General features: G+C 71.2%; 44 protein-coding genes and 3 pseudogenes (2 of these 47 cut by a window edge). 32 read left to right on the forward strand and 15 right to left on the reverse strand.

Going from position 1 to position 57,671, the window contains the following annotated elements; genetic code table 11:
- The 5 genes and pseudogenes from ABD143_RS32660 to ABD143_RS32680 all read left to right on the forward strand — a co-directional run.
- Positions 1 to 176, forward strand: the 3' portion of a protein-coding gene (locus ABD143_RS32660; protein WP_343985665.1) for an NfeD family protein. 256 nt of this gene lie to the left of the window's left edge; 176 of the gene's 432 nt are visible here — the last part of the coding sequence; the start codon falls outside the window, past its left edge; its stop codon occupies positions 174 to 176.
- Positions 177 to 220: 44 nt separating this feature from the next.
- Positions 221 to 1,006: pseudogene (locus tag ABD143_RS32665) on the forward strand (SPFH domain-containing protein); the annotation flags it as partial.
- A 167-nt stretch (positions 1,007 to 1,173) separates the two neighbouring features.
- Positions 1,174 to 1,551: a hypothetical protein gene (locus ABD143_RS32670; protein WP_343985667.1), complete on the forward strand. Its 378-nt coding sequence runs from the start codon at positions 1,174 to 1,176 to the stop codon at positions 1,549 to 1,551.
- A gap of 47 nt (positions 1,552 to 1,598) precedes the next feature.
- Positions 1,599 to 3,848, forward strand: coding sequence for a protein translocase subunit SecD (secD, locus tag ABD143_RS32675; RefSeq protein ID WP_343985670.1), 2,250 nt, complete (start codon positions 1,599 to 1,601; stop codon positions 3,846 to 3,848).
- Between the two features lie 627 nt (positions 3,849 to 4,475).
- On the forward strand, positions 4,476 to 5,423 hold the full coding sequence (locus tag ABD143_RS32680) for an alcohol dehydrogenase catalytic domain-containing protein (RefSeq protein WP_343985673.1): 948 nt from the start codon (positions 4,476 to 4,478) through the stop codon (positions 5,421 to 5,423).
- Here the strand turns inward: ABD143_RS32680 and ABD143_RS32685 are convergent.
- The 3 genes from ABD143_RS32685 to ABD143_RS32695 form a co-directional block, all read right to left on the reverse strand.
- The gene (locus ABD143_RS32685) at positions 5,327 to 5,710 is read right to left on the reverse strand and encodes a nuclear transport factor 2 family protein (RefSeq protein ID WP_343985676.1); all 384 of its coding nucleotides are present in this window, start codon (positions 5,708 to 5,710) and stop codon (positions 5,327 to 5,329) included. The genes ABD143_RS32680 and ABD143_RS32685 overlap by 97 nt on opposite strands.
- A 158-nt stretch (positions 5,711 to 5,868) precedes the next feature.
- A complete protein-coding gene (gene modA / locus ABD143_RS32690; protein ID WP_343985678.1) occupies positions 5,869 to 6,666 on the reverse strand; it encodes a molybdate ABC transporter substrate-binding protein in 798 nt (265 codons plus the stop codon).
- A 690-nt stretch (positions 6,667 to 7,356) separates the two neighbouring features.
- Positions 7,357 to 8,517 (reverse strand): NAD-dependent formate dehydrogenase, encoded by a 1,161-nt coding sequence (locus ABD143_RS32695; RefSeq protein ID WP_343985680.1) that lies wholly within the window; start codon positions 8,515 to 8,517, stop codon positions 7,357 to 7,359.
- A gap of 248 nt (positions 8,518 to 8,765) precedes the next feature.
- Between ABD143_RS32695 and ABD143_RS32700 the strand changes: the two genes are divergently transcribed.
- Both ABD143_RS32700 and ABD143_RS32705 read left to right on the forward strand, forming a co-directional pair.
- On the forward strand, positions 8,766 to 9,023 hold the full coding sequence (locus tag ABD143_RS32700; protein WP_343985684.1) for a LysR family transcriptional regulator: 258 nt from the start codon (positions 8,766 to 8,768) through the stop codon (positions 9,021 to 9,023).
- A complete protein-coding gene (locus tag ABD143_RS32705) occupies positions 8,975 to 9,490 on the forward strand; it encodes a LysR substrate-binding domain-containing protein (protein WP_343985687.1) in 516 nt (171 codons plus the stop codon). Before ABD143_RS32700 ends, ABD143_RS32705 begins: the two co-directional genes overlap by 49 nt.
- Here the strand turns inward: ABD143_RS32705 and ABD143_RS32710 are convergent.
- The 3 genes and pseudogenes from ABD143_RS32710 to ABD143_RS32715 all read right to left on the reverse strand — a co-directional run.
- Positions 9,437 to 9,781, reverse strand: coding sequence for a polysaccharide lyase beta-sandwich domain-containing protein (locus tag ABD143_RS32710; RefSeq protein WP_343985690.1), 345 nt, complete (start codon positions 9,779 to 9,781; stop codon positions 9,437 to 9,439). The two genes, ABD143_RS32705 and ABD143_RS32710, sit on opposite strands and share 54 nt — an antisense overlap.
- A gap of 75 nt (positions 9,782 to 9,856) precedes the next feature.
- A pseudogene (locus ABD143_RS38390) lies at positions 9,857 to 9,979 on the reverse strand (hypothetical protein); the annotation flags it as partial.
- Positions 9,980 to 10,080: 101 nt separating this feature from the next.
- Positions 10,081 to 11,568 (reverse strand): annotated as a pseudogene (locus ABD143_RS32715) (polysaccharide lyase family 8 super-sandwich domain-containing protein); the annotation flags it as partial.
- Between the two features lie 330 nt (positions 11,569 to 11,898).
- On the opposite strand from ABD143_RS32715, the gene ABD143_RS32720 reads away from it, so the two are divergent.
- From ABD143_RS32720 to ABD143_RS32750, 7 genes are read left to right on the forward strand one after another with little or no spacing between them, the layout of a single operon-like run.
- Positions 11,899 to 12,864, forward strand: coding sequence for an ABC transporter permease (locus ABD143_RS32720; RefSeq protein WP_343985695.1), 966 nt, complete (start codon positions 11,899 to 11,901; stop codon positions 12,862 to 12,864).
- Positions 12,861 to 13,796: a carbohydrate ABC transporter permease gene (locus ABD143_RS32725; RefSeq protein ID WP_343985698.1), complete on the forward strand. Its 936-nt coding sequence runs from the start codon at positions 12,861 to 12,863 to the stop codon at positions 13,794 to 13,796. Before ABD143_RS32720 ends, ABD143_RS32725 begins: the two co-directional genes overlap by 4 nt.
- Before the next feature lie 12 nt (positions 13,797 to 13,808).
- A complete protein-coding gene (locus tag ABD143_RS32730; protein ID WP_343985700.1) occupies positions 13,809 to 15,443 on the forward strand; it encodes an ABC transporter substrate-binding protein in 1,635 nt (544 codons plus the stop codon).
- Positions 15,444 to 15,454: 11 nt separating this feature from the next.
- On the forward strand, positions 15,455 to 17,470 hold the full coding sequence (locus ABD143_RS32735; protein ID WP_343985702.1) for a DUF2264 domain-containing protein: 2,016 nt from the start codon (positions 15,455 to 15,457) through the stop codon (positions 17,468 to 17,470).
- Positions 17,463 to 20,555 carry an alpha-mannosidase gene (locus ABD143_RS32740; protein ID WP_343985705.1) on the forward strand — a complete coding sequence of 1,031 codons (3,093 nt, stop codon included), beginning with the start codon at positions 17,463 to 17,465 and terminating at the stop codon, positions 20,553 to 20,555. Before ABD143_RS32735 ends, ABD143_RS32740 begins: the two co-directional genes overlap by 8 nt.
- Complete coding sequence (locus tag ABD143_RS32745; RefSeq protein WP_343985708.1) at positions 20,552 to 21,277, forward strand: ThuA domain-containing protein; 726 nt, start codon at positions 20,552 to 20,554, stop codon at positions 21,275 to 21,277. The genes ABD143_RS32740 and ABD143_RS32745 overlap by 4 nt, the downstream gene beginning before the upstream one ends.
- A gap of 14 nt (positions 21,278 to 21,291) precedes the next feature.
- Positions 21,292 to 22,308, forward strand: coding sequence for a hydroxyacid dehydrogenase (locus ABD143_RS32750; RefSeq protein WP_343985710.1), 1,017 nt, complete (start codon positions 21,292 to 21,294; stop codon positions 22,306 to 22,308).
- Between the two features lie 898 nt (positions 22,309 to 23,206).
- On the opposite strand, the gene ABD143_RS32755 is transcribed toward ABD143_RS32750, so the two are convergent.
- Positions 23,207 to 23,737: a pyridoxamine 5'-phosphate oxidase family protein gene (locus tag ABD143_RS32755; RefSeq protein WP_379659972.1), complete on the reverse strand. Its 531-nt coding sequence runs from the start codon at positions 23,735 to 23,737 to the stop codon at positions 23,207 to 23,209.
- Between ABD143_RS32755 and ABD143_RS38395 the strand changes: the two genes are divergently transcribed.
- A complete protein-coding gene (locus ABD143_RS38395) occupies positions 23,646 to 23,891 on the forward strand; it encodes a hypothetical protein (protein ID WP_379659973.1) in 246 nt (81 codons plus the stop codon). The genes ABD143_RS32755 and ABD143_RS38395 overlap by 92 nt on opposite strands.
- Here the strand turns inward: ABD143_RS38395 and ABD143_RS32765 are convergent.
- Complete coding sequence (locus ABD143_RS32765; protein WP_343985713.1) at positions 23,862 to 25,145, reverse strand: ISL3 family transposase; 1,284 nt, start codon at positions 25,143 to 25,145, stop codon at positions 23,862 to 23,864. The genes ABD143_RS38395 and ABD143_RS32765 overlap by 30 nt on opposite strands.
- A gap of 228 nt (positions 25,146 to 25,373) precedes the next feature.
- The gene (locus ABD143_RS32770; protein WP_343985716.1) at positions 25,374 to 26,405 is read right to left on the reverse strand and encodes a LacI family DNA-binding transcriptional regulator; all 1,032 of its coding nucleotides are present in this window, start codon (positions 26,403 to 26,405) and stop codon (positions 25,374 to 25,376) included.
- Between the two features lie 176 nt (positions 26,406 to 26,581).
- On the opposite strand from ABD143_RS32770, the gene ABD143_RS32775 reads away from it, so the two are divergent.
- The 5 genes from ABD143_RS32775 to ABD143_RS32795 are packed head-to-tail and all read left to right on the forward strand — an operon-like array spanning position 26,582 to position 31,521.
- The gene (locus ABD143_RS32775; RefSeq protein ID WP_343985719.1) at positions 26,582 to 27,895 is read left to right on the forward strand and encodes an extracellular solute-binding protein; all 1,314 of its coding nucleotides are present in this window, start codon (positions 26,582 to 26,584) and stop codon (positions 27,893 to 27,895) included.
- Positions 27,892 to 28,797, forward strand: coding sequence for a carbohydrate ABC transporter permease (locus ABD143_RS32780; protein WP_343985722.1), 906 nt, complete (start codon positions 27,892 to 27,894; stop codon positions 28,795 to 28,797). Before ABD143_RS32775 ends, ABD143_RS32780 begins: the two co-directional genes overlap by 4 nt.
- A complete protein-coding gene (locus tag ABD143_RS32785) occupies positions 28,797 to 29,699 on the forward strand; it encodes a carbohydrate ABC transporter permease (protein ID WP_343985724.1) in 903 nt (300 codons plus the stop codon). Before ABD143_RS32780 ends, ABD143_RS32785 begins: the two co-directional genes overlap by 1 nt.
- Positions 29,700 to 29,740: 41 nt before the next feature.
- The gene (locus ABD143_RS32790; RefSeq protein ID WP_343985727.1) at positions 29,741 to 30,442 is read left to right on the forward strand and encodes a ThuA domain-containing protein; all 702 of its coding nucleotides are present in this window, start codon (positions 29,741 to 29,743) and stop codon (positions 30,440 to 30,442) included.
- Positions 30,427 to 31,521, forward strand: coding sequence for a Gfo/Idh/MocA family protein (locus ABD143_RS32795; RefSeq protein ID WP_343985730.1), 1,095 nt, complete (start codon positions 30,427 to 30,429; stop codon positions 31,519 to 31,521). Before ABD143_RS32790 ends, ABD143_RS32795 begins: the two co-directional genes overlap by 16 nt.
- A 145-nt stretch (positions 31,522 to 31,666) precedes the next feature.
- Here the strand turns inward: ABD143_RS32795 and ABD143_RS32800 are convergent, their stop codons facing one another.
- Positions 31,667 to 32,029 (reverse strand): cupin domain-containing protein, encoded by a 363-nt coding sequence (locus ABD143_RS32800; RefSeq protein WP_343985733.1) that lies wholly within the window; start codon positions 32,027 to 32,029, stop codon positions 31,667 to 31,669.
- A gap of 750 nt (positions 32,030 to 32,779) precedes the next feature.
- On the opposite strand from ABD143_RS32800, the gene ABD143_RS32805 reads away from it, so the two are divergent.
- The 6 genes from ABD143_RS32805 (at position 32,780) to ABD143_RS32830 (ending at position 39,280) form a co-directional block, all read left to right on the forward strand.
- The gene (locus tag ABD143_RS32805) at positions 32,780 to 34,207 is read left to right on the forward strand and encodes an acyl-CoA carboxylase subunit beta (protein WP_343985736.1); all 1,428 of its coding nucleotides are present in this window, start codon (positions 32,780 to 32,782) and stop codon (positions 34,205 to 34,207) included.
- A gap of 8 nt (positions 34,208 to 34,215) precedes the next feature.
- Positions 34,216 to 34,455: a biotin/lipoyl-binding carrier protein gene (locus ABD143_RS32810; protein ID WP_343985739.1), complete on the forward strand. Its 240-nt coding sequence runs from the start codon at positions 34,216 to 34,218 to the stop codon at positions 34,453 to 34,455.
- Between the two features lie 65 nt (positions 34,456 to 34,520).
- On the forward strand, positions 34,521 to 35,297 hold the full coding sequence (locus ABD143_RS32815) for a thioesterase II family protein (RefSeq protein WP_343985742.1): 777 nt from the start codon (positions 34,521 to 34,523) through the stop codon (positions 35,295 to 35,297).
- Between the two features lie 262 nt (positions 35,298 to 35,559).
- Positions 35,560 to 35,913 (forward strand): hypothetical protein, encoded by a 354-nt coding sequence (locus ABD143_RS32820; RefSeq protein ID WP_343985745.1) that lies wholly within the window; start codon positions 35,560 to 35,562, stop codon positions 35,911 to 35,913.
- Entirely contained in the window at positions 35,910 to 37,607 is a 1,698-nt protein-coding gene (locus tag ABD143_RS32825) for an acyl-CoA dehydrogenase family protein (protein WP_343985748.1), read from the forward strand. The genes ABD143_RS32820 and ABD143_RS32825 overlap by 4 nt, the downstream gene beginning before the upstream one ends.
- Positions 37,604 to 39,280, forward strand: coding sequence for an acyl-CoA dehydrogenase family protein (locus tag ABD143_RS32830; RefSeq protein ID WP_343985751.1), 1,677 nt, complete (start codon positions 37,604 to 37,606; stop codon positions 39,278 to 39,280). The genes ABD143_RS32825 and ABD143_RS32830 overlap by 4 nt, the downstream gene beginning before the upstream one ends.
- Before the next feature lie 112 nt (positions 39,281 to 39,392).
- On the opposite strand, the gene ABD143_RS32835 is transcribed toward ABD143_RS32830, so the two are convergent.
- The 4 genes from ABD143_RS32835 to ABD143_RS32850 are packed head-to-tail and all read right to left on the reverse strand — an operon-like array spanning position 39,393 to position 43,629.
- On the reverse strand, positions 39,393 to 39,536 hold the full coding sequence (locus ABD143_RS32835; RefSeq protein ID WP_343985754.1) for a hypothetical protein: 144 nt from the start codon (positions 39,534 to 39,536) through the stop codon (positions 39,393 to 39,395).
- 32 nt (positions 39,537 to 39,568) lie between these two features.
- Entirely contained in the window at positions 39,569 to 40,651 is a 1,083-nt protein-coding gene (locus tag ABD143_RS32840; RefSeq protein ID WP_343985757.1) for a Gfo/Idh/MocA family protein, read from the reverse strand.
- Positions 40,652 to 40,669: 18 nt separating this feature from the next.
- Positions 40,670 to 42,319, reverse strand: coding sequence for a GMC oxidoreductase (locus tag ABD143_RS32845; RefSeq protein ID WP_343985760.1), 1,650 nt, complete (start codon positions 42,317 to 42,319; stop codon positions 40,670 to 40,672).
- Positions 42,320 to 42,324: 5 nt separating this feature from the next.
- Positions 42,325 to 43,629 (reverse strand): glycosyltransferase, encoded by a 1,305-nt coding sequence (locus tag ABD143_RS32850; RefSeq protein ID WP_343985763.1) that lies wholly within the window; start codon positions 43,627 to 43,629, stop codon positions 42,325 to 42,327.
- A gap of 459 nt (positions 43,630 to 44,088) precedes the next feature.
- On the opposite strand from ABD143_RS32850, the gene ABD143_RS32855 reads away from it, so the two are divergent.
- The 3 genes from ABD143_RS32855 to ABD143_RS32865 all read left to right on the forward strand — a co-directional run bounded on the left by ABD143_RS32855 (position 44,089) and on the right by ABD143_RS32865 (position 46,203).
- The gene (locus ABD143_RS32855; protein WP_343985766.1) at positions 44,089 to 44,355 is read left to right on the forward strand and encodes a hypothetical protein; all 267 of its coding nucleotides are present in this window, start codon (positions 44,089 to 44,091) and stop codon (positions 44,353 to 44,355) included.
- A 424-nt stretch (positions 44,356 to 44,779) separates the two neighbouring features.
- On the forward strand, positions 44,780 to 45,985 hold the full coding sequence (locus tag ABD143_RS32860) for a cytochrome P450 (RefSeq protein WP_343985769.1): 1,206 nt from the start codon (positions 44,780 to 44,782) through the stop codon (positions 45,983 to 45,985).
- Positions 45,986 to 46,008: 23 nt separating this feature from the next.
- Positions 46,009 to 46,203, forward strand: coding sequence for a ferredoxin (locus tag ABD143_RS32865; protein WP_343985772.1), 195 nt, complete (start codon positions 46,009 to 46,011; stop codon positions 46,201 to 46,203).
- A 73-nt stretch (positions 46,204 to 46,276) separates the two neighbouring features.
- On the opposite strand, the gene ABD143_RS32870 is transcribed toward ABD143_RS32865, so the two are convergent.
- A complete protein-coding gene (locus tag ABD143_RS32870; RefSeq protein WP_343985775.1) occupies positions 46,277 to 46,867 on the reverse strand; it encodes a TetR/AcrR family transcriptional regulator in 591 nt (196 codons plus the stop codon).
- A 115-nt stretch (positions 46,868 to 46,982) separates the two neighbouring features.
- Here ABD143_RS32870 and ABD143_RS32875 point away from each other — a divergent pair, with 115 nt between their 5' ends.
- The 3 genes from ABD143_RS32875 to ABD143_RS32885 form a co-directional block, all read left to right on the forward strand.
- On the forward strand, positions 46,983 to 49,202 hold the full coding sequence (locus ABD143_RS32875; RefSeq protein WP_343985778.1) for an MMPL family transporter: 2,220 nt from the start codon (positions 46,983 to 46,985) through the stop codon (positions 49,200 to 49,202).
- A gap of 81 nt (positions 49,203 to 49,283) precedes the next feature.
- Positions 49,284 to 50,771, forward strand: coding sequence for an MFS transporter (locus ABD143_RS32880; RefSeq protein ID WP_343985782.1), 1,488 nt, complete (start codon positions 49,284 to 49,286; stop codon positions 50,769 to 50,771).
- A gap of 252 nt (positions 50,772 to 51,023) precedes the next feature.
- A protein-coding gene (locus ABD143_RS32885; RefSeq protein ID WP_343985785.1) for a type I polyketide synthase crosses the window boundary here: on the forward strand, positions 51,024 to 57,671 show its 5' portion. It continues 1,176 nt past the right edge of the window; only the first 6,648 of its 7,824 coding nucleotides appear in the window; it begins with the start codon at positions 51,024 to 51,026; its stop codon lies off the right edge, out of view.

Consider the following 57,671-nt stretch of genomic DNA (forward strand, 5'->3'; position numbering starts at 1 on the left):
CCGGGCGTACCGGGTATGTCGTGGACGACGTGACCGGGCGGGCCGGAACCGTCCGCATCGGCGGCGAGGACTGGACGGCCCGCGCCCTCGACGGGACCAGGGTGATCCCCGCCGGGCGGGCCGTGGACGTCATCCGGATCGACGGCGTGACGGCCGTCGTGCACGCGCGGGAGTGACCGTGGGCCTTCCGCCGCTGCTCGTCGCCGGGCTGCTCGTCGCCATGTTCGTGGTCGTGACCGTCGTACGGGCGGTACGGATCGTGCCGCAGGCTCGGGCACGCAACGTCGAGCGCCTGGGCCGGTATCACCGCACTCTGCAGCCCGGCCTGAGCATCGTCATCCCCTACGTCGACCGGGTGTACCCGCCCATGGACCTGCGCGAGCAGGTCGTGTCGTTCGCCCCGCAACCGGTGATCACCGAGGACAACCTAGTGGTGGAGATCGACACGGTCCTCTACTTCCAGGTGACCGACCCGCGGTCGGCCGCCTACGAGATCGCCGACCATCTGGGGGCCGTGGAGCACCTCACCGTCACCACCCTGCGCAACGTCGTGGGATCGATGGACCTGGAGCGTGCGCTCACCTCGCGGGACAGCATCAACAGCCAACTGCGCACGGTGCTCGACGACGCCACCGGGAAGTGGGGCCTGCGCGTCAACCGCGTCGAGATCAAGGCGATCGACCCGCCGGTCAGCATCACGGACGCGATGGAGAAGCAGATGCGCGCCGAGCGGGACAAGCGCGCGACGATCCTGACCGCAGAGGGCGACCGGCAGGGCGCCATCCTGCGCGCGGAGGGCGACCGCGCGGCAGCGATCCTCAAGGCCGAGGGCCGGGCCCGCGAGATCGACGAGGTGTTCCAGGCCGTGCATCGCAACAACCCCGACCCGAACCTGCTCGCCTACCAGTACCTGCAGGTGCTTCCCCAACTCGCCCAGGGCGCAGGGTCCACGTTCTGGATGGTCCCCACCGAGGTCACCGCCGCCCTGGCGGCCGTCTCGCGGGCCTTCGCCGACCCCGCGGGCGAGCCGACCGTGCCGGTCGACCAGCCGGCAGAAGTCGACGGCGACGGCCGCGCCCCGGCGCGGGAAGCGCGTGGCGATCGGCCGGGGAGGCCGGACCAGTAGGGTTTTGCCCGATTCGGGGGCGCGGCGGACATCGGGAGGTGGGGCACGTGCACCAACCGGCTGCGCTCGTCCGGCGCCTGCTGGGAACGCTGCTCGCGCTGCTCGCGGTGTTCGTCCTCACGGCTGCGGCCCTGCCCACCGCACACGCGGACACGCCGCCCGCACCGGTGCCGTCCGCGCCCGCCACACTCGGCTGGGGTGTCGACCAGTCGCCGCCCGGCGACGCCACGGTGCGCACCGGTGGCGTCCCGATCGCCTGCACGGCGTTCGGCAGCCACCCCGCGATCGAACCCGTTTCGCCCGTGCCCGCCGCACCGGCAGCGTGCTCGCACGCACCCGTGCGCGGCACGATCGCGCAGCGGGCGGGCGAGTCCACCGCGGTACCGGGGCGCGCACCGCCGTCCGGGGATCAGCCGACCTTCTGATCCCCCGGCCCCGCGCACGTGCGCGGTCGCCCTGTTCCGAGGACCCGTTGCGCCGTTCCGTGCTGGTGCGCGCCCTGTTGGCGCTCGCCGTGCTCGTCCCGTCCATCTGGTCGACCCTGACCCTGAGCCCGACCCTCGGCCTCGACCTGCGCGGCGGAACGCAGATCGTGCTGGAGACCCGCGACGCCCGTGGCACCGTGGCCGACGCCGCCGCCACCGACCGTGTACTCGGCGTCCTTCGCGACCGCGTCGACGGGCTCGGCGTCGCCGAACCCTCGCTGTCGCGCTCGGGCGAGCGCCGCATCGTCGTCGAGCTGCCCGGCGTGGCGGACCCCGCAGAGGCGGCCGACGTCCTCGGCCGCACCGCGCAGCTGACGATCCATCCCGTGCTCGGCACGGCGACCGGCCCCGACACCGGCCGTGTCCTGCCGGACGAGGACGGGACGGCCCTGGCGCTCGGCGCACCGGCCCTCGCCGGCGAGGACGTCTCCGGGGCCCGCGCCTCCACCGGAACCCCCGGCGTCATCGGGTCGGTGGTGGACGTCGCGTTCGCCGGGGACGGACGGGAGCGCTGGCAGGAGCTCACCGCGCAGGCAGCGTGCGCGCCGCCGGGTGATCCGGCCCGTCGTATCGCGATCGTGCTCGACGACCGCGTGATCTCCTCCCCGCAGCTCGACCCGTCGATCGCCTGCGGGGTCGGCATGCTCGGCGGCTCGACGCAGATCACCGGGTCCTTCAGCCGGGACCAGGCCGGCGACCTCGCCGTACTCATCTCCGGGGGCGCGCTTCCCGTCCCTGTCGAGATCATCGAACAGCGGACGGTGGGCCCGACGCTCGGTGCCGCCGCGATCGAGGCCAGCGCGGTGGCCGCGGCGATCGGGGTGGCGCTGACCGGCGTGTTCCTGCTGACGGCCTACCGGCTCGTCGGGATGGCCGCTGTGCTCGCGCTCGTCGGGTACGTGGTGATCAGCTATGCGGGCCTGACCGCGCTGGGGGCGACGCTGACACTGCCCGGGCTGGCGGGGTTCGTGCTCGCGATCGGGATGGCCGTCGACGCGAACGTGCTGGTGGCGGAGCGAGCCCGCGAGGAGTACCAGCGTGTGCCGCGGCTGGACCGGGCCGCCGAGATCGGCTATCGCTCGGCGTTGCCCGCCGTCACCGACTCGGCGGTGACCACGTTGCTCGCGGCCGGCCTGCTCATCGGCCTCGCGTCCGGGCCGGTGCGGGGGTTCGGGGTGACGTTGACGCTCGGCGTTCTCGTCTCGCTGTACTCCGCGCTCGTGCTGTCCCGGATGGTGACGATCTGGCTCGTGCGCCGCCGGTCGGTACGACAGCGGCCCGCGTGGTCGGGGCTGGCCTCACCCGGGCCCGTGCGCACCTGGCTCGGGCGCCGCGACCCCGACCTGCTGCGCCGGCATCGGCTGTGGCTGGCCTGCTCGGCGATCGTCGTCCTGGTCGCGCTGGCCGGGGTCGCGGCCCGCGGGCTGGAGTTCGGCGTCGAGTTCACCGGAGGCCGGGCAGTCGAGTTCGCGACCGCCCGGCCGCTCGACCCCGAGGCCGCGCGCGTGGCCCTCGCCGACGCCGGGTTCCCCGCACTCGCCGTGCAGAGCACCGGCACGGGCGGGCTGTCCGTCCGGAGCGGTGATCTGACGGACGAGGACATCGCCGCCCTGCGCGTCGCGCTGGCCGATGCCGGGGGCAATGCGCAGGTGCTGCGCGACGAGCGGATCGGCCCGAGCCTCGGCGAGGAGCTGCGCCGCGGCGCCCTCGTCGCGCTCGGCGTGGCGCTCGCCGCGCAGCTGATCTACCTGGCCGTCCGCTTCCGCTGGGTCTTCAGCGTGGGTGCCGTCGTCGCCCTGATGGCCAACGTGAGCGTGGTGGTCGGGGTGTTCGCCTGGTGGGGCAGGCCGGTGGACGGGGTGTTCCTCGCGGCGCTGCTGACCGTGATCGGCTACACGGTGAACGACTCTGTGGTCGTGTTCGACCGCGTCCGCGAGGGCTGGACGACCGAGCACGGCCCGGCCCTGCGCAGGCTCGTCGGGTCGGCGGTGCTGGCGACGCTTCCCCGCACCGTCAACACCGGCGTGTCCACCCTGGTCATCCTCGTGGCGCTGCTCGTCCTGGGCGGCGACACGCTCGTCGACTTCGCTCTCGCTCTGCTCGTGGGCATCGTCGTCGGAACGGCCTCGACGATCAGTGTGGCGGCCCCGCTCGCGATCGAGCTGCAGCGCAGGCGCCGGCCGCCCGCACTTCAGCGGCCGGTCGCCCGGCGCCGCAGCACGGGAGCGGTGCTGTGACCGTGCCGCAACCCTCGGCCCGGAGCGCGCACGCGGGCCAGCGCCGACGACGCGCCACCGGGCGTTCCCGTCGCCGCACGAGCAGGTGACACCGGGGTGGTGCAGGTCGCCGTCACGTTCACCTGGCTCGGGATGGTGCTGCAGGGCCGTCGGGCCGACTCAGCCACGTTCCTGTTCGGCGGGTGACTGGAGTGAGGCCCAACCCCCGACCGTCCGCGGCGGCGGGCGCTGGAGGCACGAGGCACCGTCGTCGAAGACGAAACGGCTGAGACTCGGCGTAGTCGCTCAGGGATGCGGCGCTGCTGCCCTCGGTGCTGCTGGTGGTCGTTGTCGCCGCCAGGGGAGTGGGGGCTGATGTTGGTCGCCTGTTGATCGCGCACGTCACGTCGGTGTGGTGTCACAAGGATCGGGTTCCTGGCATCTCGTGTTCGACCGGCAACCCCAACAGGAGGCCAACACATGGATGCTCGCTCGAACCTCGCGCACGCCGGGGAGACCTCGGTGCCCTCAACCTGGTCGGGGCCTGGCGGGACGCCGCGGTGTGCTGGCCGCCCTCCACCCTGCCGGAAGATGGGTCGAAGACTTCAGCGTCGGCGCCGCGCAGGTTTGCTTCAGGACGTGCTCCCAGTGGCCTTCCCGCACGTTCCGAACACCGACGTGGCCGGTGTCATCACAGAGGTCGGCGAGGGTGTGACTGGCTGGAGCGTCGGGGACGCGGTGGTTGCGTTTCTGCCGGGGACCGCGCCTGGCGCGGCCGCCGAGTACGTCGCCGCACCCGCCGAGGCACTGGCCGCCGCCCCCCGCGCAGGCGAGCTCGCCGACGCCGCGGCCATGCCCCTGCCTGGGCTGACGGCGTGGCAGTCGCTGTTCGAGCACGCCGGCCTGAAGCCCGGGCAGGGCGTCCTGATCAACGGCGCGGGCGGCGCGGTGGGTGGGTACGCCGTCCAGCTCGCCGCGCAGGCCGGCGCCACCGTGACCGCGACCGCCAGCGCACGCAGCCGCGACCGCATCCGCTCCTACGGCGCGGACCGGATCGTCGACTACACCGCGACCCCCGTCCAGCAGGCGGTCGCCGGGCTGGTTCAGCATGCGTTGCACGCAGGGCCGCGGCGACCGTCGGACGACGTCATTTGTGTACGTCATCGGCGAAGCGCCTGGATCAGGCCAGTGCGGAGCCGCCGCCGTGCGACCGAATCGTCCGGTCCCATCGCGACGAAGGTCAGTGAAGGATCCGGTGAACGGAAACGTTGTCCGCCGCGCGGTCACGGTGTGGCCGCCGGTTTCGCGCATGCCCACCGTATCCCATGCGTCCGCAATAGACAGTGCGTTCATCGGGACGATGGCCAATGTCGGCTCGGCACCGTCACCGCGGCTGTCGAACAGACGTATCCCGAGGACGGTCCATTCCGTGTGCTGACATCCCGAGATGACCGGGCTCAACCCGCTGAACTTCCGGCTGACCCGAGCGAGGTCAAGGATCAGGCTCCGGCGATGGTTCGGCCCGGCATCGGCTCCGCGAGCGCGGCCCGCCAGGCCGGTGTGCCAAAGGGGTCGGCGAAGTACTGCGTCTCGTGAACCACGTGCTGGTCAGCGAATTCCATGATGCTCACCGAGTACGAAGGCACACCGTCGTAGGTGATGATGCATTCGCTCACCCACAGATTCGCATGGCCGGTGATCCGCTGGACGGTGAAGTGCCGGTCGGCCGGGTGCCCGCCGCGTTGCGCCGAAATCGTCGCGCGGCCCCGGAACCGCTCACCTGACTGCGGGTAGTCCAGGATCGCGTCCGTGGCGTAGATGGCGTGCTCGGCCTCGGTGTTCCCGCGTTCCGAGGCCCGCCAATGCTCCTCGATCGCGGCCATGGCCCGGGAGTCAGCATCCATGGCACCGCCCTTCCGTAGCGGTGACAGCCTAGGCCCTCCAGGCCACAGTCGGCCCGGGACAGAAATGGGGTGACGGTCTGCTCCAGGATTTCAACGCAGTCGTCGCGGCTCCCTCATCGGTTCCGGACCGCCGCGGGTCACGGGGTGCCGAAGCCGGCAGCCTGCAGGGTCTTCTGGCCGGTCTCGCCGGTCACCATGGCCACGAACTGTTGAGCCAGATCGGGCTGCGGGGCGTTCTTCACCACCGCGATCGGGTAGTTCGTGACCGCCTGCTGCGCCTCCGGGAAGCTGATCCCCTGCACCGTGCCGCCGGCCGCCATCACGTCGGTGACGTAGACCAGCCCCGCGTCTGCGTTGCCGGTGGTCACCTTGCCCAAGGTGGACTTGACGTCCGGCTCCTCACTGACCGGCTTCAGCGTCACCCCGGTGGCCGTCTCGATCTTCTGTGTGGCCGCGCCGCACGGCACCTGTGGCGCACACACCACGACCGTGAGGTCGGGGCGGGCGAGGTCGGCGAAGGATGTGATGCCCTTCGGGTTGCCCGGAAGGGCGGCGATCTGCAGCACGTTGGTCGCGAAGACGGTCGGCGGGGCAGCGGTCACCCCGGCGTCGGTGACCGTCTTCATCGTGGTGTCACTGGCCGCGGCGAACACGTCCGCGGGGGCGCCGTTGACGATCTGCTGGGCCAGATCGGACGAGCCCGCGTAGTTGAACCTCACCGTGACGCCGGGGTTGTCGGTCTCGAACTGCTTGCCCAGCTCGTTGAACGTGTCGGTGAGCGACGCCGCGGCGAACACGGTGAGCGTGCGCGGCTGCGGCGCAGTTGACGCACCCGTGCCGGTGCTGGTGCTGGTGCTGGTGGAGGACCCCCCACCGCACCCGGCAAGAACAAGGCACAGGCCGGCGACCGCTCCGACCAGCCAACGACTCTTCATCAACTTCCTCCAGGGGTGCCGCGCACGACCGTGGTCGGCGTGGTGTCAGTGGGGACAGGGTGCGAGCGCCGGGTCAGCCCGCCGCCGCGCGGAGGCTCACGCGGCACGCGCCGGGCAGGCCCCCTCGAGATGACCCGCTGTCCCAGTCAGACGGAGACCGGTCATTCGGCGCGGCGGTCCCCCCCGCGGGTGCGATCCCCTCCGGCCTCCGGCCTCCGGCATCCAGAACACGGCTGCAGACTAACCGGCGATCGGCGTGCAGGAAACGCACGTGCGGGCCCAGTCCGGTAACAGACCCTCGGATCTGTTCACACAGCGCAGATGAAGACGCAGATGCGGCTTCCCTGTGCGTTCCCGCGCTCGGCGTCCTGGCGGCGCGAGCCGCGTCGGTCCCGGTCGTCCGCGCGCCCGGTGGAGGCGACCAGCCGGAGGGGAGGCGGTTGACGCGGAGCTCGACGACGTCGCTCACGTATCGGCCGCCCTTGACGTCGCCCGGCCACGACCAGGCAGGGGCGGTCCAGGCGCTCGCCGTCCCCGCTGACGGCGAGCAGAACGTCTCTGTTGCCCAAGTCCGGGGAGATTTTGCCGTAGGCGGGCGCGGCGGCATTTGTGTCGGTGATCGGGGTGGTGGCGGATCCTCTGGTTCGTTCCACGGGACCGTCGGGTCCCGTGGAACGAACCAGGAGGCGTTCAGCTGCGGGTGCTGTAGGAGTGCGCCCCGGTGCCGGCGAGCTTGCCGCCGTCGACGATCAGGTACTCGTCGCGGACCGGGCGACCGGCGAAGTAGGACTCCAGGATCTCCCTGGTCCCGGCCGCGTACCGCGTCTGGGCCGACAGCGAGGAGCCGGAGATGTGGGGGGTCATGCCGTGGTGGGGCATGGTGCGCCACGGGTGGTCGGCCGGGGCCGGCTGCGGGTACCAGACGTCGCCGGCGTACCCGGCGAGCTGCCCGGTCTCCAGCGCGCGCACGATGGCATCGCGGTCGACGATCAGGCCGCGGGCGGTGTTGATGATGTACGCGCCGCGTCGCATGGTGGCGAGCAGCTTGTCGTCGAACAGGTTCTGCGTCTCCGGGTGCAGCGGCGCGTTGATCGTCACGACGTCCAGGTGCGGCACCATCTCCTGCGTGGAGGCATGGAACGTGAGGCCCAGCTCCTGCTCGACCTGCTCCGGTAGGCGGTGCCGGTCGGTGTAGTGCAGGTGCACGTCGAAGGGCTTGAGCCGGCGCAGCACGGCCAGCCCGATGCGCCCGGCCGCCACGGTGCCGATGTGCATGCCCTCGACGTCGTAGGAGCGCGCGACGGCGTCGGCGATGTTCCAGCCGCCGTCGAGCACGATCTGGTGGGCCGGTAGGTAGTTGCGGACCATCGAGAGGATCATCATCACGACGTGCTCGGCGACGCTGATGCTGTTGCAGAAAGTCACCTCGGCCACAGTGACTCCGGCCTTTATCGCGGCGTCGAGGTCGACGTGGTCGGATCCGATTCCCGCGGTGACGGCGAGCTTCAGGTTCGGGGCCTTCGCGATCCGCTCCGCCGTGAGGTAGGCGGGCCAGAACGGCTGCGATATGACGATCTCGGCGTCGGCGAGGTGGCGGTCGAACTCGGAGTCCGGTCCTTCCTTGTCGGACGTGACGACCAGCTCGTGGCCCTGGCTCTCCAGGAACTTCCGCAGGCCCAGCTCGCCGGAGACGCTGCCGAGCAGCTCACCGGGAGTGAAGTCGATAGCCAACGGGGTGGGCAGCGTCTGGCCGCCCGGGTAGCCGTTCAGCTCGGGCAGGCTGTCGCGGGCGTAGGTCGGGGGGTAGCCGGTCACCGGGTCGTCGTACAGGACGCACAGCACCTTCGCCATCGTCTTCTCCTCAGATATTTCGCGCCGATTTGTCACTTGGACCCTCCTCGCCTCAGGAACGTCTGACAACAGCGGACCTGACGGTTCTGCGTATGCGGTGATTCGTCCTGTCAATCACCCTGGCGCGGGCCGCCGGGTCGCCGCCGGCGGGGCGACCGCATGCCGGGCAGCTCCGCTGTAGCGAATCGAACGAGCACATCAGGACGCAGATGCGGGACAGTCCTGTCCCAGGCGCCTATGCTCAGGACATGCCGGGCGACATCCAGATCAGCCAGCTCGAGTACGTGGCCGCGCTGGCCCGCGAGCGGCATTTCGGGCGCGCTGCGGCCACCTGTCACGTCAGTCAGTCGGCCTTGTCGGAAGCTATTCGCAAGCTGGAGGCAGAACTCGGCGACACAATTGTCGAACGCGACCACCGATTCGGCGGATTCACCGCGGAAGGCGGCCGGGTGGTCGAATGGGCACACCCATCCTGTCCAAGCGCGACGCTCTGCGCGCCGACCTGATCCGCATGCACGAGGGGCTCACTGCCACTCTCCGTATCGGCGTGATCCCTACCGCCATGCCCGTCACCGCGCTGCTCGCCGGGGCCTTCCAGACGCGCAACCCGCTGGCCCGGGTGCAGGTCGAGATGGCGTCGTCGCGGGAGATCCTGCACCGGCTCGCCGAGTTCGATCTTGACGCGGGCGTCGCCTACCTCGACGGGGAGGCGCTCACCGGCGTCAACGGCCGCGAGTCTTGCCCCTGGTCCTCGCCGCATGTGGGGGACCGGACAGCCGGGAACGGGCTGAGGCCGGCGACGCGGTCGTCCGCGTCGTCACACCGTTCACCGTCCGGAGTCTGGCAGCGGGACGGGGTGCGGCTGGCCGCCACGATGCTGACCTATGGATCCCACCCGACACACAAACAACCTATGTGGTCACCGCACCTGGACCAGCTGAAGAGTGACCGTGCGGGAGGCGTCGACACCTGACCCGAGCGCGATGTCCGCCGTGCTCTCGCCCGCCTCGCCGGCGATGCTGACGCGTACCGTGACGTCCTGCTCGTCCGGGCTCGCCACGTGGACCAAGGGCCGCGGCCCGCTCTCGTCGAGCAGCATCAGGCACGGCCGGTCGACGGCGAGCGTTCGTCCGGCGCCGAGGGCCAGCGTGCCGGCTGCGTGGAACACCGCGGCCGTCCGCCGGTGATCCGGCTCGGCGACGGCCTGGACGGCACCGTCGTTGCGCAGGACCGTCACCGGCGGGTCCGCCGCGTAGGTGGCCACCGCCGCGGTGTCCCGGGCCGGGACGACGACGTAGGCGTAGTCCGCGCCGGCCGGCCGAACGCCGTGCTCGATGACGAGGGTGAAGGCCTCGTGCGTCTCCCCGGTCTCGCCGTCGCTGTAGGAGCCCGACTGCTCCCGGCGGGTAACCCGGACGGCGGCCGCGCCGGCCCCCGGGACGGCCGGGAACACGTAGCCCACCCGGTCGTTGTACGCCCACCGAGCCCCGGCCCGCCGCCGGTCGGCACCGCGGGCACCGGCACCCCGTCCAGGCTCGCGTCCGGTGCGCCCACCGCCTGGTTCACCGTGGTGACCACCGGTTCCGCCGCAGCCGAGGTGATGCCGGCGCCCAGCGCGACCATCGCGGAGTCGACGTGGAAGTAGGCCTGCTTCGCTGTCGTGGCGGCCCGGTCGAGCGTCTGGACCAGCACGCTGCGGGTTCCGTCGGAGGCTCCTCCGGTGAAGCTGCCGGCGTTGGTGATCGCCGGTGTATCGGGCTGCCGGGCCAGGGGAGCGGTGGTGCCAGGGTGACGCAGCCAGTCGAACGCCGGCCCCAGGCCGGCGTACTCGTGGTTGCCGACGTGGATCGCCGTCGTGCCGCTGGCGCTCCAGAACATCTCGTTGCCGACGCGGCGCCGGTAGATCGAGCGGTACTCACCGCCCTTGCTGCGCGACGAGTTCAACCGGGTCATGATCGCGTAGTCGTCGGTGATGTGCGACGAGAACTCGCCGCGCCAGAAGTACCGGTCGCCGGTGACGCCGTTGCCGGCCCGGCGGCCGGCGATGTTGTCGTGCAGCGCCGTGTACGCCGCCGCGTTCGCCGGGTCGGCCCGGGCGAGCTGCTCGAGCGGGCGGAGGAGGTCCGCCGCGACGGAGGTCACGCCCTGGGCGGTCGGCGGCTTCTTGTAGAGGGTGACCGTCAGGCCGAAGTTCCCGCGCAGCATCCAGCGGGTGCCGTCCAGGACGAGGAAGGCGACGGCGTCGAGCGCCTCGCGGCCGAACGCGAACGGGGTGTCACGCACGGCGTCGGCCCACGTGGCGACGTTCTGCACGAGCGACACCCCGTAGAACTCGTTGTAGAGCATCCGCCCGTGCACCCACAGGGTGCCGTCGGGCTGCACGGCCTCGGCGACGGCGGCGCTGTCATCGACGGCCACGGTCGCGGCCAGGGTGGCGAGCCCGGCGGCCAGGGTGGCGGTGTCGCGCGCGGAGACCGCCCGGGTGAGCAGGTTCCCCGTTCGCCACGACCCGTTGGCCCCGACCGGATCTGCCGTGCCCACGTTGTGCCGAAGCCCCACGGCCAGCGCCTCCGGCGGGAGGACATCGCCCACGAGGACGGTGACGCGGCCCATCGCCAGTGAGGTGCCGATCTCGTTCTCCCACCAGTTGTCCGACTCCGGCCGGACCCGGTCCCAGTGCCGCAATGCGCGGTCGAGGGCGGTGAGCAGATCGGCACGGCCGGAGCCCGGGTTGTTCGGGCCGCGGTACGCCTGGGCCATGGCGATCATGCGGTAGAGCGCCAGGTACGGCTGCCACAGTGCGGTGTTCGCCGAGCTGGTGCGGTCGCCGTAGTCGACGTCGGCCCACCCGCCCTCGTCGCCGAGGGTCTGCGCGTAGACCACGCCCTCGGAGGTCCGGGCCGGCTCGATCAGGGTCGCCAGCCGGAACGCGTCGCCCTGGCCGAGATACTGCCGGCGGAGCCGACCCACCACGACGTCGAGATCGCCGGAGCCCTCGGCCGGATCCCGAGCCGGGTTCCCGGGCCGTGCTGCTCGGCACCGCTGAGCCATGCCCACCCCCGCTTTGGCGTCGCGGCGCACCCGTCCGAGCCGGGACGGGGCCGCATCGACACACTACGGGAAGCGCTTACCGAAATATCCGCCAACCCGTTGACTTAACTACATCAAGTTGATTAATTTCGGCCTCCCGACGCGTCCACGCGTCGCCAGGACCGAAGAGGTTTACGTGATCCGACACCGTCGTCGAGCGCGTCCGAGCAACTGCGCACTCCCGCGCGCTGCCGGTACGCGCGGTCCCGTTCCCCGACCCCTGCCCTTCCCGGCGTCGCCCGGCCGGAAGCCGTTCTCCGCGCCCCGTTCGCGGCCGGGGGCGTGCTGCCCATGACGACACTCAGACCGGCGACGGAGCTGTCGAACCGAGCCTCGTCGGAGGTTCCCGCCCCCCGCACCCGTCGTGCGACGCGCAACAGGGTGCTCTTCTGGTTCGCCCTGCCGGGCGCCACGCTCCTCTTCGTCTTCCACTACATCCCGTTGCTGGGCAACGTCATCGCCTTCCAGGCCTACCAGCCGTTCATCGGGATCCTGCACAGCCCGTGGAGCGGGCTGGACAACTTCGCCTTCCTGTTCACCGGCGACCAGGCGTTCCTGCACGCGGTGGTCAACACGCTGGAGCTCACGCTCATCCAGGTCGTGTTCGTGTTCCCCGCGCCGATCGTGCTGGCGCTCGCCCTGCACAGCCTGGTGGGCGAGCGAGTCAAGCAGGTGATCCAGAACATCCTCTACCTGCCGCATTTCCTCTCGTGGGTCGTGGTCGTCGCAGTCTTCCAGCAGATGCTGGGCAACACCGGCCTGGTCAACGTCTTCCTGCGGGCCCAGGAGCTCGGTACCTGGAGCATCATCGGCAACCCGGACCTCTTCCAGTTGGTGCTGACCTCGCAGGTGATGTGGAAGGACACCGGCTGGGGCACGATCTTGTTCCTCGCCGCGCTCTCGCGGGTGGACCACGACCTCTACGAGGCGGCGGCCATCGACGGCGCGAGCCGCTGGCGCCAGATCTGGCACGTCACGCTGCCGGCGCTGCGTGGCCTGGTGATCCTGCTGCTCATCCTCCGGCTCGGTGACGCACTCAGCGTCGGCTTCGAGCAGATCATCCTGCAGCAGACCGGGCTGGATCGCAGCGTCACCGAGGTGCTCGACACCTACGTCTACAACCAGGGGCTCGTGGCCGGGCAATGGGGCGTGAGTGCCGCAGTCGGCCTGGTCAAGGGCATGGTCGGGGTGATCCTCGTGCTCGGGGCCAACAAGCTCGCTCACCTGCTCGGCGAGGAAGGTGTGTACCGGAGATGACCACCCTGCTCAGGACCTCTCCCGCCCCACGGCGGCGAACCTACAGCGCCATCCCGGGCCAGACGCCGGGCTCGCCTCCGTGGCGGGTGCTCAAGAGCATCCTGCTGCTCATCTGCGTGCTGCTGGTCGTCCTCCCCTTCGTGGCGATCATCTCCACCTCGTTCGCCGATGCGGCGCAGGTCAACCGCACCGGCGGGTTCGTCTTCTGGCCCGAGAACCCGACGCTGGAGTCCTACCGCGCCATCCTCGGCGGCGGCATTGTGAGCCAGGCCCTGCTGGTCAGCATCGGCGTGACGGTGGTCGGGACAGCGCTAAGCCTGGCCTCGTCGATCACGCTCGCCTACGGCCTGAGCCGGCCGGAGGCGTACGGCCAGCGGCCGATCCTGCTCATGCTGCTGTTCTCGATGCTGTTCGTGCCCGGGGTGATCCCCAGCTTCCTGCTGGTGCAGCAGCTCGGGTTGATCAACACCTACTGGGCGCTGATCCTGCCCACGATGGTCAATGCGTTCAACGTGATCGTGCTGCGGTCGTTCTTCACCAGCCTGCCGCGTGAGCTGATCGACGCCGCCCGCATCGACGGGGCGAGCGAATGGCGCATCCTCACTCGGATCGTGTTGCCGCTGTCGAAGGCCTCGGTCGCGGTCATCGGGCTCTTCTACGCGGTGGGTTACTGGAACGCCTTCTTCAACGCGATGGTCTACATCAACGAGTCGTCGATGTGGCCGTTGCAGTTGGTGCTGCGCACCTACGTCGTCAATAACGCCGCCATCGGGGCGGGGGCGGCCGCGGCCGATCCCGGGGTCCCGCTGCCGCCGTCGCAGGCGCTCCAGTCGGCGATCCTCGTGCTGTCGATCCTGCCGATCGTGATCCTGTATCCGTTTCTTCAGCGCCACATGACCCGCGGGGTCATGCTCGGCGCCGTCAAGGGCTGAGGGGAGGTCCTGATGGACATGCGACTTTCCCGGCGGAGCGTGCTGCACGCCGGTCTGGGCATCGCGGCGGGAGCCGCGCTCGGGGGCTCGTTGACCGCGTGCGGCGACGGTGGCGCCGGTGTTCTGCCACCGGCGGCGGGACGCACCGTGCTGCCGGACTACGTGCCGTACACGGCAGTGACACCGGACTTCCCCGGCACCGAGCAGGGCGTCCTCAACGGCTTCTACCACTATCCCGCCACCCCGGTGCGGGCCTTCCCCGACGGACCTCCCGCCGAGGGCGACCCGTTCCGTTTCATGACGATCATCTACAACCCGGTGCCGCCGCCGGTCTCGCGCAACCGGCTGTGGCAGGAGCTCAACGCCTACCTGGGGGCCGACCTCCAGTTGGAGATCGTGCCGAGCACGGACTACGTGACGAAGTTCTCGCTCACGATCGCGGGTGGCGATCTGCCGGACGGGATGCTGGTGCGGCCCGAGGCGCCGCAGAAGCCGGGTCTCCTCAGCGCCCTGTGCGAGGACCTCACCCCGTACCTCTCGGGGTCGGCGGTGCGCCGCTACCCCTACCTGGCCAACCTGCCGACGATGTCTTGGCGCAACTGCGTCTTGAACGGCCGGATCTACGGGGTACCGATGCCGCGGCTCAACAGCGGGTCCGCGATGTTCTACCGGGCCGACTTCCTGGCGGCCCGCTCGCTCAACCCGGAGCCGGCGAACTTCGCCGAGTTCCTCCAGCTGTGCCGGGACCTCACCGATCCCAGCCAGACCAGGTACGCCTGCGGGGACCCGCTGACCACCTTCTACTTCGTGATGGAGATGCTCGGCTCGCCGAAGGACTGGCGGGAGGAGAACGGCCGGTTCACCTGGTACCTGGAGGACACCGACCGGGTCCGGCAGGGGCTCGACGCCATGCGGCAGCTCGTGCGGGCCGGCGTCATGCACCCGGACGGCTTCTCGACGACGGGAAGGTTCAAGGACTGGTTCGGCAACGGGCAGATCGCGATCAACTACGACGGCGCGACCGCCTGGAACGACTACTACCGCTCGTACCGGAGCGCCTCGCCCGACCTGCGGGTCGGGGCGATGGTGGCCCCGGGCTTCGACGGCGGGCCGGGTGTGCACTGGGCCGGTCCTTCCAGCTTCTCGATGTTCTCGCTGAAGAAGGCAGCGCCCGCGCGCATCGAGCAGCTCCTGCGGGCGCTCGACGCGCTCGCCACACCCTTCGGTACGGACGGCTACCTACTGCGCAAGTTCGGGGTCCCGGGCCACGACTTCGACTTCCGCGAATCCGACCCGATCCTCAACCGCACCGGCACCACGGAGAACACCCTGCCCGCGATGTTTGCGACGGACGCGCCGCAGGTCCTCTACTACCCCGACGACCCGTCCGTGGTGCCCGAGCAGTACGCCTGGCAGCAGAAGGCCGTCTCCGTCCTGATCAGCGACGCCGCCGAGGGCCTCTACTCGGCGGCCGACGCGGCCCGCGGCGGGCCGAACCGGGACCTGATGTTCCAGACGCTCCGCAGCTACATGCAGGAGCGGAACACCTGGGACGACGTGCTCGCCGGGATCAACCGCTGGCGCACCGTCGTCGGTGACCAGAGCCGGGTGGAGTACGAGCAGGCGTGGCAGCAGTGGGCGGTGTGAGCGTAGGGCCGGTGGGACCGGCGGTGGCGCAGGCGACCGGGCCACGGATGCCGTGGGAACGTACGGCCGACCGGATGCTGCTGGCCCTGCGCCGGTATGCGACGGACGGCAACGCGCAGATCCGGCTGCCCGGGGTGGCCAGCCACAACGGGGTGTGGAGCGACGGGCTGGAGGGTTTCGCGCGGTCGTTCCTGCTCGCGGCGTTCCGGCTCGCCGGGGCGGGCGGGGCCGACCCCCACGGGTTCGCCGGCTGGTACGCGAGCGGTCTCAGCGCGGGCGTCGACCCGGCCTCGCCCGAGCGGTGGCCGACGTTCGCCGAGAGCAGCCAGGCGCGGGTCGAGGCCGCCTCGGTGGCGATCGCGCTGCACGAGACCCGGCCGTGGATCTGGGACCGGCTGCCGGCCAGGACGCAGGAGCAGTTGCTGTCCTGGTTCGCACCGATGGTCGGCAACGTGATGCCGCCCAACAACTGGATCTGGTTCCAGGCCGTCACCGAGGCGTTCGCGCGCGGTGCAGGCGGCGACTGGCGGCAGGACGACCTCGACCGGACCATCGCCCTCACCGAGGACTGGTACGCGGCTGCGGGCTGGTACTCCGACGGGCTGGCGGCCGGCTACGGCCATGCGGCGGGCGGGCACCGGCGCAACTTCGACCACTACAACGGCTGGGCGATGCACCTGTACCCCCTGTGGTACTGCCGCATCGCCGGGCAGGCGGCCGAGTCAGGGCTGCTGGACCGCTACCGGGAGCGGCTGCGCCGGTTCCTGGCCGACCAGCGCGTCCTGGTCGGGGCGAACGGCTCGCCACTGATCCAGGGGCGGTCGCTGACCTACCGGTTCGCCGCGCTCGCCCCGGTATGGGCAGGCGCGCTCTTCGACGCCACCCCGCTGGGTCCCGGCGAGACCCGCGCGCTCGCCGCGCGCACCCTCGACCACTTCCTGGCCCATGGGGCACTCGACGACGAAGGGCTGCTGAGCCTCGGCTGGCACCGGCCCTTCCGCGGCCTGCTGCAGGGCTACTCGGGGCCGGCCTCCCCGTACTGGGCGAGCAAGGGCTTCATCGGGCTGCTGCTCCCACCGGAGCACCCGGTGTGGACGGCTCCCGAGGAGCCCCTCGCCGTGGAGCGCGGGGACGTCGCGCGCACTCTCGTGGCGCCTGGCTGGCTGGTGTCCGCGACCGCGGCGGACGGCGTCGTGCGCGTGGTCAACCACGGCTCGGACCACACCGACCCGGCCGCCCTGCACTCGGACGACCCCAGTTACGCCCGCCTGACCTACTCGACCCATGCCGCCCCGGACATGCCGGAGGACCCGGCGGGCGGCCCGGTGGACGGCACGGCGACGCTGGTCGACGCGGACGGCCGGGCCGCGCACCGCCGCCCGCTGCGCCGGCTGGCCGTCGCGGGCGCGACCGGGGTCTCCCGCAGCCGGGCGCACTGGCCCGACGAGGAGCGCTGGGACGCCTTCGGGGGCCCGCGTACCGGATACCGCCTCGGCCCGTGGATCACCGTCGGCTCGGTGCTGCGCGGCGCGATCGAGATCCGGGCCGTGCGCGTGGACCCGGCGACCACCGGGGACGACCCTGGCGAGCTGCGGCTGCGGCTCGGTGGCTGGGCGCTGCCGGTGACCGGGCCGGACGCCGCCACTACAGACGCCGCCACGACCGCGACCGTGACCGGCAGCAACGGCGTGTGCTCCGCCGTGGTCGCGCTGCACGGCTTCGACCGGGCTGGCGTCCACCACGCCACCGACGCCAACCCCCTGGGCGCGCGGTCGGCCACACCCGTGCTGTGGCGCGACGGCCCAGTGGCCCCCGGCGCCGTACACGTGGCCGCTGTGCATCTCGGCGGCGCCGAGCTCGTTCGCGCCGAGCTCCCCGGCGTCGCCGTCACTGCCGACGGTTCCGCCGCCGTGATCCGCGTGACCTGGCCCGGTGGCACCCACGATGTCCTGACCCTCCCCGCCCCCGACGAGAGCGACGAGGCCTCCCTTGCCTCGTCCGACCGGAAGGACCCCACGCGTGCATGACGACCGCCGGATCATCGAGACCCGGATCACCAAGGTGCTCAACCGGGTCGTGCGGCCGGCGCTGTACGGCGACGCACGGCCGCTGACCCTGACGATCTGGCGGGTGCCGGACGAGCCGGTCCCGGTCGCCGAGGCGATGGCAGCCGACTACGAACCGTTCGAGCCGGGCACCGGCTGGGGCCGGCCATGGTCCACCGCATGGCTGCGCGCCACCGCGACGATCCCCGTGGAGTGGGCGGGCCGGCGCGTCGAGGCCGTCTTCGACCTCGGGTTCGACCCGAGCCGCGGACCGGGGGGACAGGCCGAGGGGCTCGTGCACGACGCGAACGGTGTGCCGCTTCAGGGCCTGCATCCGCACAGCCGCAGCGCGTTGCTCACCACTGCCGCGGACGGCGGCGAGCCGGTGGATCTGCTGGTAGAGCTGGCCGCGAACCCGAACATCGTCGGCAGCCAGGGCTACCACACGGAGATGGGGTCGCGCGACACGGCCGGGGACGCCGACCTCTACGTGCTGCGCACCGCCGAGATCGCGGTGCGCGAGGAGGCCGTGTGGCACCTGGTGCACGACATGGACGTGCTCGACCAGCTCATGCGGGAGTTGCCGGCCGACTCCACCAGGCGGCACGAGATCCTGCGCGCGCTCGGGCGCGCCGTCGAGGCGATCGACCCGCGGGACGTGGCCGGCACCGCCCAGGACGCCCGCGACGCGCTCACCGGAGTGCTGTCCCGCCCGGCGTCCGCGTCGGCGCACACGATCACCGCCGTCGGCCACGCGCACATCGACTCGGCGTGGCTGTGGCCGGTCCGCGAGACCGTCCGCAAGTGCGCGCGCACCTTCACCAACATGACCACGCTGGCGCACGAGTACCCCGAGCTCGTCTTCGCCTGCTCGTCCGCGCAGCAGTACGAGTGGATCCGCGACCGGTACCCGGAGGTGTTCGGCCGCATCCGCAAGGCCGTCGAGGCCGGTAACTGGGCTCCGGTCGGGGGCATGTGGGTGGAGGCCGACGGCAACCTGCCCGGCGGCGAGGCGCTGGCCCGGCAGCTGGTGTACGGACGGCGGTTCTTCGCCGAGGAGTTCGGCATCGAGCAGGACGGGGTCTGGCTGCCCGACTCCTTCGGTTACACCGCCGCCTACCCTCAACTGGCCCGGCTCGCCGGGGCTCGGTGGTTCCTCACCCAGAAGCTGTCGTGGAACGAGACGAACCGGCTGCCGCACCACACCTTCCAGTGGGAGGGCATCGACGGCTCGCGCATCTTCACCCATTTCCCGCCCGTCGACACCTACAACGCCGAGATGACGGGGCGCGAGCTCGCCCACGCCGAGGCGAACTTCGCCGACAAGGGTGTGGCGACGCGGTCCCTGGCACCGTTCGGCTTCGGTGACGGCGGCGGCGGGCCCACGCGCTCGATGATGGAGCGCGCCCGCCGGCTGGCTGACCTGGAGGGCTCGCCGCGGGTGCGCGTCGAGGCGCCGTCGGCGTTCTTCGCCGCGGCGCAGGAGGAGTACCCCTCGCCGCCGGTCTGGTCCGGCGAGCTGTACCTGGAGAACCACCGCGGCACCTACACCAGCCAGGCGCGCACCAAGCGGGGCAACCGCCGCAGCGAGGCGCTGTTGCGCGAGGCGGAGCTATGGGCCGCGACCGCGGCCGTGCGGGCCGGGGCGGAGTACCCGTACGAGCGGATCGAGGCCGTGTGGCGGCGTGTGCTGCTCAACCAGTTCCACGACATCCTGCCCGGCTCCTCGATCGCCTGGGTGCACCAGGAGGCCGAGCAGATCTACGGCGAGGTCCGGACCGAGCTCGAGTCGATCATCGACGAAGCGCTCGGCCACCTGCCCGGTCCGGACGGGGCCGTCGTCAACGCCGGCCCGTTCCCGCGCCGCGAGGTCACCGTCCTGCCCGCCGGGTCCGGCGCGCCGGACGACGGCCAGGTCCTGTCCGACGGGCGGCATGCGGTGCTGGTGGAAGCGCCTGCACTGGGCATCGGCCGGGGGACGACCGGAACACCCGAGCCGGTGCGGGTGACCACCGATGGCGACGACGTCGTGCTGGACAACGGCCTGGTCCGGATCCGCATCGACGCCGACGGCCTCGTCCGCTCCGCCGTGGACCTTGCGGCGGGGCGCGAGGGCATCGCTCCGGGCGCCCGCGGCAACCTGCTGCAGCTGCACCCGGACGACCCCAACCTGTGGAGCGCCTGGAACATCGACCACTACTACCGCAACACCGTGCGCGACGTGACTCACGCGGAGTCGGTGACCGTCGTGGAGAACGGGCCGCTGCTGGCGTCCGTGCGCGTCGAGCGCGCCTTCGGTGACTCGCGGGTCGTGCAGCACCTCGAGCTCACCGCCGGGAGCCGCCGCCTCACGGTGCGGACCGACATCGACTGGCAGGAGCGCGACACCGTGCTCAAGGCCGCGTGGCCGCTGGACGTGCATGCCGAGCACGAGTCGGCCGAGATCCAGTTCGGGCACGTCCGTCGCCCCACGCATGCCAACACCAGCTGGGACGCGGCCCGGTTCGAGCGCTGGACCCACCGCTGGGTGCACATCGGGGACAGCCGGTGGGGTGCTGCCTTGCTCAACGACTCCACCTACGGCTACGACGTGCGCCGCGAGGCTCGCGAGGGCGGCGGCAGCACGACGACGCTGCGACTGTCGCTGCTCCGCTCACCGCACAGCCCGGATCCGCAGGCAGACCGCGGCCGCCACGCCTTCACCTACGCCCTGCTCCTGGGCGCCGGGGTCGGCGACGCCGTCGAGGGCGGGTACGCCCTGAACCTCCCGCTGCGGGCCGCCGCGGCCGCGGCCGAGCCGCTGGTGTCGGTCGACGGTCCCGACATCGTGGTGGAGTCGGTGAAGCTCGCCGACGACCGGAGTGGGGACGTCGTGGTCCGCCTCTACGAGGGGACGGGTGGGGTGGGCGCGGCGACGATGCGCACCGCGTTCCCGCTGGCGGGCGCCACGGACGCGGACCTGCTGGAGGAAGGTGGGTCCGAGCTGCCCGTCGGCACGGACGGGGCGTCGGTGCGTTTCGCGATGCGGCCGTTCCAGATCCGGACCCTGCGGCTGCGGCGCCGATGACGCCGCACGTCCCGACGGCGCCGACCGCGCTGATCCTGGCGGGCCACGGCCGGTACGCGGACCCCTGGCACGACACCGCGGCGATCGCGCTGTGCCTCGCACGGGCGGTCGAGCGGGCAGGCCTGCGCGCAGAGGTGCGCGGGACGTCCCCGCACGCCCTGGAGGAGGTCGCCCCGGACGTCGCGCTGCTGATCGTCACCGCCGGCCGCGGTCGCCGCGACCCGGACGTCGACGGCGACGACGCCGACTGGGCGCCGTTCCACGAGCGGCTCACCGCGCTCATCGCGGCCGGGACGCCGGTGCTGGCGCTGCACCAGGCGGCCAACACCTTCGCCGACAACCCCGAGTGGGCCACGCTGCTCGGCGGACGATGGGTGCCGGGCACGTCGATGCACCCTCCGATCGGCCCGGCCGTCTTCGACATCGCCGACCGTGATCATCCGGTCACCGGCGGCCTGACCCGCATCGAGGTCTTCGACGAGCGGTACTGCCACCTCGCACTCGCACCCGGGTCACGCGTGCTTCCCACGGCGCGCCACGACGGCGTGGACCACCCCGTGGCTTGGGTGGCAGCAGGCCCGCAGCGCGTAATTTACGACGGCACCGGGCACGATGTCCGCGCCTACGCCTCCCCGGACCGCGACCTCCTGCTGCAGCGGGAGCTGCGCTGGCTGACCTCCGGCGGCGGGGAGGCGACGTCCTTGTCCCGGCCCGCCACGTGAAAGGCGTCCATTCGATGACCCACCCGACCACCCGGCCCGCGGCGCTGCTGGTGATGGACGAGCCGACCTTCCAGGTCCAGTTCCGGGCCGAGGAGCTCGACCGGCTCGCCCGCCTGGTCCGCCTGGTGGCCCCTGGCCCGGTGCACGAGCTCGACAGCGGTCCCGCGCGGGCCCGGCTTGCCGAGGCCGATGTGCTGGTCACCTCGTGGGGCGTTCCGGCACTGACCGACGAGCGCCTCGCAGCCGCGCCCCGGCTGCGTGCGGTCCTGCACGCCGCAGGCAGCGTGCGCGAGCTGGTGAGCGACGGCGGGGTCTGGCGCCGCGGCATCGTGGTGAGCAGCGCGGCCGGCGAGAACGCGGTGGCGGTCGCGGAGTACGCCTTCGCAGCGATCGTCATGGCCGGCAAGAAGGCACCGTTCCTGGCGACCGACACACACCACGGGCACGTCTCGCGCTACCTCCGCACCAGGCTGTCCAACCGGGGCCGGACCATCGGAGTGATCGGCTTCTCCCGCACAGGCCGGCGCCTGCTGGAGCTGCTGCGGATGCTGGAGACCGCCGAGATCCTGGTCAGCGACCCCTACGCCGATCCGGCCGCCGTCGTGGCGGCCGGTGGCCGGCTCGTCCCGCTCGACGAACTGCTCTCCCGCGCCGAGATCCTGTCGCTGCACGCCCCGGCCCTGCCCGGGGCCCCGCACCTCCTCGGCGCCCGGGAGCTGGAAATGCTCCCGGCCGGCGCCACGCTGATCAACACCGCCCGCGGCGCGCTCGTCGACCACGACGCACTGCTGGCGCAGTGCCGTAGTGGCCGTCTGGACGCCGTCCTCGACGTCACCGACCCCGAGCCGCTGCCCCCGGACTCCCCAATGCTCGGGCTGCCCAACGTGATGGTCACCCCGCACATCGCCGGCTCCCTGGGCGAGGAGACCAGACGCATGAGCGCTCACGCGATCGACGAGCTCGAGCGCTGGTGCGCCGGCAAGCCGCTGGCCGCTTCGGTATCGGCCTCCTCGACGGCGATCAGCGCCTGATCCCGAATCCGGATACAGCGGCCCGGGGGCGACCCGTCAGGTGTGGGTTCGGTGTGTGGAGTGGCACCCACGCCCCGCCCGGGTCACGGCAGCAGCACGATCTTGCCGCGGGTGCGCCGCCGCATGGGCTCCCGGTCGCGGACTGGGCCGTTCCCTCGGCCTTGACACCGGTCCGCGCCGCACCGGCGAAGTCGATGATGGTGTTGATCCGGTCCGACACCGTCGCCGTAGGTCACGGCGACGACGCCGTGGTCGGCCAGCCAGGGATGGTTGGACTCGCTCGCCAGGCTTGCGGCGGTGGTGGCTCGGTTCAAGAAGTGACCACGCCATCAGAGTTAATCTCTGTGACTCTCAGGTTTACATTCCCCTGCGAGCAGGGTATCGAGCACGACATCCAGGACCTGGTCGAGGGTGCTGTGTTCTCGTTCCCCAATGCAGGACTCTCGGAGTTCCGAGATCGTACGGTGCTACCAAAAGAATAGTTCCCGAGACTGTGAGGCGTCGATGACGGAAGTTGCCCAGCAGGCGATCCGGGATGCTGCACTCCGTGCGGCATCGATGTATCCCGGCCCTGTCGGTGAACTCATCTGCAGGGAGTTGATGAGCTGGGTGGGAATAGGGCATCTACTCGGTGGCGACAAGCTCATCATGCAACTGACGGACCACATCAATGGCCAGGGAGCTGAGTGAGCTAACACCGAAAAGAAAAGAGCCCCCTCCGAAGAGGGGGGCTCTTAGGGCGGTCAGCAGATGACGGCGCTTCAGGTGACGGGCCTTGAGCGCGCCGTGTTCGGTGATCTCGGCGCGGACGAGATTCTCGGGTGGCTGGGACCGCTGCGGCGAACCGAGCGCTTATTCGGCCGGCTGGTGGCGACCTTGTCGGCCGCGATCCTCGCGATTACCCATTGCGGGTTCGGCCCGGCGAACCCGGGGTACGGCCCGCCCGTGTACTTGTGCGACAGCTCATCGACAGCATGCCGTCCGGGTCGTCCTCGATGGACGCGGTGCCCTGCACCTGGACGTTCTCATACGGGTTGGCAGCATCGAAGATCGCCACGGCCGCCCGTGGGTCCCGGTTCAAGTTGGCGGTCTTGCGGCGGCTCTTGGGCAGCGCGAACAAGATGTCATCTCCGTCGCGCTTTACCCTGACCACTGTCGAATGCGGCTTGCCGTCCGGTTCGAGTGGGTCGTCCAGCTCGCCGGCGACGAGCTCCCACGTTGCCGAGCGCGTTCGGCAGGGGAGCAGACGACTGCGTTGAGGTGCTCGACGTGGTCGCGCACCCACAGTCCGGCCGCGGGCGCGTCGCGGCGGGCCCGTCACCGCCGCCCAGATCGTGGTGAGTTTCTCCCATCCTGGTCGGTGCCGCAGCGATGCCGCGTTCGCGGCGCTGTCGGGTACCTGCCCGCTCGAGGCCAGCAGCGGCCGCACGGTGCGAGCCTGCCGGTCAGGCACACTGCGAGCACTGGGCGATGCGGCTGCCCGAGCACCGCGGCGGCGGCGCTGTCGAATGCCGCAAGATTCACTCCTTCCCGGGCAAACGGGCTCTTCGACTTTAGGCGGGCACCGTCGGTTTCCTCGCTGACAATCGGCGGGTCTGCCGGGTGCAGTGCAACCGTACTCGGCGGCGGTAGTTGTCCCGGTTCCGGAACCCGCAGGCAGCCCGTTTCACCTGCTTGATCAACCGGTTGGTGCCCTCGGTTCGGGCGTTGGTGATCCCGGTGGTCAGGAACACCTCGATCGCGGGCCACCAGGTCTCGACCGTCTCGGCCAGGGTGGTCAGCTCAGGGATGTCGGCCTCGGCGCACCAGCGGTAGAACGCCCACAGTCGGCGCCCGATGTCCTCGCGGTGCCCGCCGCGGGCGGCGGTGGCGCAGAGCGCGCGTAGTTCCTCCTTCGCGATCCACGCGGACAGGATCTGACCGGACGGGTCGTGATCGACGCAGCCGTTCCACATCCGCGCCAACGCCGCCTGCGAGAGCCGCTCCCGGCCGCGCAGCAGCAGCCGGCGGTTCGCCCACGCCGGATCGGCCTTGCCGCCGCGGCGGCCCAGCAGATCGCGGGTCACGCGCTGGCGAACCGCTGTCACGGCCTTGTTCGCGAGCATGATCAGATGGAAGTGGTCCACCGCGATCCGCGCCCCGGGCAGGGCCGCCCGGACGGCGGCGGCGTAGCCGGCGTGCGGGTCGATCACCACCACGTCGATACCGGTCCGGAACGCCTGGGCCCGCGCGGCCAGCCAGGCCTGCACCGCGGCGCTGGTCCGGCCATCCACCTGCCCCAACAGAGCCTGGTCACCGGTGATGTCGACGAACCCGGTCTCCCACGGATCCGAGCGACACCAGCGGATCCGGCCGTCGTCATGGTGCCCGTCAGGCAGCCAGCGGGGACGCCCGAACCGGGTCTCGTCCATGCCCAGCACCGTCGTCGGTTCCGGCTCGACGAGCTCTGCCACCGCATGCACGACGACCGCACGCTGCACCGTCGGCCACGACACCCCGTGCGCCGCTGCGACCTCGGCCTGGTCCCGCCCGTCCTCGACCGCCACCGCAAGCGCCGCGCGCAGCCTGCTCGTCGTGCGCATCCCCGCCGGAACCTGGCCGACAGCCTCGGTGAACGACGCACGTGGGCAGGCATCGGTGCGACACCGCCAGCGCCGCTTGCGCCACTGGACCGCGACCGGCCCGCCACCGCAGGGCAGGTTGTGCGGGCGGGTCAGCACCCACTCCTTGCCCGACGTCGACACCGACCGACACTCCGGACACCGCGCCGCGTCCGGATCGTCGGTGACCAGTTGCACGACCCTGACCCCGAGCCCGGTGCGCACGACACGCTCCACCGCCAGACCCTCGAGTCCCAACAAGCACGACGCATCATCGCTACGGTCAACCACGGCCCGTGGTTCTCCTCTCGCTGCTCCAGAACACAGCGAGGATCAAGGAGCCACGGGCCGCCCACGTTCAGGCGCAGTCCATCCGTCACGAACGTCCTGCCCCGCGACAGTCCCCGTACCTGCCGGTCAACCGGCTTGTGGACGGCACCGTCCACGACTGGTGACCCTCCCAGCTCAGCGGCCCCGCGGTGGGGCCGTGGAGTCCCGGACGACGAGGTTCGTGGCCAGCTCGACATGCTGCGCGGCGATGGGCTCGCCGCGGTCGAGCTGCAGCACGGTGCGCAGCGCGGTGCGGCCGATCTGCCGCAGCGGCTGGGCGACCGAGGTGAGCCGGGGGATCGTGTTCTCGACCATCGGCGTGCCGTCGAAACCCACCACGCTCAGGTCGGCGGGCACGTCGATCCCGAGCGCGTCCGCCTGCCGGACGACGCCTGTGGCGATGGCGTCGTTGCCGCAGAAGACCGCGGTGGGCGGGTCGGGAAGGGCGAGCAGCCGGCGGATGCCGTCGGCTCCGGTGGCCGGGTCGAAGCGGCCGGTGACGACCAGGTCGCGGTCGAAGTCGACGCCGAGCTCCACGAGCGCCGCCAGGTAGCCGCTCTGCCGGGCGCGGTTGCATTCCACCTCATACGCACCGCCGATGTAGCCGACGCGCCGGTGCCCCAGCTCGAGGAGGTGCGCCGTCGCGGCCCGGCCGCCTGCCCAGTCCGTGGAGCACACGGTGGGGACGCCGTCGTGCGGCTTGCTCCGCGGGTCCACGAGCACCACCGAGATCCCGTTGACCCGGAAGACCGCCAACTGCTCGGTGCTCATGTCACTGGTGACGAGGACGAGTCGGCGGCGCCCGCCCTGGCGCAGCCGTCCGGCCCATTCCTCGACGTTGGCGTCCGACATGTCGGGGGTCATCGAGCTGATCACGATCTCGACCTGCTCCGCTGTGGCGCCGTCGATGATCCCGCGCATCACCTCGACCGCGTACTCCGACTCCAGCCCGGCGATCACCAGGTCGACGAGCGCCGGCCCGTCCCCGCCGGGTCGTCGCTCGTGCGGGGAGCGGTAGCCCAGGTCCTGCACGGCCTTCTGCACGCGCAGGCGGGTGCGGTCGGCGACGTCCGTCCGGCCGGAGAGCACCTTCGACGCCGTCGGGACCGAGACCCCGGCCCGCTGGGCGACCTGGGCCAAGGTGATCCTCTTTGCCGAGCCGTTCACGTGGGCGACCCTAACACCTGGAGCGAAATATTTTCTGGCCCGCATTTGGGTTCCGACCACTTGACCTCGTGGATCTCCGGGACGTAGCTTCGCCGCACGCCCGGAAAGTTGCCGAGAAATTTTCGGCATCCGGAGCGTCCCGGTCAGAGCAGATCGACAGGATGAACGGAGCGTCGATGGCGACACGGACGACTCGTGCCCGGCTGGCAGCGGTCGGGCTCCTCAGCGCGCTGGCCCTCGTCACCGCGGCATGCGGAGGCGCGATCGGCGAACGGGCCGGAGCCTCCGGCCAGGCGACCATGTGGGGCATCACGGGCGCCCCGATGCAGAACATCCTCGAGCAGTCGGTCGAGGACTGGAGCAGCGCCCACCCGGATCAGCAGATCGCGGTCGACTTCTTCGGGGCCGACGCCTACAAGTCGAAGGTGCGCACCGCGGTCGGTGCGGACGAGGGCCCGACCCTGATCTACGGCTGGGGCGGCGGTGGGCTGAAGGCCTACGTCGACGCGGGCAAGGTGCTCGACCTCACCCCCTACCTCGCCGACCGGCCGCAGTTGCGCGACCGCTACGCGGGTGCCGTCGCCGACAACGGCGTGATCGACGGCCGGACCTACGGGATCCCGAACAACGCCGGTGGCCCCGTGATGCTGTACTACAACAAGACCCTCTTCGCCGAGGCCGGTGTGGCCCCGCCCGCCACCTGGGGCGAGCTGATGGCGCTGGTCGGCGTGTTCGCCGAGCGTGGGGTCGCGCCCATCGCACTGGCCGGGCAGTCGCGCTGGACGAGCATGATGTGGCTGGAGTACCTCGTGGACCGCATCGGCGGCGCCGAGGTGTTCAAGTCGGTGCTGGCCGGCGAGCCGAACGCGTGGGCGCACCCGGCGATGCGCGATGCGCTGGTGAAGATCCAGGAGCTGGTTGCGGCGGGCGGTTTCGCCGAGGGCTTCTCCTCGATCGCGGCGGACAACAAGGCCGACCAGGCGCTGCTCCGCACCGGCCGGGCCGCGATGCTGCTGCAGCTGGGCGGGACCTATGCCGCCATCAAGAACGACGCCCCGGACTTCGTCGACCAGCTCGGCTACGTGCCGTTCCCGATCGTCGAGGGCGGCACCGGGGATCCGCGCAACCTCGTCGGCAACCCGGCGAACGTCTGGTCGATCTCCGCGCAGGCCACGCCCGAACAGCGGGATACGGCGCTGGACTACCTGACCGAGGCCGTGTTCGACAAGCCGTACGTCGACGCGTTCCTGCAGGCCGGCTCCGCCCCCGCGGTGGTCGGCATCCAGGACGAGCTGAACGGGCCCGGCACCACCGACTACATGCGCACGGTCTACGGGTGGACAACCGGCGCGCCGAACTACCAGCTGTCCTGGGACCAGGCGCTGGCCCCCGACCAGGCCGCCGCGCTGCTGACGAACCTGGAGCTGGTCTTCCTCCAGCAGCAGACCCCCGACCAGTTCATCGCCGCGATGAACGCGACGATCGGATGACGGCCGCCACTGCGGCCCGTCCCAGCGTGGCGCGGGTGGCGGCGCCCTCGGCCTGGTACGCCGCGCCTGCGGCGGCGTTCTTCCTCGTCTTCGCGGTCCTCCCGGTCGGCGCGCTCGTCGTGCTGAGCTTCACCTCGTGGGACGGGCTCAGCGCGATCGCGTTCGACGGCGGGGAGAGCTGGCGCAGCGTCCTGACCTCCGAGGTCACGCTGGCGGCGCTCGGCGTCACCGGGAAGATCATGCTCTTCAGCTTCCTCGTGCAGGCGCCGGCCAGCCTGCTGCTGGGTACGTTCACCGCGGGCAGGCAGCGCTATCGCGCGGTGCTGGCGGTGCTCTACTTCCTGCCACTGCTGCTGTCGTCGGCCGCCGTCGCACTCGCGTTCAAGGCGCTGCTCGACCCGAACTTCGGGATCGGCACGGCGAGCGGGCTCGACGTCCTGCGCCAGGACTGGCTGGGCAACAGTGACCTCGTGCTCTTCGTGGTGGTGTTCGTGATCGCCTGGCAGTTCGTCCCCTTCCACACGCTGATCTACCAGGGCGGGGTCCGGCAGATCCCGCGCTCGCTCTACGAGGCCGCCGAGATCGACGGTGCCGGGCGCGTCCGCCAGTTCTTCGCGATCACCCTGCCCCAGCTGAAGTACACGATCATCACCTCGTCCACGCTGATGGTGGTCGGCTCGCTCACCTACTTCGACCTGGTGTTCGTGCTCACCGCGGGCGGCCCGGGCTACGCCACCCGGCTGCTTCCGCTGCACATGTACCTGACCGGGTTCCAGGCCAACGAGATGGGCGCGGCCAGCGCCATCGGGGTGCTCCTGGTGCTGCTCGGCCTGGGGCTCGCGCTCGTCGTGCAACGCCTCGGAGGCCGCGACCGGGCGGCCAGTGAGATGGAGGGTGCCTGATGGCGGCAGTGATCGACCACTCCCGCGCGCCGGTGGAGCAGCCGAGGGTCCCGGTCGCGGGCCGCGCCCGACGCGCCCGCGGCGCCCGCCCGCGCCCCAACCTGCTCGGCGGGCTCGGCGGCTGGCTCTGGCTCGTGGTGATCGTCGTGCCGATCTACTACATCGTGATCGGCAGCTTCAAGAGCCAGACCGGGTACTTCGACTCGAACCCGCTGCTCCCGACGCCGGAGCCCACGCTCGAGAACTACGCCACCGTGCTCGACAACGGGTTCTTCCGCTACCTGGCCAACAGCGCTGTTGTCACCGCCGGGGCCGTCGTGCCCGCCGTGCTGCTGGCGTTCATGGCCGCCTACCCGATCGTCCGCTCCCGCAGCCGGGTCGCCGGGCTGGCGAACTCGATGTTCCTCATGGGCCTCGCCCTCCCGCTGCAGGCCACGATCGTGCCGATCTACCTGATCATCGGCGAGCTCGGGCTGTACGACACCCTGCTCGGCCTGGTCCTTCCCGCGATCGCGTTCGCCCTGCCCGTGACGGTGCTGATCCTGTCCAACTTCATGCGCGACATCCCGCGGGAGCTGTTCGAGTCGATGTACGTCGACGGGGCCACGAACTGGACGATCCTGTGGCGGCTGGTGCTCCCCATGACCCGTCCCGCGTTGACCACGGTCGCCATCTACAACGCCCTCGGCGTCTGGAACGGGTTCCTCTTCCCACTGATCCTCACCCAGAGCGACGAGCAGCGGGTGCTCCCGCTCTCGCTCTGGTCGTTCCAGGGCGAGTACAGCGTGAACGTCCCCGCGATCCTTGCCTCGGTTGTCCTCTCCACACTCCCGCTCGTCGTCGTTTATGTCATCGGCCGCCGCCAGCTCGTCAGCGGTCTGACCGCGGGTTTCAACCGGTGACGGGTCCCACGACGGATTCCGAAGACAGAAACGAAAGGCATATGCGAGCTCCCACGAAAGTCGCGCTGGTCGTGCGTGGCGGGTGGCCGGGGCACCAGCCCACCGAGGCCACCGAGCTGTTCGTCCCGTACCTGCGGGAGAGCGGCTTCGACGTCCGTGTCCACGAGTCCACCGCCGTCTACGCCGACGCCGACGCGATGGCAGGCGCCGATCTGGTCGTGCAGTGCAACACGATGAACACGATCGAGCGCGCCGAGGTCGAGGGCCTGCGCACGGCGGTCGCTGCCGGCACCGGCCTCGCCGGCTGGCACGGCGGGATCGTCGACTCCTACCGCAACAGCGCGGACTACCTCCAGCTCACCGGCGGGCAGTTCGCGCACCACCCCGGCAAGCACGTGAGCGAGCGCCGCGGCGAGCACGCCGACAACTTCCTGCCGCACCGCATCGACCCGCACCCGGCCGCAGCCGACCACCCGATCATGCGGGGGATCGCGGCGTTCGAGGTTGTCACCGAGCAGTACTGGGTGCTGACCGACGACCTCAACGACGTGCTCGCCACGACCACCCTCGAAGCCAGATCCTGGGACCCCTGGCACCGCTCCGTGACCTGCCCGGCGGTGTGGACCCGCAGGTGGGGGGCCGGTCGGGTGTTCGTGACCACGATCGGGCACGAGGTCGGCGTGCTGAAGGACGAGAACGTGCGGACGATCATCGAGAGGGGACTCCTGTGGGCGAGCCGCTGAGGATCGGCATCATCGGCTGCGGCAACATCGCCCGGCAGTACACCACCACCTTCGCCCGCCTCCCCGACGCGGAGCTGGTCGCCGTCGCCGACATCGACGCGGCGCGGGCGGGGGAGCTGGCAGCCGAGCTGGACGGCACCGATGCGGTGCCGGTGGACCGGTTGCTCGCCGACGCATCGCTGGACGCGGTGGTGAACCTGACCGTGCCGGCCGTGCACGCCGAGGTCTCGCTGCGGATCATCGAGGCCGGCCGGTCCGTCTACGTCGAGAAGCCGCTCTGCGCCACGACCGCGCAGGCCCGGGAGGTGCTCGCGGCCGCCGACGCGGCCGGGGTTCTCGTCGGGTGCGCCCCGGACACCGTGCTCGGCACCGGCCTGCAGACCGCCCGCCGCGCGATCGACGACGGGCTCGTCGGCCGCCCGATCGCCGCCAGCGCGACCATGGTGACGCCGGGCCACGAGCGCTGGCATCCGAACCCCGACTTCTACTACGTGCCGGGCGGCGGCCCGCTGCTCGACATGGGCCCGTACTACGTGAGCGCTCTGGTGACCCTGCTCGGCCCGGTCGCCCGCGTGCTGGGTGCCGCGAGCGCCACTCGGGCCACCCGGACCATCGGGTCCGGCCCCCGGGCGGGCGAGACGATCCCCGTCACCACTCCGTCCCACGTCACCGGAGTCCTCGTGCACACCTCCGGGGTGCTCTCCACCCTCGTCACCAGCTTCGACAGCGTCGCCACCCACGCCTCTCCCATCGAGGTGCACGGAGAGCTGGGCTCGCTGGAGGTGCCCGATCCGAACCGCTTCGCCGGCGCCGTGAGCGTGCGCAGGCTCGGCGGCAACGCGTGGGAGCCGCTTCCCGTCCTCGGCGGGTACGAGCACGCCGCCCGCGGCTACGGCCTGGCCGAGATGCGGTGGAACGGCGACGGACCCGGCCTCGCCGAGTCCCGGGCCAGCGGGCGGCTCGGCTTCCACGTCCTGGAGGTGATGGAGGCGCTGCTTGCCGCGGCCGCGACGGGCCGCGCCCACGACGTCACCAGCTCGGTGGAGCGGCCTGCCCCGGTCCCACTCAGCGCGCGCTGACCGGCGTCCCCTGGTGGGGTGTCGCGGCCGGCCGCCCGGCCCGGCGCGGCCCTGGCCGACTGCAGTGCACCCGGCGCCCCGCGGGCAGAGCCAACCGCGAACACGCGGTCCGTGGGCTCGCTGAACCCGGGGGCGCAGCCGTGGGTCAGCCGTAGTAGTCGTTCCCCCGGGAGAACTCGACGAACACACAGGCCTCGTCGCCGACGCTCCAGGCATCGTGCCCGGGCGGCAGCATCATGACCTCGTTCGGCCCGAACTCCTCTTCCCCGCCGTCGTCCATGACGACGTGCAACCGGCCGCTGAGCACGAGTCCGACGTGCGGCAACTCGCAGCTATGAGTGCCCGCGTAGGACTTGAGGTCGTTCGACCAGCGCGCACCGGTGTCGAAGCGCACTCTGGTCACGTCGAGGCCGTCCAGATGGGCGGTTTGCTTGCTGATCAGGCCGTGCACATCGGGCGTGACGGCGTCAAGGTTGGCCTTCTGCATGGCAGGCGATGCGGACGTCACTGGACTCACCTCGATGGGATCGCCGGGGCCGGCGGCCCCGGACGGGCGCGGACCGGCATCTTCGCCGAGCCTGCCACGACGGGGCAAAAATCACCAAGGCCGGTCCGCCAAATCGGAGGTTTGTGTCGCCTGCGTAATGGCTGGCAAGTCGACCGGGTTCAGGATGTGAAGGGTGACCGACGATGGACTGCGTGGACGCTTTCGGTCGACAATCGCAAAGGTTATATCCTTGAAGTGACCGACAGCGAGCATGCCATTTTTCCAGTGATCATGTCGTCGAGGCCGCCGGTGCGGCGCGCCCCCTTTCGGGGACCGGCCGCGGCTCGAATGTCCCGGCCCGATCCCGCGGCACCGCTAACGCCCACGAAGCGGCCGCGGGCGGGTGTCCACGGCGCAGCTCGGACCTGCGCGTGTGTCGGGGGCAAGGCCGACCAGACCACGGTGCGACACCATCGATCTGTGAAGCACGCGCTTGTGAGGTTCACTCGTTCGTGGACTTCTCAAACCCCTAGCCGCCCCTGCTCCATGCGGATCTCGGGCCCGCCAGCCGGTTCGGCCGCGGCAGGGGGAACCAAGCCTTACGAGAGTGACCGGAGTCTCACTAAAGCTCCCCTGAGCAGGACGACGTGCTGGGGAGTCAGCGCCAGGGGCGCGCGTAGGTAGGGGCGGTCTGGGGTGGCATCACACGACCGGCGTGGCCAGGCTTCGAACCCGGCGAGATCCAGGTCCCGACCTGTGTGGGGGTAACCAATGACCGTCTCGACAGACGCCTCGACCACGAAACCGGCAGACCGAAGCCGGCTGCGCCCCGCGGCCCGGCTGGAGACGCTGCTCGACGCCGGGTCGATCTCGCCGTTCGCCGAGGACGACGGCGTGGTGGCCGTGCGCGGAAGGGTCGACGGACTCCCGGTGATGGCTTTCTGCAGCGACGCCACGGTGATGGGTGGCGCGCTCGGCCTCCGCGGAGCCCGGGTCATCGTCGAGGCGACAGGAGCCGCCGTCGACGAGGGCTGCCCCATCGTCGGCCTGTGGCATTCAGGCGGCGCACAACTGACCGCCGGCGTGCACTCTTTGCACGGCGCGGGCGAGATGTTCGCCGCGATGACGCGCGCCTCGGGCCGGGTGCTGCAGCTGTCGGTCGTGCTGGGGCCGGCCGCGGGTGCTGCCGCGTACGGGCCGGCGCTCACCGACGTGGTGGTGCTCGCCGAGCAGGGACGGATCTTCGTGACCGGACCGGAGGTTGTACGCAGCGTCACAGGAGAGCGGATCGACATGGCCAGCCTCGGCGGCCCGGAGGCGCACGGGCGCCGGTCCGGGGTCGCGCACATCGTGGCCGGCTCGGAGACCGACGCCCTCGACCGGGCCCGGCGGATCATCGGTCTCGTGCAGCGGCCACGCCGGCCCCACGCCATTTCCTCCGCGCCGGCCCGCGACCCTGGTGTCCACCTGCCGTCCCGCCCGCAGCGGGCCTACGACGTGCGGCCTGTCATCCGTGACCTGCTCGACGCGCCGGACGAACCGACCGGGTTCGAGGAGTTCCAGTCGGCGTGGGCACCGAACATCACGATCGGTCTCGGCAGGTTGACGGGCCAGACGGTCGGGGTGGTGGCGAACAACCCGCTGCGCAAAGGCGGCTGCCTCGACTCCGCGAGCGCCGAGAAGGCCGCACGCTTCGTCCGCATGTGCGACGCCTTCGGCGTGCCACTGGTCGTGCTCGTCGACGTCCCAGGCTATCTGCCGGGCGTGGACCAGGAGTGGAACGGCGTCGTGCGGCGCGGCGCCAAGCTGCTGCACGCGTTCGCCGAGGCCACCGTACCGAGGGTCACGGTCGTCCTGCGCAAGGCGTACGGCGGGGCCTACATCGCCATGAATGCCCGCTCGCTCGGGGCCACGGCGGTATTCGCGTGGCCGCAGGCCGAGGTCGCCGTGATGGGCCCGGAGGCGGCGGTCAAGGTGCTCCATCGCAAGGCACTGGCGGCCGCGCCGGCCGACCGCTACGACGACCTGCTCGCCGAGCTGACCGCCCGTCAGGTGCACGAGGCCGGCGGGATGCAGCGGGCCATCGAACTGGGCGCGGTGGACAAGGTCGTCGAGCCGTCTCACACCCGCGCCGCGATCGCCTCGGTGCTGCGGACGGCGGCGGCCCGGCAGGGCGAGCACGGGAACATCCCGCTGTGAAGGGCGACATGACCCCGGTTCGCGACATCACCGTGCGTGCCGAGGCCGACCTGGTCGCGCAGGTCCTGGAGGTGCGCGTCGTGGCCGGCCAGCCGGTGGCCGCCGGCGACGAACTCGTGCTGCTGGAGTCGATGAAGATGGAGATCCCGGTGCTGGCCGAGCGCGCCGCCACAGTCGCCGAGGTGGCCGTCGCCGCCGGCGCGGCCGTGCAGCCCGGCGACCTGCTCGTGCTGCTGCGGGAGAGATGAAGCCACGGGCCCGATCCGGGCATCGTGCGACACCGGGTACGTGACCTGTCTCTGAGAGGGGCACATTGACCACCACCACTTCGGACCTGTGGCTCCGCCGGTTCCATCCGGCGCCGGACGCAGCTGTGAAGCTCGTCTGCCTCCCGCACGCCGGCGGATCGGCCACCTCGTTCCTCAGACTCTCCCGCGAGCTCTCGCCGACGATCGAGGTGCTGGCCGTGCAGTATCCAGGGCGGCAAGATCGCATACGGGAGCCCCTGATCGGCTCGGTGGCCGAGCTGGCCGGTCTCCTGCTCGATGTCGTCGTCGAACGCGATTCCCGCCCGACCGCACTTCTCGGCCACAGCATGGGCGCCTTGGTGGCGTTCGAACTGGGGCTGCGGATGCAGAGTCACGGCGTGCGACCCGTCGCCTTGTTCCCGTCCGGTCGGCGGGCCCCGATCCTGCACCGAGGCCCGCATCGAGACGAGGTGCAATACCACCTGGCCGGCGATGCGGAGTTGCTCGCCCGAGTCGCTCGACTCGGCGGTACCGCCGCCCACCTGCTCGCGGACGAGTACATCCGCCGTGCCGTGCTCCCGGCTATTCGCAATGACTTTCGAGCCGCCGAGACCTACCGCGGCGGGGACGCCGTGCTGGACAGCCCGATCTTCGCGATGACCGGTCGGACGGATCCGGAGGTAACGCTCGACGAGGTCCGTTCCTGGGAACTACACAGTCGAGACGCCTTCGACATGAGGGTGTTCGACGGAAGTCACTTCTTCATCTTCGACTCGACGACCGCGGTCGCCGCGTACGCCAGCAGCGCCCTCGGCTCCTTGGCGACCACCGACGCGGCCTGAGGCAGTCCCGGGTCAGGCCTGCCGTGACCGGCCGGCCGCCGCCATTCCCGACTTAACAAACAAGCCGCGGCGTCTCATCTGGCGAGCCAACATCACCCCTGCGTGTGCCGCCGTGCCGAACCCCTATTACCCCTATCGAATTCTGGCAGTGGCTATAGGGGCTTGCCGCTGTCTCGCCCGGTGCCTAGGGTTTCGCGTCGTACGGTGGTTTCGCCACACGCTTCCGCGAACCGACCGCGCCTCTTGAGGAAACGAAGGGCCCATGACCCGGATTCTCTTTGCGACACTCCCCATCCCCGGCCATGTGCGCCCGGGCCTGCCCGTCGCCCGTGAGCTGGTGAACGCCGGCCACGATGTCGCCTGGTACACCGGCCGGAAGTTCGTACCGTTGGTGCGTCGGGTGGGCGCGACATTCCTCCCCGGTGGCCTCGGACTCGACGGCGACGTGCTCCAGGAGATGACTGGCAACCGGAGCGGCCTCAGTGGATTCAAGAGAATCGTCCGCGAGCTTTTCGTCGAACCGATTCCGGAATGCGTGAAGGACCTCAAGCCCGTTATGAGCCCGGCGGCGTGTGGCCGGCGCGCCGTCCCGTCGACCTCCGTGGAGCGGTCATGACGGTCGCGACGGCGCCGCCGGTCGAGGCGTTCGAGCGTGAGCTCGGCGACCCCCGGGAGGCCACCGGTGTCTTCTCCTACGCCCGGTGCAACGCACTGGACAAGGCCGAGGCGTTCCCGGACGAGATCATCGAACTCGTCAACGCCCAGGGACTGCAGCGCCACTACGTGCCCGAGGAGTTCGGCGGCGCGCTGGGGGAGTTCCCGGTCGTGCTCGACTTGGTCCGCGCGGTCGCGCGCCGCGACCTGACGGTGGCCATCGCTCACACGAAGACGTTCCTCGGCGTGGTGGGCGCGTGGGTCTCACCGAACACCTCGATGACCCACACCCTGGCTCGACAGGCGCTCGACGGCTTCGCCATCAGCTCGGGTATGACCGAGCGTGCCCACGGCAGCGATCTGGTCGCGTCTGAGGTTCGCGCCAAGGAGGTGCGCGGAGGCTTCGAGCTGTCCGGTGAGAAGTGGCTGATCAACAACGCCACCCGCTCACGCACCATGTCGGTCCTCGCTCGCACCGGCGAGGGCCCCCGGGGCCTCGACGTCCTCGTCGTGGACAAGACGACCCTGCGCCCTGAGACCTACCGGTGTCTGCCGAAGGTCCGCACCCACGGCATCCGCAGCGCCGACATCAGCGGCCTCGCCTTCGACGGCGCGTTCGTCCCCACCGAGGCGCGGCTGGGACGCCCCCACACCGGTCTGGAGACCATGTTGAAGGGGCTCCAGCTCACCAGGACGCTGTGCGGGGGCCTGTCGCTGGGCGCCGGCGAGCACGCCCTGCGGTTGACGCTGGACGTCGCCGAACGGCGGCGGTACGGCCGGGTGCTGCTGGACCAGCCCGAGGCGGTCCGCACACTTGCCGACGCCGGCGCCGACCACCTGGTCAACGAGGCCGTCGCGCTCGTGGGCTGCCGCGGCATCCACGCGATCAGCGAGGAGACGAGTGTCGTCGCCGCCGTCGTGAAGTACCTCCTGCCCAGCCGCACCGACCGCATGATCGCCGACCTTGGCAGGTGGCTCGGCGTCCGGTCGCAGCTGGTCGACGCCGACACCGACGGCCGCTTCCAGAAGCTCGCTCGCGACCACCGCGTCATCCACTTCTTCGACGGCAACACCCTGGTCAACCTGAACATGCTGGTCAACGAGTTCCCCGCGATCGCCCGCCACGTGGCTACGCCGTACGACGACGAGGCGCTGCGGATCGCGCTTGATCCCGGACGACCGCTGCCCCCGTTCAAGATGCGGTCCGTGCGGCTCGTGACGCGGACCGGCAGCACCCTGCTGCGGGCCCTGCCCGACCTGGCCGCCGGCGCGGCGGGCACCCCCGCCGGGCCGCTGGCCGCCCGGCTGCTGGACCACCACCGGCGGCTCCTGGCCGAACTCGCCGACCACCAGCCCCCCGGCGTCAAGGTCCCGCGCCACGTCTTCGCCCAGGCGGAGCGCCTGACGTTGTGCTGGGCCGGCGCGGCCGTCCTCGGGCTCGCCTCGCACGCGGACCCGCCCGCCGGCGACCCGTTGTGGACGGACGGGCTCTGGCAGCGCGCCGCGCTCGGCCGGATCCTCGCCGCACTCGGCGAACCCACCGGGCGCCCGGCCGGGCAGGACCACGAACTCGTCCATGCCCTGCGCGACCGGCTGCGTAACGGTCAGTCGCTGTCGGTGCTGCCGCACCGCGTCGCCGAGGGGGTGGGACGGTGACCACGCACCCGACGCCGACCACGCCCCCGGCGCCCCAGGACGACCTGGAGTCCCGCCTCGGTGACCCGTTCGACGACGACAATCCGGTGGGGTACGCGGCCGTGCTGGCCGCCGACGAACAGGCCGTGCCCCTCGTCGCCGGCGAACACCTGCTGGACGACTGGCGGTTCAACCACGAGTTCGTGCCTCGTTCCCTCGGCGGCCGCTGGAGCGGGACCGACGCGCTGGCCCGCCGGCTCCGCCCCGTCTTCCGCCGCGACCCGGCGCTGGGCCTGGGCTACGGCGTCACCTCACTGATGGCGGCGGTCAACGTGTGGGCCGCGGGATCCACCGCGCAGCGCCGCGCCGTCGCCGACATCCTGCTGGGCGGCGAGCGGATCGCGGCCGCGTTCCACGAACTCGCCCACGGGGACGACTTCCTCCACAACGAGTTCACCGCCCGTATCACCGACGACCGGATCGTCCTGGCGGGCGGCAAACAGGTCATCAACAACATCGAACGGGCGGGGTCCCTCGTCTTGTTCGCCCGCAACGGCGACACACCCGATCCGGGTTCCCACTCGACGCTGCTGGTCACGAAGCGGGACCTGCCCCAGGAGTCGATGCGTTACCTCCCCCGGTTCACCACCCCGGGCCTGCGGGGCTGCCACCTCGGCGGCATCGTCGTCGACGACGCCTCGATCGGCCACGACGCGCTGGTGGGCGCCCCCGGCCAGGGCATGGAGACCGCGTCACGGGCGTTCCAGGTCACCCGGGCGGCACTGCCGGGCATGGCGGTCGGCGTCCTGGACACCGCGCTGCACCTGACCCACGACTTCGCCACCGACCGACGGCTGTACGGCCACGTCGTCGCGGACCTGCCACACGCACGCGCCACCCTGGCCGCGGCCTTCACCGACCTGCTGATCGCCGACTGCCTGGCAACGGCGGTCAGCCGCCACCTCCACCTGGCGCCCCGAGCCACGTCCGCGCCGGCAGCCGCCGTGAAATACCTGGTTCCGCTGCTGCTTGAGGAGGCACTCCACGACCTGTCGGTCGTCCTCGGAGCCCGGTCCTACCTACGCGAAGGCCGGCACGCGGCGTTCAGCAAGCTCTTCCGCGACCTGCCGCTGGTGAGCATCGGGGACATCGGGCCGACGTCTTGTCTGCTCACGATCCTTCCGCAACTGCCGACCCTCGCCCGACACTGGCCCGCCGCGGACCCGCCGGCCGAGCTGTTCGACACCACCGTCGAGCTGCCCGAACTCGAGGTCAGCCAACTGTCCGTGACCGACAGCGCGCCCGACCCGCTGATGGGCACCCTGGCCGGCGTGTCCGCCGACGACGGTCCGGCGGGGCGTCTCGCGGCCGACCTGACCGAACTGCGCGAACAGTGTCGACGGCTGCCCTCCACCGAACTGGGCCCGGGGGCCGGCGCCGACGCCTTCGACCTGGCAAGGCGCTACACGCTGCTGCTCGCGGCGGCCGCGTGCGTGGGCACGCACCGGGCCAGCACAGGGTTCACCGGCGAATCCGCGTGGCTCACCGCCGCGCTCACCCGGCTCGCCGCACGGCTCGGGCACGGCGACGGCCTCCTGCCCGACGACCTGACCGAAACGCTCTTCCACGAGCTCACCGCCCGCGTCGACCAACGACTCTCCTGCGACCTGGAGTGCGCGCCGGTGTTCCGCTGAGCCCGGCGCGCCAGTCGGCCCGTCGTCAGTCTCCGCGCGATGCGGCGCGGCGGGTTCACGCAGCTCGGTCACCCCCGTGCAGCACCGGCTCGGTCACGTGCGGCGGCTGCCGTCACTCCCGGATCGCCGCCGACGCCAGCCGCCGGCAACGCGCCAGGTCCTCCCGGCGGGCCGTCAGCGTCCAGCGGTGGGTGTCCCGCCGAGCGGCCTGGTGGGGCAGCCGGCGCGCGTCCGCGCCCCCGACCGGTGAGGTCACGGTCCCTCCGGAGCGTCCACGATCCGTCAGCGTCACGCGACCTCGTCGGCCACCGGGTCGGCCACGCGGGCGCCGCGGATCGGCAGTCCGGCTCGGCGGTAGATGGCGTCGATGACCCCCATCGTCGGCACGAAGTGAACGGCGTCGGTGCGCGGCCGCTCGCCGTCGACGACGGCGCGGGCGAAGGCGCGCAGCTGACAGGCGTACGTACTGGGCTCCCTCGGGACGCTCTCGCGGGTGCGGCGGCCGGCTGCTGTGACGGTGATCCGGTTGAACATCTGCGGCCCGAGCGGGTTGAGGACCGTCAGCCGGCCCTTCGTTCCCTCCACCAGGCACCGGGTGGCCAGCGGCGGCCAGCCCCACATGGTGGCGACGATCCGTCCGGTCGCGCCGCCGGCGAACCGCAGCCGGGCGTCGACCCGGCGGTCCACGTCCTTCGTGCGGGTGGGGGCCTTGGCCTGGACCACCTCCGTGATCTCGGCCGCCGCCGGGCCGGTCGCGCCGGCGTAGGTCCGCAGCAGCGCCACGGCGTACACCCCAAGGTCCATCAGCGCGCCGCCGCCGAGCTCGTAGCTCCAGCGAATGTCCTTGCTCGACGGGATCGGGAAGGCGATGTGGGCCTCGAGGTGGCGGATCTCGCCGATCGTGCCGGCGGCCAGCAGCGCACGGACCCGGTCGGTCAGCGGGTGGTAGAGGGGGTGCATCGCCTCGCAGGCGATGCGCCCGGTCTCCTCGGCGACCTGGGCCAGCCGCCTGGCCTCGCTCTCGTTGGCGGTGACCGGCTTCTCGACCAGCACGTGCTTGCCGGCCCGCAGCGCCCGTTCACTCCACGTCGCGTGCAGCCCGTTCGGCACCGCGACGTAGACGGCGTCGATGGCGGGGTCGGCGAGCAGCGCGTCGTAGCTGTCGTGGACGTGGGGGATGCCGAGGCGGTCGGCGTGGGCGCGGGCCCGTGCCGGGTCGCGGGCGGCGAGGGCGGCCACCGTCACCTCGGGTACCTCGTGGGCGGGCTGCGTCAGCGCCGTCTTCACGATGCGGGCGGCGCCGAGCACGCCGATCCTCACCGTGGTTCCGGTTGTCCCGGTGGCCCCGTGGGCAGCGCGGTCGTCCGTCACGATTTCTCCCGTCTGGGGCTACAGCGAGTCGTGGATCACGTGGCCGACGCGGAGGGCGTTGGCGGCGATGGTGAGGCTGGGGTTGATGCCGCCGCTCGAGGGCATCATCGAGGTGTCGACCACGTAGAGGTTGTCCAGGCCCCAGGCGAGGTTGTCGGGGTTGAGCACGCTGGTGCGTGGGTCGTCGCCGAACCGACAGGTGCCGCACTGGTGGCCGAGGGCGTCGTTCATGTCGATCCCGGAGAGGTGGATCGGGGGGAGCAGCGAGCCGGTGTACCGGCCGAGGGTGGACCTGACCCGGCGGTGGAACCTCTGGTGCCGCGCGCGATCCTCCGCACTCACCGTGTACTGCAGTTCGAGCAGTGGGCCCTGCTTGCCGTCGCCGCGGCCCGGCAGGATCCGGTTGTCCGCGTAGGGCAGGTCTTCCATGATGGCGGCCAGCACGATGAACCGGTCCTGCATGACGGGCTGCCAGCCCAGGCGTGCGAGTGGGCGCATCGGCCCCAGCAGCCGCCGGCTCCCGCGGCTGTGGTTCATCAGGACCGCGTAGGGCGGCACGTGTCCCATCGACTGGAGGGTGCCGAACTTGTCGCCGTCTACCAGGTAGAAGTCGTTGACGCTCAATTCCTTGGTCTGGCCGCGTGCGCGGTCCTTGACGCGGGAACGGAAGACGTACACGTCCATGAAGTGGCGCATTAGGTTACGGCCGACCTGGTCGTGGTCGTTGGCCAGGCCGTTCGGCCAGTCGTTGGAGCGGGAGTTGAGCAGCAGCACGGGGGTCAGCAGCGCGCTGGCAGCGACGACGACGACCCGGCCGCGGAAGGTGTGGGTCTGGCCGTCCCGCCGGGCGACGACGCCGGTCACCCGGGTCCTGGTCGACTCCAGGCGCACCGCCATGGTCCGGTCGAGGAGGGTGGCGCCCATCTCGCGGACGGCAGGTGTCACGCAGACGTTGCCGGCGTGGTTCTTGCAGCCCGCGGCACAGAGGTAGGACTCGCAGGCCTTGCATTCCGGGCGGTACTCGCAGGCGACGTGAAGGCTGTAGGGGTGCATCCCGCGCTCGCTGAGGTAGTCGGCGAGCTTGGCGTTGCGGGCGGTGACGGGCCCGGGCGGCAGCAGCGCGTCGGTGTCGTCGTCGGGGCGCATTGGGTCGGCTGTGCCCCGTACCCGGTAGAGGCGTTCGGCCCGCTGATACCACGGCACCATCTCGTCGTACTTCACCGGCCAGGAATCCGGCACCGTGGAGTCGCCGACGTCGGCGAAGTTGGCGCGTGGGGTGAAGTCCTCGGGGAAGAGCCGCTCGGTCACCATCCCGTACAGGGCGGACGAGCCGCCGAGGCCTGAGCCGGTGATCGGCTGGAACAGCTTCGGCTTCCTGCCCGGCGTGGTGTCCTCGTACCACCAGGCGCTCCGCCCGGCGCGGGTCAGGTGGTCGGCGTGCTCGGCGTCGGTCAGCCGGGCGAGGTCGAAGGTCTGCTCCGCGTAGTCGCCGATGATCGCGCCCGGTGGCGGGTCGAGGTCGGCGTTGCCCTTCTCCAGGAACAGCACCCGTCTGCCGAGCCGGGCGAGTTCGTGGCCGAGGGTCCCACCGCCCATGCCTGTGCCGATGACGATGGCGTCCCAGGTGACCGTCGCCAGCTGCTCGGCGGTGCTCTTCTCGGTGTTCATGTCGGTCAGCCGTTCTCGCGGGTCGAGGTCCCCACGGGGGCGTCGACCACCTCGAGGATCGCCTCGGCGGCGCGGGGTGCCCCCGGGTATCGGTCGTACGCCGCCTTCAGCTGCCGGGCGCGCTCCCGGTATCGGCTCTCGGTCAGCACCTTCGTGACAGCGGCGCGGATCCGCTTCGAGCTCGGGGTGGAGGTCTTGAGGGAGATGCCGGCGCCCGAATACGCCACGCGCTGGTTCACCTCGATCTTGTCCTCGCTGCGGCCGGCGGTCACCAGCGGTACGCCGTAGACGAGGGACATCTGGACCCCGGCCCAGCCGCCGTTGGTGACCATCACGTCGGTCAGCGGGAGCAGTTCCGTATAGGGAACGAACCGCTCCAGCCTGAGGTTGGCCGGCGGGGTGGGCAGCGCGCCCTCGGGCACACCGTCGAAGGCGATGACCACCACCAGAGCATCGGAGTCGGCGAGCGCCTCGATGGCCGGCAGGATGAGCTGTCGCGTGTCGGTCGAGGCCGTTCCCTGGGTGACCAGCACGACGGGCCGGCCGTCGCGGCGGGCGTCGTGCAGTTCTGGCCACCAGTCGGGTGGAGTCCAGTCGTCGACGCCGGTAGGCAGCATGGGGCCGACGAACTCCACGACCGCCGGCAGGTCGCTGCGTGGGTACTCGACCTCCGGGATGGCGGAGACCAGGGTGCGGTCGGTGAGCCGCACGGTCCAGTCGGTGAGGAAGTCGTCGAGCGGCGGGAAGTCGGCGGCGGCAGCAGCTCGGCGCAGCGCCTGCTGCACGTCGCGGAAGAGGACGCGGGCGGCCAACCACTGCAGACCGCGGTTTCGCAGCCGGCCGAGGGGCGAGGAGGACGGGGGCAGCCCGGTGCCCGCGGGGGCCGTGTCGACGCTGGTGACGGAGAGCGGTCCCACGACGTAGGCCACGCTCCGGATCCCGCGCTGGTGGGCGACCATCGGGCCGGCGAGGAAACAGTCGTCCACGACGATGACGTCGGGGCGGAACTCGTCGGCAACGGACCCGAGGTCCTTCACGTATTCCGGAATCGGTTCGACGAAAAGCTCGCGGACGATTCTCTTGAGTCCGCTGAGGCCGCTCCGGTTGCCAGTCATCTCGTGAAGCACGTCGCCGTCGAGTCCGAGGCCACCGGGGAGGAATATCGCGCCCACCCGACTCACCAACGGTTCGAACTTCCGGCCGGTGTACCAGGCGACATCGTGGCCGGCGTTCACCAGCTCACGGGCGACCGGCAGGCCCGGGCGCACATGGCCGGTGATGGGGAGTGTCGCAAAGAGAATCCGGGTCATGGGCCCTTCGTTTCCTCAGGAGGCGCGGTCGGTTCGCGGAAGCGTGTGGCGAAACCACCGTACGACGCGAAACCTAGACGCCGGGCAAGACGGCAGCAAGCCCCTATAGCCACTTCCCGAATTCGATGGAGGTAATAGGGGTCTGGCACGGCGGCACACGTAATCTCGCGTCGAGATTGTAGGGGTTATAGGGGTATAGGTGGAGGCGGACGGCCCTGGTTAGTCTGCTAATTGAAGGATCGTCATATCCGTTGGACGAGGTGTTGGGAGAGTGACGGCGTGAGCGAGCGCGACGCGCTGCTGGGGGTTCGGCGGGCCGGTGGCTGCCGACACGGCCACGTTCGTCGCCCTGTTCCGCGCCTGGCGGCTCGCAGTGACGCACGAGAACCTCGACATCTAGCTCGGCGGGAAGATGGACCTTGGCATCGGGACAGGGACTTCGGGCACGACTCAAGTGAAGTGAACTACTGGGTTCCGATGACACGGGCCTTCGGCAACAACACCGTATGGATTGAGAAGCAGAACGTGGACGCTGAGTACGGCGAAGTGGTGGTGGTGTTCGATGGAGCCAACTTGTTGCACGGGAACGTCATCAACGACACGCCTATCAGCCGCCTGAGCATGGATTTCCGGATCATTCCTAGATCGGAGTATCGGCCGAGCGAGAAGCGCAGCGTGTCCCGCGGGATGCCCTTTCTCCTCGGCCAGTACTGGGACGTTCCCTGAGCCTGGATCTACTGGCGAGTGTCAGGGCGGTGGCGTTCAGTGGATGTGTCCGGTGGGGCTGGCGTGAGGGCAGGCGGATCGGTGGAGCCTGCACCGTCGTCGGACGCCGCACCCTGGGAACTCCCCCTACTCGCCTCTCAGGGGTCTGGTAGGGGTTGCTCTGCGCGGTCATGGCAACAGGATGGAGTTGCGGCACCGACATCTCGCCAGACCGGGAGCTGAGGAGCTGATTAGCGACGTCGCTGGTTGCGGCATGGCTCTATGCCGGCAGGGGTGGCCCGTCACCGCGACACGACCGGACTCCTCGGCTTAGGGACGCGTTCGCCAGCCCTCCTTCCCATGTGCACGCCGCGCCCGCGGACGCCCACTGCCGTCTCGCCCTCGGGTGACGTGACGATCACCGGAACGTAGCGAAAGGTGAATCATGACGATGGACACGGAACTGCCTCAGCTGCCGTTCCCGCGCCCCAACGTGCTGGACATCGCTCCCGGGTACAAGCCCCTGCGAGACCGTGCACCACTGGTCAGGGTCCGCACCGCGCTCGGTGACGACGTATGGCTGGCGACCGGCTACCACATCTGCAAGCAGGTGTTCGGCGACGCCCGGCTCGGGCGTTCACATCCGGACCCGGGAAATGCGGCGCGCGTCTCGGCGTCCCTCATGTTCGGCGGTCCGACTGGCGACTTCGCGACGGAGGAGCAGCTCCACCGCACCCAGCGCAAGGTGCTGACGCCTGCCTTCTCCGCGCGTCGCATGCGGCAGCTCAAAGACCATGTGACGGAACTCTCCGCGTCCATGCTCGACGAGCTGGCGCAGCGCCGGCCCCCGGTCGACCTGCACGCGCACTTCTCCTTCCCGCTGCCCAACACGGTGATCTGCCAGCTGATCGGTGTCCCGGAGCCGGACCGGGACAGTTTCCGCCTGTGGTCGGGCCGTTTCACCAGCAACGACCAGGCGGACGCGGCCCAGGCGGTGGGGGAGATGCTCGGCTACACAATGGGGATGGTGGCCGACCGGCGGAAGAGTCCCCAGGACGATCTGGTGTCCGATCTCATCGCCATCGCCGCCGCGGAGAACCTGGAGTTGCTGACCGACCACGAGATCGCCGACATGGCATTGCACCTGGTCTTCGGCGGACACGAGAGCACCGTCTCCCGGATCGACTTCGGGACACTCCTGTTGCTCAGGCATCCCGAGCAACGAAAGGCTCTGGTGGACGACCCCTCGCTCGTCGAGCAGGCCGTCGAGGAGATCCTGCGGCGCAGCATCCCGGTGGACGATCTCTTCCCGCGCTACGCACGCGAGGATTTCGAGATCGAGGGCGTCACGCTCCGAAAAGGCGACTGCGTGCTCACCTCCACGAGCGTGGCGAACATGGACGATCGGACGTTCGCTGATCCGGAGCGCTTCGACATCTTCCGCAAGCCGGATGCCTCCCACGCCAGTTTCGGCCACGGCATGCACTACTGCGTCGGCAACGCGCTGGCGCGGATAGAACTGCAGGTCGTCTTCAGCATGCTGTTCCAGCGCTTCCCCACGCTCGAGCTCGCCGTGCCGTTCGAGGAACTGCACATCCCCATTGAGCGACGCTGGATCGGCGGGCTGGACGAGCTGCCGGTGACCTGGTGACGACGAGAGGGAGCGGGATTCGCATGCGAGTGAGCGCCGACCAGGACCTGTGCGTCGGGTCCGGGAAATGCGTCCAGACCTCGGGGGAGGTGTTCGACCAGGGCGAGGAGGACGGCGTCGTCGTGGTCCTCCAGCACACGCCCTCGGAACAGCACCACGAGGCGGCCCGGCGGGCGGCGCACGGATGCCCCTCGGCGGCCATCTCGATCATCGAGTGACGCGGTCGGCGCGGTGGCGACGGGCGGTCCGGGTACACCGGCCGCCCGTCGGTGCGTTCGGCCGAACGGGACGTCAGGAGGAGGAGACGACCGCCGCCGAGGCGTGCAGGTAGCGCAGGAGGTCGTCGACGAGGCCGTCGGCGTCGGCGTTCCCCTTGCCGCCGATCGCGAGGTGCCCGATCACCGTCAGGTCGATCGCGCCGTGGATCAGGGCCTGCAGCAGCGCCGTCATCCGCTCGGTGTCGCCAGGCGGGAGCTGTCCGGCCCGCTGCGCGGCCTCGACGATGGCGATCAGCGTGCTGTGGCTGGACTCAGCGGCCACGGCCAGGTCCTCGAACGGGGTCGACCAGACGCCGAACACCAGCCGGTAACGGGCCGGATGGGTCAGCGCCCAGGCGACGTACTCCCGCAGGGCCACGCGGAGCACCTCACCCTCGGGCAGATTGTCCTTCCGCAAGGCGGCCAGTGCATCGCCCAGCTTCGTCAGTTCCTCTGCGGCGACGCCGGCGAGCAGAGCCTCCTTGTTGGCGAAGTGCTTGTACGGGGCGTTGTGGGACACCCCGGCGCGGTGACCGACCTCTCGCAGGGTGACGGACTCTCGTCCACCCGCGTCGAGGAGGTCGGCTGCCGCGGCAATCAGCAGACTTCGGGTAAAGGGAGGCACTTTTTGACTGTACCTCGCGATATGCCAGATGGCGCCGGTTGACGAGGTCAACCGGCGGCTGCTAGGTTGACGTCGTCAACCCGCTGGCTTGTACGACTTCCAGGTGGAATCTGAAATGTTCTCACTGCTGGGGCGCTTCGCCTACGTGCGCAGGCGTCTGATTCTCATCGCGGCGGCACTGTTCGTGGTTCTCGGCGGTGTCTGGGGCAGCGGAGTCTTCGGCGTGATGGTCACCGATGGGTTGGAGTCTCCGAACGCGGAGTCCACCCGCGCCAACGTGCTGCTGCAGGACCACTTCGGGCACCAGCCCGGTGACCTGGACTCGGTGGTGGTCTACACCGACCCCACCGGCGAGCTGACGGTCGACGACCCGGCGTTCGAACAGGTGGTGACGGCGGCGCTCAGCAGGCTGCCGCAGTCCGAGGTCCTCTCCTGGACCGGCTACTGGAGCCCGGGGCTCACCGAGGAGGAGCGCGCCGAGTACGTCTCCGAGGACCGGTCCTCCACGATCGCCACGCTCACCCTGGAAGGTGCGGACACCGCCGAGCGCCTCGAGTCATACGCCGAGATCGAGGGCCTGGCCCGCGCCGACGGCGGTCAGGTGGAGACCTACATCGCGGGCGAGGCCGGCAGTGTGTACCACCTCCAGGAGGCGGCCACGCAGGGCCTGGCCATCTCCCAGATGATCGCGCTGCCGATCCTGCTGATCCTGCTCCTGATCACCTTCCGTGGCCTGGTGGCCGCCGCCATCCCCGTCGCGCTGGGGATCCTGGCGATCATCGGCTCGATGGTGTTGCTGCGCTGCCTGACGTACGTCATGAACATCTCGATCTTCGCCATGGAGATCACCACGCTGCTCGGCCTGGGCCTCGCCATCGACTACGGGCTCTTCATGGTCAGCCGGTTCCGCAGCGAACTGGATCGCCACGACGGCGACGTGAGCGCGGCGCTGGTGGCAACGATGAACACGTCCGGACGCACGGTCGCCTTCTCCGGCCTGGTCGTTGTCATCGGACTGTGCGGGCTGCTGTTCTTCCCGCAGCCGATCTCCCACTCGTTCGGCTGGGCCGGCATCACGGTGGTCCTCTTCAACATCCTCGCCGCGCTCGTGGTGATGCCCGCCGCGCTGGCGGTGCTCGGCCCCCGGATCAACGCGCTCGGCCCGCGCTGGCTGCGTCGCAGGCCCGGCGCCGTCACCCGGGAGGACCGGGCGTGGGCCGCGCTGGCCCGCTCCGTCACCCGGCGGCCCGTGCCGTGGCTGGTCAGCGGCCTGCTGGCGCTCCTGGCCGCCACGACCCCGCTGTTCATGCTGGAGCCGGGCCTCACCAACCACCGCTACCTGCCCGAAGACAACGAGGTCCAGGTGGTTCCCGTGATCCTGAACGAGGAGTTCGCCCCGGGTCATGCGGGCGAAAGCCTGATCGACATCGCCATCTCCGGCCCGGTGGAGGAGCAGGCCCTGGCGGACTACATGCGAGCCGTGGACGGCGTGGAGGGGGCGTCCGAGCCCGTCGTCCACCGCGCCGACGACGAACTGACCTGGGTGACCTTCCAGTACCGGGGTGAGATCGACGATGCCCACAACGTGGCGTTGGTGCGCGAGGTCAGAGCACTCGACGCCCCGGCAGGCGCCGACCAGGTCCTCGTCGGCGGTAACGGCGCCCCGCCGGTCAGCTTCGACGGCAACGATGCGACGACCGCCGCATTGCCGTGGGCACTCCTCTTCGTCGGCCTGTCAACCCTGCTCGTGCTCGTCATCTGCTTCCGGTCGGTGCTCGTGCCGATCAAGGCCGTTGTCGTCGCCTTCATCTCGCTAGGAGCCTCGCTCGGCCTCATCATCTGGGGATTCCAGGAGGGCGGCTTCCGAGGCCTACTGGACTTCTACGTGGTGGGCACGACCGACGTGTGGGGCCTGGCGATCATCATCACCATCGCCTTCGGTCTCGTCACCGACTACGAGATGTTCCTGGTGAGCCGCATCCACGAGGAATACCGGGCCACTGGTGACAACCAGCGCTCCATCCGCGTGGGTCTGGAGAGCACCGGTTCCGTCATCACCCGGGCCGGACTGCTGATGGTCGTCGTGCTCGCCGCGATGGGCGTCACCGCCACATCACTGTTCGTCATGACCATCGGGATCGGGCTGACGCTGGCGGTCGTGATCGACGCCACCGTGGTCCGCTCGATCATCGTGCCCGCCGCGATGCAGCTCCTGGGCCGGGCGAACTGGTGGCCGGGCGGGCCACGGTCGTCGGGCGAACAGCCGACCCTCCCCGACGCGCCTCGGCACGCCGCAGGGACCGAGGCCACGAGCGAACCGGCCAGCCGCGTCTGACCACGGGCCGTGACAGCCCGTCATGACCGAGCGCCACCCCAGAACCTTGGGCCACAACACTCCAAGGAAGGCGAGGAAGCAGTGGCACAGGCAGAGTTGCATGACCAGGGCAGCGCCGAGGCACCGGTCAGGCGGCGCACCGCGGCCCTCACCGTGCTCGTCATCGGCATGCTGATGGACCTGTTGGACACGAGCGTCGTCAACGTGGCGCTGCCGCGGATCCAGGAGGATCTCGACGCCAGCGGCTCGGCGCTCCAGTGGACGATCGCCGGGTACGCGCTGCCGTTCGCCATCGGCATGATCACCGGCGGGCGGCTGGGCGATCTCTACGGCCGCAAGCGGGTCTTCATCACCGGCCTGGCGCTCTTCGTGGTGACCTCGCTGTTGTGCACGCTGGCGCAGAGCGGCGGACAGCTCGTCGCCTTCCGGGTGGCGCAGGGCATCGCGGCGGCGTTGATGGTGCCGCAGGTGATCGCGACGATCCAGGTCATGTACGCCCCTCACGAACGGGCTCGGCCGCTCACCGTGGCCGTCGCGATGTACGCCCTCAGCTCGATGATCGGCCCGTTCGTGGGGGCGCTGTTAACCGAGAGCGACGTCGCGGGACTGGGATGGCGGCTGATCTTCCTCATCAACGTGCCCGTCGGACTGGTGCTGCTGCTCGCCGCCGTCTACCTGCTGCCGGAGTCCCGGTCGCGGACAGCACACCGGCTCGACGTCACGGGCATGGTCCTGCTGGCGGCCGCGCTGCTGCTCTTGCTCTACCCGCTGGCGGTGGGGCACGAGGTGGGGTGGCCGCTGTGGATCTTCGTCCTCATGGCGCTGTCGGTGCCCGCACTCGGGCTCTTCGTGGTCCACCAGCGGGGCCGGGCGACCTCCCCCCTGCTCCCGATGCGGCTGTTCCGGCACCGGTCGTTCACCGGCGGCCTGACGATCCTGGGGCTCGGTTTCGCCACGGTGTACGGCTTCTTCTTGACCTTCACGGTCTACCTCCAGAACGGGCTCGGCTACGGCATCATGCAGGCCGGCGTGGCCATGCTCTGGTGGGGTCTCATCGCCCCGATCGTCGGCGGCCTGGCTCTCAACCTGCTGGCGCCGCGGTTCGGGCGCCGGGTCGTTCAGGTGGGGCTCGTGGTGTTCATCCTGGCCCTGGTCACGATGCTGCTGGTCATGCGTGCGTACGGACCGGACGCCAACGCCGTGATGCTCGCGCTGCCGCTGGTGCTCGGCGGAATCGGCGGGGGTCTCTCCATCGTGCTCGTGGTGGACTTCGCGCTCTCCAATGTGCCGGTGGACGAAGCCGGGTCGGCCTCGGGGGTGCTGAACGCGGTACAGCAGATCGGCGCGGCGATCGGTGTTTCCGCCGTCGGCGCGCTCTTCTTCGGCCTGCTGCCAGCCGAACAGACGTCGGGCTGGGCGAGCGCCGCGAGCCGTGCCTTCGAACTCACGATGATCCTTCCTATCTGCCTGATGACAGTCGCGTTCGTCGCTAGTTTTCTGCTGCCACGCAAAGCGACCCACGGAGAGGTTCCGTCAACTACTGCTGAGGAGCCTCTTACGGCGGGCTGAGTCTCCCCCCGGCTCAGCCTGTCAGGGAGCCCCGCCACCTCGACCAGGTGGCGGGGCTCCTTTCTGTTTCGCCGGCCTCGATGCTGGTGACTCGGTGCTCCGCGCAAATCCCCTAGTGCTTCGACAAATCCCTTGTAGCTGCCCTAGGGGGCACTTAGGGGTTGCTCGCACCGGCTGGTTCGACAGGATTGAGAACGCACGTCAACGCATGCCTGGATCACCGTTATCAATTCTTCCGCGTCGGGAGCACGTATGAGTCATTCTCCGCAGAGAACGGTGCACGACGCGGTCGCCGTGGTGGGCATGGGTTGCCGTTTCCCGGGTGGCGCCGTCGGTGTGGAGGCGTTCTGGGAGCTATTGGTCAACGGCAGGTCGGGTGTGGTGGAGGTGCCCGCCGACCGCTGGAAGCTCGACGACTTCTACAACCCCGACCCGGACGCCGTCGGCCAGACCTACTCCCGCCACGGTGGCTTCGTGGACGGGGTGCGGGAGTTCGATGCCGGGTTGTTCGGCATCGCGCCGCGTGAGGCGGTCGGGGTGGACCCGCAGCATCGTTTCGTGCTGGAGGTCGCCTGGGAGGCGCTCGAGCACGCGGGGATCGCGCCGGACTCGCTGCGTGGCTCGCGCACCGGTGTCTTTGTCGGCATCAGCGGCAGCGATTTCGAACGGCTCAACCTCGCCGCGGGTGACCCCGGCATCATCGACAGCTACTACACCACCGGCGTAGCCCCCACCATGGCGGCCAACCGGCTGTCGTTCGCCCTGGGTCTCGAGGGCCCCAGCATGGTGGTGGACACCGCCTGCTCGTCCTCGCTGGTCGCGGTCCACCTGGCGGGCCAGGCGCTGCGCGCGGGTGAGTGCGACACCGCGATCGTCGCCGGCGTCAACCTCATGCTGTCGCCCAACGTCACCGTCGCGTTCTCCCGGGGGCGCTTCCTGTCGACGGCGGGACGGTCCGCCACGTTCGACGCGTCGGCCGACGGCTACGTGCGGGGCGAGGGCTGCGGCGTGGTCGTGCTGCGCCGGGCGGACGTGGCCCGCGCCGCCGGGCAGCGGATTTGGGCGGTGATCCGCGGCACCGCCACCAACCAGGACGGACGGAGCAACGGTCTGACGGCGCCGCGCGGCGCGGCCCAGCAGGGCGTGATCCGCCAGGCACTGGACGCTGCAGGCATCCGCCCGGCCGAGGTCGGCTACGTCGAGACGCACGGCACCGGGACGGTGCTGGGTGACCCGATCGAGGTGCGCGCTCTGGCGGCGGTGCTCGGTGAGGGACGGCAGGAGAGCGGCGCGGGTCCGGTGGCGCTCGGCGCGGTCAAGGCCAACATCGGCCACCTGGAGGCGGGCGCAGGCATCGCCGCACTGATCAAGACCGTGCTGGCGGTGGAGCGCGGCGTGATCCCGCCCCACCCGCACCTGACCGAGCCCAACCCGCACATCCCCTGGGACCGACTGCCCGTCACCGTACCGACGACCGCAACACCGTGGGAGGCCGAGTGGCGGGTCGCCGGCATATCGGGGTTCGGCTTCGGCGGGTCCAACGCCCACGTCGTGATCGAGTCCGCGGCACCCCGCGAAGCCGCCGACGACACGACTGTCGAAGGACCGTTCCTCCTGAAGGTCACCGGCCACTCCGCGGACGCGGTGGCGGAGGGGGCGGAACGCCTCGCGTCGCTCGTCCAGCGCGACGCCGGGAACACCCCCGCAGGCCTCGCCCACCTCGCCTGGGCCGCCACCGTCGGCCGGGCCGACCTGCCCGACCGCGCGGCCGTCGTCGCCGACACCCTCACCGAGGCCGCCGAAAACCTCCAGGCCGTCGCCCAGGACCGCCTGGCCCCCGGCGTGGCCCGGGGCCGCCGCGGCACCGGCGGCGTGCCCCGCGTCGGCTTCGTGGTCCCCGGCCAGGGCCAGCGCATCGCCGGTGCGCTCGTCGGGCTGTACGGGCGGGTGCCCGCGGTGACCGAGGTCGTCGACATGGTCGCCGCGGTCGTCGGCCCAGTCTCCGACCTGCCGCTCTCCGCGCTGCTCGACGACAGCGGCGACCCAGCGGTCGCCGCCGCCCTCAACGACGCGTCCGTGGTCCACCCCGCGCTCTTCACCATGGCGGTCGCGATGGGCCGGTGGTGGCAGTCGGTCGGCGTGCGCCCCGCCGCGGTGCTCGGCCACAGCCTGGGGGCGTACGCCGCCGCCGTGCTGGCCGACGTCTTCTCCCTGGAGGACGGGGCCAGGCTGGTCGTCACCCGTTCCCGGCTGATGGACGGGCTACCGTCCGGCGGCACGATGGCGGCGGTCTTCCGCCCTGCCGAGGATCTCCTCGACCGCGCGGCCCTCCGCAACGGCGAGGTGGTGATAGCCGCCTACAACAGCGCCCGCGAGACCGTGGTCTCCGGCCCGACGGAGGCCGTGACGGCGCTGCTGGAGGAACTGGAGGCGGAGGGTGTGCGCGGCACCGGGCTACGGGTCGGCACCCGGCTGCGGGTCACCCGCGCGTTCCACAGCCCGCAGATGGAACCGATTCTCGCGCCGCTGGCAAGGGCGTTCGACGACGTGCAGCCCGGCCGCCCCACCGCGGAGATCATCTCCGACACCACCGGCGAGCTCGCAGGCCCCGAGATTGGCACCGCAGCCTACTGGGCGCGCCACACCCGTCAGCCGGTTCGCTTCGCCGAGGCCGCACGGACCCTGCTGGACCGCCGGATCGGCGTGGTGGTCGAACTCGGTCCCGGCGGGCTGTTGCCGCTGGTCCTCGCCGCCGCCGAGGAGCGCGCACCGGTCTGCGTCCCGTCGGTCGTCGTGGACGGCGGCGTGCCGCGCGGCCTGCTGGAGTCGGCGGGCCGGGTGTGGGCCGCCGGTGTCGACCTCGACTGGACCCGGGTCAACGGCCCCCGGCCGGCGGGCCCGTTGCCGACGCTGCCGACCTACCCCTTCCAACGGAGGACGTACTGGCCGGATCTGCCCGGCCTGCGTGCGGCCGCGGCACCCTCCGAGGCCGCCGACCGGCCGACTCCCGCCGCCCCCCAGCGCGAGACCCAGGATCCCGTCCGCGTACGCCGGGGCCGCCGCGACGCCCAGCACGTCACCGCCCTCGTCACCGTGCTGCGCGACGAGCTCTCGGCGGTGATGGAACTGCCGGAGGGCGACGAGCTCGACGCCGACGCCGGCCTGTTCGACCTGGGTCTGACCTCGGCGATGGTGGTGATGCTGCGGACCCGCTTCGCGGAGGGGTACGGCTGGCACGTGCCCGCCACGGCGGTCTTCGAGCACCCGACGATCCGCAGGCTGGCGCAGTACCTCGCCGACTCGGGGGTCGGGACGGGGGCGGACGGCGACGCGGAGGTGAGCACCACCACCGCCGAGGTCACCTCCGAACCCGCCGACCGCGCCGCCGACCCCGCCGAGCCGATCGCGATCGTCGGCATGGCGTGCCGCCTCCCTGGCGGTGCCAACGACCTCGACGGCTACTGGCGGCTGCTGCGCGAGGGCCGCGACGCCACCTCGCCGGTTCCTCCCGACCGATGGGACGCCGACGCCGCCGCAGCGTCCGCCCGTGCGGCCGGCGTCTCGCCGGACGTCTTCCGCGGCGGCTTCCTCGACGTGCCGGTCGACATGTTCGACGCCGAGGCGTTCCGCATCACCCCGCGCGAGGCCCGCAGTATGGACCCGCAGCAGCGGCTGACGCTGGAGGTGGCGTGGGAGGCGCTGGAGGACGCCGGCTACTCCGCCACCGACCTCGCCGGCTCCTCCACCTCGGTGTATCTGGGCATGGCCACCCTCGACTACCTGCAGCTGCTCGCCGCGGACCCGACCGCGGTGGGCGACGCCTACAGCGCCACCGGCAACACCTTCAGCATCGCCGCCGGCAGGCTGTCGTACCTCTTCGGCGCGCAGGGGCCGTGCATGACGGTCGACACCGCCTGTTCCTCCTCGCTGGTCGCCACCCACCTCGCGATCCGAAGTCTGCGCGCGGGCGAGTCGGACCTGTCGATCGTCGGCGGGGTCAACCTGATGCTCGCCCCGTTGACCACCACGAGCCTCGCCAACCTCGGCGCCCTGGCCTCCGACGGCCGGTGCAAGACGTTCGACGCGTCCGCCGACGGCTACGGCCGCGGCGAGGGCGCGGGCGTGGTCATCCTCAAGCGCCTGCGGGACGCGCTGGCCGACGGGGACCACGTGTGGGCGGTGCTGCGCGGCTCGGCCGTCAACCAGGACGGCGCGAGCGCGGGTCTCACCGTCCCCAACGGGCAGGCGCAGCAGGGGGTCATCCGGGACGCGCTGCGCGACGCGCGGACCGAGACGGGTGCGGTCAGCTACGTCGAGGCACACGGCACCGGCACCTCCTTGGGCGACCCGATCGAGGTCAGAGCGCTGACGGAGGTGCTGCGTCCGGCGCGGGACGCCGGCGCGGCCGCGACGCTGCGCGTCGGGTCGGCGAAGACCAACATCGGCCACCTGGAGGCGGCGGCCGGGGTGGCCGGGCTGATCAAGGTCGCGCTCGCGCTCCACCACGGCGAGATCCCGCCCCACCTGCACGTGGCCACCCCGAACCCGCACGTGGCGTGGGACGAGCTTCCGGTGGAGATCCCGGCCGAGCTCACCACCTGGGAGCCGACCGACGGGCCACGGGTGGCGGGCCTGAGCTCGTTCGGCTTCAGCGGGACCAACGCCCACGTGGTGCTGGCGGAGCCGCCCCGCGCCGAGGAGCCGCCCCGCGCCGAGGAGCCGGACCGGCGGGTCGCCGAGCCAGGGGACGACCGTCCCTCGTTGCTGGTGCTGTCGGCCCGGACGCCCGAGGCCCTCGCCGCGCTCGCCGGGCGCTACGGCGACCTGCTGACCCAGGACCGCCGCGACCAGGCAGGCCGGACGGTCGAGCCCCCCGCCTGGCCCGACGTCGCGTGGAACGCGGCGGTACGCCGTACCCCGATGGCGGAACGTCTCACCGTCACCGCAGGCTCCGCCGCCGAGGCGGCCGGGCTGCTGGCCGCCGCCGCGCGCGGCGAGGAGCACACGGGCCTGGCCACCGGCCGGGTGGTGCCCGAGGATCGCCGCCGCCTTGTCTTCGCCTTCAGCGGCCAGGGCAGCCAGTGGGCGGGCATGGGTGCCGACCTGCTCGCCGAGCCCGCCGCCGCGACAGTGCTGAACCGCTGCGAGGAACTGGTGCGGGACCTCGCAGGCTGGTCGCTGCTGGACGTGCTGCGGGCGCCGGCCGAGACCTCCCTCCTCACCGACACCCGCTTCGCCCAGCCCGGCATCGTCGCCGTGCAGCTGGCGCTGACCGCGCTGTGGCGGGAGTGGGGCGTCACGCCCGACGCGGTCGTCGGCCACAGCGTCGGCGAGGTCGCGGCGGCGCACGTCGCGGGCGCTCTCGACCTCGACCAGGCCATGACGGTGGCGGTGCGCCGCGGCGAGGCGATGGCGGCGACCCGCGGCTCCGGTTCGATGGTCGCGGTCGGCCTCTCCCCCGACGAGGCGGCCGAGGTGATCGCGCCCCACGGCGACCTGGTGTGGATCGCGGCCGTCAACGGCCCGCGGAGCGTCGTCGTCGCGGGCGACCCGGCGGCGCTCGACGCGCTGGAGCCGGAGGTCCGCCTGCGGCGGGCGTCGTGGACGTCGATCCAACGGGAGTACGCCTTCCACACCCCGCGAATGCTGGCGGCCCAGCCGGACCTGCTGCGGGCGCTGGAGGGGCTGGTCCCCAGCTCGCCGACGGTGACGGTCTGCTCGACCGTGACCGGGGGGCGCTTCGGCGACGGCGCCACGTTCGACCCGGCGTACTGGGCGGAGAACATGGTGCGCCCCGTGCGGTTCGCCGACGCGCTGCGCGCGGCGTCCGCACCGACGGGCCACACGGTGGTCCTGGAGGTCGGACCGCACGCCGTGCTCAAGACGCCCGCCACCCAGACCCTGACCGCCGACGGCGCCGCGCACACCGTCATCCCTTCGCTGCGGGCCCGCCGCGGCAGCCGCGCCACGTTGCTGGCCGCTGCAGGGCAGCTCCACGTCCTCGGCTACGAGCTCGACCACTCCACGCTGCACCCCGCGGCGACCGGCCGCCGGGTGACGCTGCCGACGTACCCCTGGCAGCGGCGGCGTTACTGGCTGCCGAAGCCGCCGGCGGCCCGAGCGGACGACGGCGGCCGGATCGAGGCCGAGCTCGCCGACGTGACGTACGAGATCCGCTGGCAGCCGGTGGAGCCAGAGCCGTCCGTGGGGAACGCCGCGGCGGCGAACGGCGGCTGGCTGATCGTCGCCGACGGCACGGAGGAAGGCGCGTCCGCCGGGGGCTTCGCCGAGCAGGTCGCCGCGCGGCTGACCGCCGGTGGCGGGCAGTGCGTGGTCGTCGGCCCGGACCGGCTCGACCCCGAGGCGCCGGAGACGGTGCGCCAGGTGCTGGCCGACGCCGTGGCCGAGGTCGGTACGCTGCGCGGCTTCGTGCACTGCGGCACCCTCGCCGCCGGCCAGGACGTGGAGGCCGCCCTCGCCGTCTCCTGCGGCCCGCTACTCGCCGCCGCCCACGGGCTGCTCGGGGTCAACGCGGTGAACCCGCCCCGCGTGTGGGTGGTGACCCGCGGCGCGATGGGCGTCGACAGCGGCCCGGTCGCGCCGTTGCAGAGCCCGGTGTGGGGCCTCGCCCGGGTCGTCGCCCTGGAGCAGCCGGAGATCTGGGGCGGCCTCGTCGACCTCGACCCGGAGCGGAACGACCCGGCGGCCGACGCTGACGCCGTGGTGGCGGAGATCCTCGCCGCCACCGGCGACGGTGAGGACCAGGTGGCATACCGGGCCGGCGGCCGGCGGGTGGTCCGGCTGTCGCGGATCGAACGCCTCGCTCCCGCCCCGTCCACGCCGGTCACCGGCACCGCCGGCTACCTGATCACCGGCGGCCGCGGCGCGCTCGGCCTGCGC

The organism is Pseudonocardia aurantiaca (assembly GCF_039526725.1).
In the GTDB taxonomy this organism is placed as follows: domain Bacteria; phylum Actinomycetota; class Actinomycetes; order Mycobacteriales; family Pseudonocardiaceae; genus Pseudonocardia; species Pseudonocardia aurantiaca.

Coding starts and splice junctions, on each gene's coding strand:
- ABD143_RS32685 (WP_343985676.1), bottom strand. CDS start 5,710: ATGGCCGCGATCGAGGAGCATTGGCGGGCCTCGGAACGCGGGAACACC.
- modA (WP_343985678.1), bottom strand. CDS start 6,666: ATGAAGAGTCGTTGGCTGGTCGGAGCGGTCGCCGGCCTGTGCCTTGTT.
- ABD143_RS32695 (WP_343985680.1), bottom strand. CDS start 8,517: ATGGCGAAGGTGCTGTGCGTCCTGTACGACGACCCGGTGACCGGCTAC.
- ABD143_RS32700 (WP_343985684.1), top strand. CDS start 8,766: ATGCCGGGCGACATCCAGATCAGCCAGCTCGAGTACGTGGCCGCGCTG.
- ABD143_RS32705 (WP_343985687.1), top strand. CDS start 8,975: ATGGGCACACCCATCCTGTCCAAGCGCGACGCTCTGCGCGCCGACCTG.
- ABD143_RS32720 (WP_343985695.1), top strand. CDS start 11,899: ATGACGACACTCAGACCGGCGACGGAGCTGTCGAACCGAGCCTCGTCG.
- ABD143_RS32725 (WP_343985698.1), top strand. CDS start 12,861: ATGACCACCCTGCTCAGGACCTCTCCCGCCCCACGGCGGCGAACCTAC.
- ABD143_RS32730 (WP_343985700.1), top strand. CDS start 13,809: ATGGACATGCGACTTTCCCGGCGGAGCGTGCTGCACGCCGGTCTGGGC.
- ABD143_RS32745 (WP_343985708.1), top strand. CDS start 20,552: ATGACGCCGCACGTCCCGACGGCGCCGACCGCGCTGATCCTGGCGGGC.
- ABD143_RS32750 (WP_343985710.1), top strand. CDS start 21,292: ATGACCCACCCGACCACCCGGCCCGCGGCGCTGCTGGTGATGGACGAG.
- ABD143_RS32775 (WP_343985719.1), top strand. CDS start 26,582: ATGGCGACACGGACGACTCGTGCCCGGCTGGCAGCGGTCGGGCTCCTC.
- ABD143_RS32780 (WP_343985722.1), top strand. CDS start 27,892: ATGACGGCCGCCACTGCGGCCCGTCCCAGCGTGGCGCGGGTGGCGGCG.
- ABD143_RS32785 (WP_343985724.1), top strand. CDS start 28,797: ATGGCGGCAGTGATCGACCACTCCCGCGCGCCGGTGGAGCAGCCGAGG.
- ABD143_RS32790 (WP_343985727.1), top strand. CDS start 29,741: ATGCGAGCTCCCACGAAAGTCGCGCTGGTCGTGCGTGGCGGGTGGCCG.
- ABD143_RS32805 (WP_343985736.1), top strand. CDS start 32,780: ATGACCGTCTCGACAGACGCCTCGACCACGAAACCGGCAGACCGAAGC.
- ABD143_RS32810 (WP_343985739.1), top strand. CDS start 34,216: ATGACCCCGGTTCGCGACATCACCGTGCGTGCCGAGGCCGACCTGGTC.
- ABD143_RS32820 (WP_343985745.1), top strand. CDS start 35,560: ATGACCCGGATTCTCTTTGCGACACTCCCCATCCCCGGCCATGTGCGC.
- ABD143_RS32825 (WP_343985748.1), top strand. CDS start 35,910: ATGACGGTCGCGACGGCGCCGCCGGTCGAGGCGTTCGAGCGTGAGCTC.
- ABD143_RS32845 (WP_343985760.1), bottom strand. CDS start 42,319: ATGAACACCGAGAAGAGCACCGCCGAGCAGCTGGCGACGGTCACCTGG.
- ABD143_RS32850 (WP_343985763.1), bottom strand. CDS start 43,629: ATGACCCGGATTCTCTTTGCGACACTCCCCATCACCGGCCATGTGCGC.
- ABD143_RS32860 (WP_343985769.1), top strand. CDS start 44,780: ATGACGATGGACACGGAACTGCCTCAGCTGCCGTTCCCGCGCCCCAAC.
- ABD143_RS32865 (WP_343985772.1), top strand. CDS start 46,009: ATGCGAGTGAGCGCCGACCAGGACCTGTGCGTCGGGTCCGGGAAATGC.
- ABD143_RS32875 (WP_343985778.1), top strand. CDS start 46,983: ATGTTCTCACTGCTGGGGCGCTTCGCCTACGTGCGCAGGCGTCTGATT.